The 55,038-nt window shown below is 63.4% G+C and carries 55 protein-coding genes, 1 tRNA gene, 1 other RNA gene and 1 riboswitch (1 of these 58 only partly in view); of the genes, 26 read left to right on the top strand and 31 right to left on the bottom strand.

The features are described 5' to 3' along the window. The 3 genes in view from cobN to AC2FNJ_RS10785 are tightly spaced (at most 6 nt apart) and all read right to left on the bottom strand, a layout consistent with a single transcriptional unit that may run on beyond the window. Window positions 1–174, bottom strand: the 5' end (the start) of a protein-coding gene (gene cobN, locus AC2FNJ_RS10795; protein ID WP_496764237.1) for a cobaltochelatase subunit CobN. The gene continues 3,120 nt to the left of window position 1, outside the view; only the first 174 of its 3,294 coding nucleotides appear in the window; its start codon is at window positions 172–174; its stop codon lies off the left edge, out of view. 6 nt (window positions 175–180) lie between these two features. Then, a complete protein-coding gene (gene cobW, locus AC2FNJ_RS10790; RefSeq protein ID WP_496764236.1) occupies window positions 181–1,236 on the bottom strand; it encodes a cobalamin biosynthesis protein CobW in 1,056 nt (351 codons plus the stop codon). A gap of 2 nt (window positions 1,237–1,238) precedes the next feature. After that, entirely contained in the window at window positions 1,239–1,613 is a 375-nt protein-coding gene (locus AC2FNJ_RS10785) for a DUF1636 family protein (RefSeq protein WP_496764235.1), read from the bottom strand. Between the two features lie 77 nt (window positions 1,614–1,690). Then, window positions 1,691–1,897: riboswitch (cobalamin riboswitch) on the bottom strand. A gap of 92 nt (window positions 1,898–1,989) precedes the next feature. On the opposite strand from AC2FNJ_RS10785, the gene AC2FNJ_RS10780 reads away from it, so the two are divergent. Further along, window positions 1,990–3,009, top strand: a complete 1,020-nt coding sequence (locus AC2FNJ_RS10780; protein WP_496764234.1) for an NAD(P)-dependent oxidoreductase — start codon at window positions 1,990–1,992, stop codon at window positions 3,007–3,009. Between the two features lie 83 nt (window positions 3,010–3,092). Here AC2FNJ_RS10780 and AC2FNJ_RS10775 read toward each other — a convergent pair whose 3' ends face one another. From AC2FNJ_RS10775 to AC2FNJ_RS10755, 5 genes are all read right to left on the bottom strand, one after another. Further along, a complete protein-coding gene (locus tag AC2FNJ_RS10775) occupies window positions 3,093–4,982 on the bottom strand; it encodes a PhoX family protein (RefSeq protein ID WP_496764233.1) in 1,890 nt (629 codons plus the stop codon). 157 nt (window positions 4,983–5,139) lie between these two features. Then, complete coding sequence (locus AC2FNJ_RS10770; protein ID WP_496764232.1) at window positions 5,140–6,783, bottom strand: hypothetical protein; 1,644 nt, start codon at window positions 6,781–6,783, stop codon at window positions 5,140–5,142. 172 nt (window positions 6,784–6,955) lie between these two features. After that, window positions 6,956–7,165 (bottom strand): hypothetical protein, encoded by a 210-nt coding sequence (locus AC2FNJ_RS10765; protein ID WP_496764231.1) that lies wholly within the window; start codon window positions 7,163–7,165, stop codon window positions 6,956–6,958. 120 nt (window positions 7,166–7,285) lie between these two features. Then, complete coding sequence (locus tag AC2FNJ_RS10760; protein WP_496764230.1) at window positions 7,286–8,353, bottom strand: methylglyoxal synthase; 1,068 nt, start codon at window positions 8,351–8,353, stop codon at window positions 7,286–7,288. Window positions 8,354–8,581: 228 nt separating this feature from the next. Beyond that, window positions 8,582–8,782: a DUF1127 domain-containing protein gene (locus tag AC2FNJ_RS10755; protein WP_496764229.1), complete on the bottom strand. Its 201-nt coding sequence runs from the start codon at window positions 8,780–8,782 to the stop codon at window positions 8,582–8,584. 341 nt (window positions 8,783–9,123) lie between these two features. Here AC2FNJ_RS10755 and AC2FNJ_RS10750 point away from each other — a divergent pair. The 4 genes from AC2FNJ_RS10750 to AC2FNJ_RS10735 all read left to right on the top strand — a co-directional run bounded on the left by AC2FNJ_RS10750 (window position 9,124) and on the right by AC2FNJ_RS10735 (window position 14,210). After that, window positions 9,124–9,197: transfer RNA gene (locus AC2FNJ_RS10750), tRNA-Gly, on the top strand. Window positions 9,198–9,414: 217 nt separating this feature from the next. Next, entirely contained in the window at window positions 9,415–11,235 is a 1,821-nt protein-coding gene (locus AC2FNJ_RS10745) for an ABC transporter transmembrane domain-containing protein (protein ID WP_496764228.1), read from the top strand. Between the two features lie 151 nt (window positions 11,236–11,386). Beyond that, a complete protein-coding gene (locus AC2FNJ_RS10740; RefSeq protein ID WP_496764227.1) occupies window positions 11,387–13,297 on the top strand; it encodes an acyl-CoA synthetase in 1,911 nt (636 codons plus the stop codon). Then, window positions 13,287–14,210: an alpha/beta hydrolase gene (locus AC2FNJ_RS10735; RefSeq protein ID WP_496764226.1), complete on the top strand. Its 924-nt coding sequence runs from the start codon at window positions 13,287–13,289 to the stop codon at window positions 14,208–14,210. The genes AC2FNJ_RS10740 and AC2FNJ_RS10735 overlap by 11 nt, the downstream gene beginning before the upstream one ends. A 42-nt stretch (window positions 14,211–14,252) precedes the next feature. Here the strand turns inward: AC2FNJ_RS10735 and AC2FNJ_RS10730 are convergent, their stop codons facing one another. From AC2FNJ_RS10730 to AC2FNJ_RS10685, 10 genes are all read right to left on the bottom strand, one after another. Next, window positions 14,253–15,089: an alkaline phosphatase family protein gene (locus AC2FNJ_RS10730; RefSeq protein WP_496764225.1), complete on the bottom strand. Its 837-nt coding sequence runs from the start codon at window positions 15,087–15,089 to the stop codon at window positions 14,253–14,255. A 160-nt stretch (window positions 15,090–15,249) separates the two neighbouring features. Continuing rightward, window positions 15,250–16,887: an ABC transporter ATP-binding protein gene (locus tag AC2FNJ_RS10725; RefSeq protein WP_496764224.1), complete on the bottom strand. Its 1,638-nt coding sequence runs from the start codon at window positions 16,885–16,887 to the stop codon at window positions 15,250–15,252. After that, a complete protein-coding gene (locus AC2FNJ_RS10720; RefSeq protein WP_496764223.1) occupies window positions 16,884–17,702 on the bottom strand; it encodes an ABC transporter permease in 819 nt (272 codons plus the stop codon). Before AC2FNJ_RS10720 ends, AC2FNJ_RS10725 begins: the two co-directional genes overlap by 4 nt. A 13-nt stretch (window positions 17,703–17,715) precedes the next feature. Further along, complete coding sequence (locus AC2FNJ_RS10715; protein ID WP_496764222.1) at window positions 17,716–18,675, bottom strand: ABC transporter permease; 960 nt, start codon at window positions 18,673–18,675, stop codon at window positions 17,716–17,718. A 3-nt stretch (window positions 18,676–18,678) separates the two neighbouring features. After that, entirely contained in the window at window positions 18,679–20,262 is a 1,584-nt protein-coding gene (locus AC2FNJ_RS10710; RefSeq protein WP_496764221.1) for an ABC transporter substrate-binding protein, read from the bottom strand. Window positions 20,263–20,383: 121 nt separating this feature from the next. Then, the gene (locus AC2FNJ_RS10705) at window positions 20,384–22,378 is read right to left on the bottom strand and encodes a CocE/NonD family hydrolase (RefSeq protein ID WP_496764220.1); all 1,995 of its coding nucleotides are present in this window, start codon (window positions 22,376–22,378) and stop codon (window positions 20,384–20,386) included. A gap of 51 nt (window positions 22,379–22,429) precedes the next feature. After that, window positions 22,430–23,536 (bottom strand): glycerate kinase type-2 family protein, encoded by a 1,107-nt coding sequence (locus AC2FNJ_RS10700; RefSeq protein ID WP_496764219.1) that lies wholly within the window; start codon window positions 23,534–23,536, stop codon window positions 22,430–22,432. After that, complete coding sequence (gene dtd, locus AC2FNJ_RS10695; protein ID WP_496764218.1) at window positions 23,533–23,970, bottom strand: D-aminoacyl-tRNA deacylase; 438 nt, start codon at window positions 23,968–23,970, stop codon at window positions 23,533–23,535. Before dtd ends, AC2FNJ_RS10700 begins: the two co-directional genes overlap by 4 nt. Next, a complete protein-coding gene (locus AC2FNJ_RS10690; RefSeq protein ID WP_496764217.1) occupies window positions 23,958–24,875 on the bottom strand; it encodes a carbohydrate kinase family protein in 918 nt (305 codons plus the stop codon). The genes dtd and AC2FNJ_RS10690 overlap by 13 nt, the downstream gene beginning before the upstream one ends. Then, the gene (locus tag AC2FNJ_RS10685) at window positions 24,863–25,531 is read right to left on the bottom strand and encodes a nitroreductase (protein WP_496764216.1); all 669 of its coding nucleotides are present in this window, start codon (window positions 25,529–25,531) and stop codon (window positions 24,863–24,865) included. The genes AC2FNJ_RS10690 and AC2FNJ_RS10685 overlap by 13 nt, the downstream gene beginning before the upstream one ends. A 162-nt stretch (window positions 25,532–25,693) precedes the next feature. On the opposite strand from AC2FNJ_RS10685, the gene AC2FNJ_RS10680 reads away from it, so the two are divergent. Continuing rightward, the gene (locus tag AC2FNJ_RS10680; protein WP_496764215.1) at window positions 25,694–26,113 is read left to right on the top strand and encodes an Hsp20/alpha crystallin family protein; all 420 of its coding nucleotides are present in this window, start codon (window positions 25,694–25,696) and stop codon (window positions 26,111–26,113) included. Between the two features lie 7 nt (window positions 26,114–26,120). Here the strand turns inward: AC2FNJ_RS10680 and AC2FNJ_RS10675 are convergent, their stop codons facing one another. The 6 genes from AC2FNJ_RS10675 to AC2FNJ_RS10650 form a co-directional block, all read right to left on the bottom strand. Then, window positions 26,121–27,212, bottom strand: a complete 1,092-nt coding sequence (locus AC2FNJ_RS10675) for a TFIIB-type zinc ribbon-containing protein (protein WP_496764214.1) — start codon at window positions 27,210–27,212, stop codon at window positions 26,121–26,123. A gap of 3 nt (window positions 27,213–27,215) precedes the next feature. Next, a complete protein-coding gene (locus AC2FNJ_RS10670; RefSeq protein WP_496764213.1) occupies window positions 27,216–28,346 on the bottom strand; it encodes an SPFH domain-containing protein in 1,131 nt (376 codons plus the stop codon). 22 nt (window positions 28,347–28,368) lie between these two features. Continuing rightward, a complete protein-coding gene (locus AC2FNJ_RS10665; RefSeq protein WP_496764212.1) occupies window positions 28,369–29,364 on the bottom strand; it encodes a DUF2927 domain-containing protein in 996 nt (331 codons plus the stop codon). Beyond that, a complete protein-coding gene (locus AC2FNJ_RS10660; RefSeq protein ID WP_496764211.1) occupies window positions 29,336–30,526 on the bottom strand; it encodes a toxic anion resistance protein in 1,191 nt (396 codons plus the stop codon). The genes AC2FNJ_RS10665 and AC2FNJ_RS10660 overlap by 29 nt, the downstream gene beginning before the upstream one ends. 31 nt (window positions 30,527–30,557) lie before the next feature. Beyond that, on the bottom strand, window positions 30,558–31,469 hold the full coding sequence (locus tag AC2FNJ_RS10655) for a 5-bromo-4-chloroindolyl phosphate hydrolysis family protein (RefSeq protein WP_496764210.1): 912 nt from the start codon (window positions 31,467–31,469) through the stop codon (window positions 30,558–30,560). A 177-nt stretch (window positions 31,470–31,646) separates the two neighbouring features. Continuing rightward, a complete protein-coding gene (locus AC2FNJ_RS10650; RefSeq protein ID WP_496764209.1) occupies window positions 31,647–32,462 on the bottom strand; it encodes a pseudouridine synthase in 816 nt (271 codons plus the stop codon). A 62-nt stretch (window positions 32,463–32,524) separates the two neighbouring features. Between AC2FNJ_RS10650 and AC2FNJ_RS10645 the strand changes: the two genes are divergently transcribed. Next, a complete protein-coding gene (locus AC2FNJ_RS10645; protein ID WP_496764208.1) occupies window positions 32,525–32,992 on the top strand; it encodes a nucleoside deaminase in 468 nt (155 codons plus the stop codon). A 34-nt stretch (window positions 32,993–33,026) separates the two neighbouring features. Here the strand turns inward: AC2FNJ_RS10645 and AC2FNJ_RS10640 are convergent, their stop codons facing one another. Then, window positions 33,027–33,725 carry a metal-dependent hydrolase gene (locus tag AC2FNJ_RS10640; protein ID WP_496764207.1) on the bottom strand — a complete coding sequence of 233 codons (699 nt, stop codon included), beginning with the start codon at window positions 33,723–33,725 and terminating at the stop codon, window positions 33,027–33,029. 56 nt (window positions 33,726–33,781) lie between these two features. Here AC2FNJ_RS10640 and AC2FNJ_RS10635 point away from each other — a divergent pair, with 56 nt between their 5' ends. Then, window positions 33,782–34,441: a ceramidase domain-containing protein gene (locus tag AC2FNJ_RS10635; protein WP_496764206.1), complete on the top strand. Its 660-nt coding sequence runs from the start codon at window positions 33,782–33,784 to the stop codon at window positions 34,439–34,441. On the opposite strand, the gene AC2FNJ_RS10630 is transcribed toward AC2FNJ_RS10635, so the two are convergent. Then, on the bottom strand, window positions 34,426–34,833 hold the full coding sequence (locus AC2FNJ_RS10630; protein ID WP_496764205.1) for a VOC family protein: 408 nt from the start codon (window positions 34,831–34,833) through the stop codon (window positions 34,426–34,428). The genes AC2FNJ_RS10635 and AC2FNJ_RS10630 overlap by 16 nt on opposite strands. Before the next feature lie 142 nt (window positions 34,834–34,975). On the opposite strand from AC2FNJ_RS10630, the gene gatC reads away from it, so the two are divergent. The 8 genes from gatC to AC2FNJ_RS10590 all read left to right on the top strand — a co-directional run bounded on the left by gatC (window position 34,976) and on the right by AC2FNJ_RS10590 (window position 40,460). Then, entirely contained in the window at window positions 34,976–35,263 is a 288-nt protein-coding gene (gene gatC, locus AC2FNJ_RS10625; protein ID WP_496764204.1) for an Asp-tRNA(Asn)/Glu-tRNA(Gln) amidotransferase subunit GatC, read from the top strand. 3 nt (window positions 35,264–35,266) lie between these two features. Further along, entirely contained in the window at window positions 35,267–36,754 is a 1,488-nt protein-coding gene (gene gatA / locus AC2FNJ_RS10620) for an Asp-tRNA(Asn)/Glu-tRNA(Gln) amidotransferase subunit GatA (RefSeq protein ID WP_496764203.1), read from the top strand. A 41-nt stretch (window positions 36,755–36,795) separates the two neighbouring features. Then, window positions 36,796–37,539, top strand: coding sequence for a hypothetical protein (locus AC2FNJ_RS10615; protein WP_496764202.1), 744 nt, complete (start codon window positions 36,796–36,798; stop codon window positions 37,537–37,539). After that, window positions 37,490–38,224, top strand: a complete 735-nt coding sequence (locus AC2FNJ_RS10610) for an N-acetylmuramoyl-L-alanine amidase (RefSeq protein WP_496764201.1) — start codon at window positions 37,490–37,492, stop codon at window positions 38,222–38,224. Before AC2FNJ_RS10615 ends, AC2FNJ_RS10610 begins: the two co-directional genes overlap by 50 nt. A gap of 12 nt (window positions 38,225–38,236) precedes the next feature. Further along, an RNA gene (rnpB, locus tag AC2FNJ_RS10605) (RNase P RNA component class A) lies at window positions 38,237–38,653 on the top strand. Between the two features lie 81 nt (window positions 38,654–38,734). Continuing rightward, entirely contained in the window at window positions 38,735–39,442 is a 708-nt protein-coding gene (locus tag AC2FNJ_RS10600; RefSeq protein ID WP_496764200.1) for a DUF533 domain-containing protein, read from the top strand. 127 nt (window positions 39,443–39,569) lie between these two features. Next, window positions 39,570–39,737 carry a 50S ribosomal protein L33 gene (gene rpmG, locus AC2FNJ_RS10595; RefSeq protein ID WP_005630270.1) on the top strand — a complete coding sequence of 56 codons (168 nt, stop codon included), beginning with the start codon at window positions 39,570–39,572 and terminating at the stop codon, window positions 39,735–39,737. 426 nt (window positions 39,738–40,163) lie between these two features. Beyond that, window positions 40,164–40,460, top strand: coding sequence for a hypothetical protein (locus AC2FNJ_RS10590; protein WP_496764199.1), 297 nt, complete (start codon window positions 40,164–40,166; stop codon window positions 40,458–40,460). A 119-nt stretch (window positions 40,461–40,579) separates the two neighbouring features. Here the strand turns inward: AC2FNJ_RS10590 and AC2FNJ_RS10585 are convergent, their stop codons facing one another. Both AC2FNJ_RS10585 and AC2FNJ_RS10580 read right to left on the bottom strand, forming a co-directional pair. After that, window positions 40,580–41,356 (bottom strand): Bax inhibitor-1/YccA family protein, encoded by a 777-nt coding sequence (locus AC2FNJ_RS10585; protein ID WP_496764198.1) that lies wholly within the window; start codon window positions 41,354–41,356, stop codon window positions 40,580–40,582. 159 nt (window positions 41,357–41,515) lie between these two features. Beyond that, window positions 41,516–41,725 (bottom strand): DUF1127 domain-containing protein, encoded by a 210-nt coding sequence (locus tag AC2FNJ_RS10580; protein WP_496764197.1) that lies wholly within the window; start codon window positions 41,723–41,725, stop codon window positions 41,516–41,518. 121 nt (window positions 41,726–41,846) lie between these two features. Here AC2FNJ_RS10580 and AC2FNJ_RS10575 point away from each other — a divergent pair, with 121 nt between their 5' ends. Continuing rightward, window positions 41,847–42,731 carry a LysR family transcriptional regulator gene (locus AC2FNJ_RS10575; protein WP_496764258.1) on the top strand — a complete coding sequence of 295 codons (885 nt, stop codon included), beginning with the start codon at window positions 41,847–41,849 and terminating at the stop codon, window positions 42,729–42,731. A gap of 17 nt (window positions 42,732–42,748) precedes the next feature. Here the strand turns inward: AC2FNJ_RS10575 and AC2FNJ_RS10570 are convergent, their stop codons facing one another. Then, on the bottom strand, window positions 42,749–43,705 hold the full coding sequence (locus tag AC2FNJ_RS10570; RefSeq protein ID WP_496764196.1) for an NADPH:quinone oxidoreductase family protein: 957 nt from the start codon (window positions 43,703–43,705) through the stop codon (window positions 42,749–42,751). Window positions 43,706–44,049: 344 nt separating this feature from the next. On the opposite strand from AC2FNJ_RS10570, the gene AC2FNJ_RS10565 reads away from it, so the two are divergent. From AC2FNJ_RS10565 to AC2FNJ_RS10555, 3 genes are all read left to right on the top strand, one after another. Then, the gene (locus AC2FNJ_RS10565; protein WP_496764195.1) at window positions 44,050–44,421 is read left to right on the top strand and encodes a helix-turn-helix domain-containing protein; all 372 of its coding nucleotides are present in this window, start codon (window positions 44,050–44,052) and stop codon (window positions 44,419–44,421) included. Between the two features lie 45 nt (window positions 44,422–44,466). Then, window positions 44,467–45,258: a histidinol-phosphatase gene (hisN, locus tag AC2FNJ_RS10560; RefSeq protein ID WP_496764194.1), complete on the top strand. Its 792-nt coding sequence runs from the start codon at window positions 44,467–44,469 to the stop codon at window positions 45,256–45,258. A gap of 115 nt (window positions 45,259–45,373) precedes the next feature. Further along, the gene (locus AC2FNJ_RS10555; protein WP_496764193.1) at window positions 45,374–46,708 is read left to right on the top strand and encodes an 8-oxoguanine deaminase; all 1,335 of its coding nucleotides are present in this window, start codon (window positions 45,374–45,376) and stop codon (window positions 46,706–46,708) included. 46 nt (window positions 46,709–46,754) lie between these two features. On the opposite strand, the gene guaD is transcribed toward AC2FNJ_RS10555, so the two are convergent. Continuing rightward, the gene (gene guaD / locus AC2FNJ_RS10550; RefSeq protein WP_496764192.1) at window positions 46,755–48,044 is read right to left on the bottom strand and encodes a guanine deaminase; all 1,290 of its coding nucleotides are present in this window, start codon (window positions 48,042–48,044) and stop codon (window positions 46,755–46,757) included. A 140-nt stretch (window positions 48,045–48,184) separates the two neighbouring features. Here guaD and mgtE point away from each other — a divergent pair, with 140 nt between their 5' ends. Continuing rightward, window positions 48,185–49,579, top strand: a complete 1,395-nt coding sequence (gene mgtE, locus AC2FNJ_RS10545; protein WP_496764191.1) for a magnesium transporter — start codon at window positions 48,185–48,187, stop codon at window positions 49,577–49,579. Further along, on the top strand, window positions 49,576–50,142 hold the full coding sequence (locus AC2FNJ_RS10540; RefSeq protein WP_496764190.1) for a 5-formyltetrahydrofolate cyclo-ligase: 567 nt from the start codon (window positions 49,576–49,578) through the stop codon (window positions 50,140–50,142). The genes mgtE and AC2FNJ_RS10540 overlap by 4 nt, the downstream gene beginning before the upstream one ends. Window positions 50,143–50,144: 2 nt before the next feature. Here AC2FNJ_RS10540 and AC2FNJ_RS10535 read toward each other — a convergent pair whose 3' ends face one another. Next, window positions 50,145–50,381: a putative hemolysin gene (locus tag AC2FNJ_RS10535; RefSeq protein ID WP_496764189.1), complete on the bottom strand. Its 237-nt coding sequence runs from the start codon at window positions 50,379–50,381 to the stop codon at window positions 50,145–50,147. Window positions 50,382–50,541: 160 nt separating this feature from the next. Between AC2FNJ_RS10535 and AC2FNJ_RS10530 the strand changes: the two genes are divergently transcribed. The 4 genes from AC2FNJ_RS10530 to AC2FNJ_RS10515 form a co-directional block, all read left to right on the top strand. After that, the gene (locus AC2FNJ_RS10530) at window positions 50,542–51,354 is read left to right on the top strand and encodes a TIGR00282 family metallophosphoesterase (RefSeq protein ID WP_496764188.1); all 813 of its coding nucleotides are present in this window, start codon (window positions 50,542–50,544) and stop codon (window positions 51,352–51,354) included. 114 nt (window positions 51,355–51,468) lie between these two features. Further along, complete coding sequence (locus tag AC2FNJ_RS10525) at window positions 51,469–53,247, top strand: SLC13 family permease (protein WP_496764187.1); 1,779 nt, start codon at window positions 51,469–51,471, stop codon at window positions 53,245–53,247. A 106-nt stretch (window positions 53,248–53,353) separates the two neighbouring features. Continuing rightward, window positions 53,354–54,100 (top strand): YbaY family lipoprotein, encoded by a 747-nt coding sequence (locus AC2FNJ_RS10520; protein WP_496764186.1) that lies wholly within the window; start codon window positions 53,354–53,356, stop codon window positions 54,098–54,100. A gap of 48 nt (window positions 54,101–54,148) precedes the next feature. Beyond that, the coding region (locus AC2FNJ_RS10515) for a patatin-like phospholipase family protein (protein WP_496764185.1) at window positions 54,149–55,038 on the top strand (890 nt) is incomplete at its 3' end.

Here is a 55,038-nt window from a genome sequence, read left to right as displayed (position 1 = left end):
CCGCAACGAGGGCATCCGCCCCTCGGGCCCGCTGCCGCGATGCCAGCCAGCCGCGAAAGCACCCAGATCGCTGTCCGAAAAGGACAGCACCACCAGATCCGCCGGGCTCTGGCCCAGATCGGTCGGGGTCTCGGTTTCTTCGAGCCCGTGGCTTTCGCGGAAGACGACGTGCATCGGTGCTTACTCGGCGGCCTCGGTGACGCCCGTCAGGATGCCGCGGATCGCGGCCTCGTCGATGTCGTCATGTTCGGCAATGACCACAAGGCGCGAGCGGCGGTCCTCGTCCGGCTTCCACGGGCGGTCATACTGGTGCCGCACCCGCGCGCCGACCGCCTGAACCAGCAGGCGCATCGGCTTGCCCTGAACGGCGGCATAGCCCTTGACCCGAAGGATGTTCAGCTCGTTCGCCAGACGTTCGATATTGGCCACCAGCTGCGCCGTGTCGGTCTGTTCGGGCAACTCGACCACGATGCTTTCGAAATCGTCATGTTCGTGGTCGTCATGACCGTCGTGATGCGAGGGACGGGCATCCATGTCGTCCTCGGCTGCGGCTTCGAGCCCCAGAACCACGCGCACGTCCACCGCGCCTTCGGCCACTTCGACCACCGGCAGGGGGCGCGGCGCCTCGGCGGCGATGATCTCGCGCGCCTTGGCCACGCCTTCGGGGCCGGCCAGATCGGGCTTGGTCAGCAGGATGATGTCGGCGCAGGAGATCTGATCCTCGAACACCTCGGACAGGGGCGTTTCGTGGTCGATCGAATCATCGGCCAAACGCTGGGCGTCCACAGCGGCGACATTCGGGGCGAAGCGGCCCGCGGCCACGGCCTCGGCATCGGCCAGGGCGATCACGCCGTCCACGGTGATCTTGGAACGGATATCGGGCCAGTCGAACGCCTTGAGCAGCGGTTTGGGCAGGGCCAGACCGCTGGTTTCGATCAGGATGTGATCCGGGCGCGGGTTCAGCGCCATCAGCGCCTCGATCGTGGGGATGAAGTCATCGGCCACGGTGCAGCAGATGCAGCCATTGGCCAGTTCCATGATGTTTTCCGCCGGGCAGTCGGGGATGGCGCAGCTTTTCAGGATTTCGCCATCGACGCCCACATCGCCGAATTCGTTGACGACCACCGCCAGCCGCTTGCCCTGCGGGTTCTGCATCAGGTGGCGGATCAGGGTGGTCTTGCCCGAGCCGAGAAAGCCGGTGATGACGGTGACGGGAAGTTTTTCGAGAGTGCTCATGCTCAGGCTCCAATCGGGGGAATGCGGGCGGCGCAGTTCTTGCGGAAATGTTCGGGTCGGTCGCGCCATTTCACAAGGCCATCTTCGGCGGCCAGGTATTTTGTGGCGCCTTCGACGATGATATCGACGTGGTCGGATTCGTTCAGGTTCTCATAGACGAAGGTCCAGCGCGACGGCCCCCCGCGCAGCACGATCGAACAGCCCTGATCGCAGTTCGACAGGCATTCGACCGGTTTCACATGAATTCCGGCAGGCAGATCGGCCCGGACCAGCGCCTTGTGCAGCAACGTGCCTGGGCGCAGGTCGTCATCTTCGATGGGCAGGCCGCGACGACAGGTGGTGCAGACCAGCAACTCGACTGGCGCGGTTTCGGTCATGGTTCTCATCCCCCCATGCAGTGCGGGGGACGGGGCTTCTTGCGGGCCACGGCCCGACACCGGAACACCCCGTCCGGTTTCGTCTTCGGGCGTTGGCAGGTCTCCCGGCTTGCGGATGTCAGAGCGGCGCTCTGTCGGATGTCCCGCCTTCCCGGCCTGCGGCCAGTGGCATTTGGGCACCCTCTCCGGTCACGGTCGCGGGGGCGGCTGCGTTTGACGGAAAACCGCTGACGCATTCCCTTTTCATCCGTCCTGCGACGGACACCAACGGATCGGACATGCGGCACGGGCAGGGGACTTGTCAAGCGAGTCGCGCAGAGGGCAAGGGCCGAGAGATGAAAAGCGACCTGCCAGCGTCGCTGCGCGGCATGACGCAATGTGCCGCGACGTGCTGCCATGGCCGGGACACGCGAGCAGGGAGATATGCGTCATGAAAGTTGGGTTCATCGGTCTTGGAAATGTCGGCGCGAAACTCTCCGGGTCGCTGCTGCGAAACGGGGCGGACCTGACGGTCCATGACCTGAATCCGGACCTGGTTTCGGACTTCGCCGCAAAGGGCGCGAAAGCGGCGGACAGCCCCGCCCAGATGATGCGCGATTGCGATGCGGTCATCACCTGCCTGCCATCGCCCGCAGCCTCGGATGCGGTGATGCAGCAGATGCTGCCCGAGGTGGGGCCGGGCAAGATCTGGATGGAGATGTCCACCACCGACGAAGCCGAGGTCAGGCGGCTGGGCGCCCTGGTGATCGAGCGCGGCGGCGCGGCGGTCGATTGCCCGGTCTCCGGAGGCTGCCACCGCGCGGCCACCGGCAACATCTCGATCTTCGCGGGCTGCGACCGGGCCACGTTCGAGCGCATCCTGCCGTTCCTGACGACCATGGGACGGCGCATCCTGCACACGGGCGAGCTGGGATCGGCCTCGGTGCTCAAGGTGCTCACCAACTATCTGGCGACCGCCAATCTCGTGACCTGCTGCGAGGCGCTGGTGGTGGCCAAGGCGGCTGGAATGGACCTGAACACCACATATGAAGCGATCAAGATTTCCTCCGGCACGTCCTTCGTCCACGAAACCGAGAGCCAGGTGATCCTGAACGGTTCTCGCGACATTTCCTTTACGATGGATCTGGTCAAGAAAGACATCGGCCTGTTTCAGGAAGTGGCGGACCGGGCCAACGTCCCGCTCGAGGTCAACCCGGTCCTGATCGACATCTTCAACGACGGCATCGCGCGGTTCGGCGCGCGCGAGTTGTCCCCCAACATCATCAAGCGCCTTGAAGAGGCGACCGGCCTAGACATCCGCGCGCCCGGTTTTCCGCCCGAGATGATGGACGACGAGCCTGAGGAACCCGGCTATGAGGTGATTCCGCAAGGCAAGGAATTGAAGGCTGCCGAATGACCGCTGCCAGCAGGGGGTGACGCCGCAAAAAGAAACGCCCCCGGACTGCGATCCGGGGGCGAAACCGGGATTGAGGCGCCAGGTCAGCCGATCAGTTGGTTGTCATCGCGTTTGATGGTGATGACCGCCGACCGCGGGGTACCGCCATCCGGCCAGCTGCTGCCGGGGTGCTGGATGCCCACGAACATCGTGCGCATGTCGCTGGACCACGCCAGGCCGGTGACTTCACAGCCGTTCGGGCCCGTCATGAAACGTACGATTTCACCCGTCACCGGATCCCCGACCAGCATCTGGTTGTTCCCGTTGCCGGCAAAGTCGCCTTCGTTGTTGTCCTTGCCGTCCGTCTGGATCCAGACCAGTCCGGTCGAGTCGATGGCCATGCCGTCGGGCGAGTTGAACAGGTTGCCCTCGTTCATGTTCTCCGAACCGGCATAGGCGTCGGAATGCACGGTGGGGTTGCCCGCCATGACGTAGAGATCCCAGGCGAACGCTTCGGCGGCGTGGTCTTCGCCCGCCGGGCGCCAGCGCACGATCTGGCCATAGTTGTTGGCGTCGCGCGGGTTGGGGCCGTTGGCCGACGTGTCATCGCCGCCCGCATTCGGCTTGACGCCGCGGTTCTTGTTGTTGGTCAGTGCGCAATAGGCTTCGGCTGCAACCGGGCTGGCCGCGACCCACTCGGGACGGTCCATGGTGGTGCCGCCCGCCGCCGACGCGGCCATCCGGGTGAAGATCAGGATCTCGGCCGCATCCATGCCGGTTGTCTCGGGCGTCAGCGGCAGCCACTGACCGGTCAGGTCATCGTTGAACCTGGCGACATAAAGCGTACCGTCATCCAGCAGCCCTTCGGTCGAAGCGCCGGGCTGGTACGTGCCGTTCGAGACGAATTTGTACAGGTACTCGCCCCGCTCGTCGTCGCCCATGTAGACGACCACACGCCCATCCTTGGCCAGAACCACCTCGGCGTTCTCGTGCTTGAAGCGGCCCAGACCGGTGTGCTTGACCGGAGTGCTTTCGGGATCGGTCGGATCGATTTCCACGATCCAGCCGGCGCGGTGCGGCTCGTTGGGGTTCTTGGACGTGTCGAAGCGCGGATCGAACAGCTCGTATCCGTTCCAGCTTTCGGCCTTGATGCCGTACCGCTTGTACCCGTCCGCAACCTTCTGGTCGTAGCTGGCATTCTGGTCAGACGAGCCGAAATACCCGTTGAAGTTCTCTTCGCAGGTGAGATACGTGCCCCACGGCGTCTTGCCGGAACCGCAGTTGTTGAAGGTGCCCAATGACGCGGTGCCGGTCGGATCGGCCTCGGTCTTGAGCAGGTCGTGGCCGGCGGCCGGGCCGACGATCTTCATCGGCGTATTGTGATGGATGCGGCGGTTGAACGGGCTGTCCTTGACGATCGCCCAGCCTTCGGGGCCTTCGGCGATTTCCATCACCGTCACGCCCTGAATGTTCTGCAGCTTGCGTACATCGTCGGCATTGGCCGGCTTGCCTTCGCTGGCCGCGGGCAGGTTGATCTCTTCGTTCGGGTATTCGTGGTTGATGGCAATGAGTTCGTGCCCCCGGAACGAAAAGGTCTCCATCCCGTCGGTGTTCTCGCCGAACACCTTGTCGGAGTTCTCGAGCGGGCCGCCATCGGTGACGTCATAGCCGTCGGCCTCGGAAAACAGCGGATCGCCCCAGCGCATCAGCACCTTCCAGTTGTAGCCTTCGGGCACGTGCACGGTGCCGTCGGTCTGCGCCGGAATCGGAGTGAAGGCAAAGCGTGGGCCTTCGACGGCGTACGCCGCCGTGGAATTCAACAGTCCCGCCCCCATGGCGGCGGCGCCGGATCCGAAGGCGATCACCCCGCCCAGGAAACCACGGCGCGAGATCGCGCTTTCGACAACGCGATCGAAGTCGTTTTCTTCGGGACGGGGGAAGTTCAGTTCATCCCAATCGTCTGCGGACAATCTGGTGGAAGCATCGTCTTTCATGGAGTGGCTCCTTGCTGGCGAATCTAAGCTCTGAGCCACGGAACTAATAGTCGAGTGTGACAGCCAGTTGACAATACCGTTAAGCCAACCGCGAAACCGGTTCGGTCGGCGGTTTTCGGATCCCGCCGCCTAGGTCGATTGCCGGATTTCCTGGGCGTCAGGCGGCCTCGGCTCGGCTGCGGCAATAGCACGAGGCGTGGATCGGTACGGTCGCACGGGCCGCAGCCTGATCCAGTTGGAGTTTTATGTGCTTTGCCTCGGTCAGTTCGCCGCGCCGCACCAGGCATTCATGCAGCCCGTGCAGGCTCCAAATATTGCGCGGATGCTGACAGGCGCGCGCCAGCGTATCGTCCAACCCCAGATCGGCGCGATAGACGGCCTCGGCTTCGTCGAATCGGCCATCTTCCAGCAACAGCGCCCCAAGGGCGTGCCGGGTCGGCTGCATCCAGCCCCAGGGTTCGTCGTAGACAAGGCTGTCATCCAGATTGACGGAGCGCCTCAGATGTGCCAGCCCGGCTTCGCGATCCCCGGATTTAAAGGCGATTTCGCCATCCATCATGGCCTCGCCGATCATCAGCACGTCCTCGGCCGTGTTGTTGAAGACCAGCCGGCTTTCCGGAACGGCCTGCCGAGCTACCATGGCCAGTTCGCGCTCGGCCCGCGCCTCGTCCAGCCGATCCAGGTTGGCCAATGCAACGGCACGGGCCTGCCGCATTGCCGCATAGGTATAGCTGTAGAGTTCGGGGTCTTCGGGGAAGGGTTCGTCCAAGATCTCATGCCACATGCCGAAGCGCACCATCACGTGGATCTTCTTGCCGTAGAAGGACTCGAACAGGTCGGGGAAATAGCGGATCACGTTGTCCGGCAGCATCCGCATCAGCTCTTCTGACGCCGCCAGCGCCTTCTCCGGCTGGCCGAGGAACATGGCGCCGTAGGCTTCGAAATGGACGTTGTGGACCCGGTAGACCGTATAGAAGTTTTCGCCGCCCGCCATGGCCTCGTATTTCCGATCGACCGCCGCCGCCCGGTGATTGCGCCAGACCACGTTCTGATAGTCGCCGCACAAAACATCGATATGGGTTGCCATGTGAACCAGATGCCCGCTGTCCGGGACCAGATCGACCAGCCGGTCTCCGTGGCGCAGCGCCTTTTCCGGCATGGGGGACATTTCCATCAGGTGGATGTACATGTGCAGAAGGCCAGGATGGTCCCACGCGCCGGGCAAGCTGTCGAAGGCGCGTTCCAGCACGGCTTGCGCCTCGAGCGTCGAAGCGCCGTCCGCCGGTTCGCCCTTGGCCAAATCCCAGAGCTGCCAAGGCGTGCGGTTCATCATCGCTTCGGCAAAGATGCAGGCGATGTCCAGGTCGTTGTGATACGCGGCATGGACTTTGCGCATCGAATCCGAAAACGCATCGTTCCAGGGGCCGTAATCCTCGATCTCTGGATCGTCGGGAAACCGGTCGGCCAAGGCTTCGATCAGGGCTGCCTCGACCGGCGCAACCTTGTCGCGCAGGGCCAGTGCCGTTTCAATCGCCTTGTGCGCGCGTTCCAGAGTGGCAACCCGCTCGTGCGGGTCGAAGAACTCCCAGGGCTTGTTGTAGTTCGGGCCGATCGCGTGGGCGATGCCCCAATAGGCCAAGCCGCAGTCCGGGTCGTTCTCTGCCGCGTTCTGGAAACACGCGGCCGCGGCTTCGTGATTGTATCCGTAAAGCCAGTTCAGACCCTGGTCGAACAACTTCTGCGCCTCGGGCGAAGACGTGGTGATCCTGCGGGAATAGGTGCCCAGGTCAAATTCGGTCATGCGGAATGGCCCTTTGAAACAATGAAAAAACCAGCGGCACGCAGACCGCTGCGGTTCAGGATTGTTCGAACATAGCACAGACCGCGCCTGTATTGTTGACGTTCTGACAACGGCACGGGTTCGGCTCCGGCACGAAATCCAGATCTGATCGGCATAGCGCGGCGGGGACCGTTCAGATGAACCCCTCGCCGCCGCAGGTCGAACAGCGGATCGTCTTGACCCCGAAACACCCGTCGCACCGGTCAAAGATGATGTTGCCGTAGATGTCCTTGCCTTTCTTCACCTGCCCGGTGCCCCCGCAGATCTGGCAGGGCGAGCGCCCGGACCCGTGGCAGCGGTGGCACCGTCGCTTGGCGGGTTGGGATTGATTGTTGGTCGCCATCTGAATTTTCACACTTTCTGCAAGGGTTCCGACGGATGCCGATCCAAAGCCTTGCCCGACAACAGAGCACACTCAGCCATTCGTGTCACCACGGGTCGTATCGCGAAGTGACCCGAGCGCTCAGTTTCCCAGGAGCGTACTGGCGATCATGTCGGCCGCAGATGGACCGAGGGCCAGCGGCGTATCGTGCAGGACGGCAAGACGCGACAGCGCCTGAAGGTCGGCATCGCCGCTGTGCGGCAGGGTTGGATCGGCAAAGAAGATCACCGCATCCAGATCGCCGGTCGCGATCAGCGCCCCCAATTGCTGGTCACCGCCGCGTCCACCGCGCTGCAGGCGTTGCACCGAGAGATCGGGCGCCGCTTCGGAAATCATCCGCCCGGTCCCGCCGGTGCAGATCAACCGGTGGCCCCGCAGCGCCTTTTCATGCCGCAACACCCAGGCTCGCAAGTGCGCCTTGCGTGTGTCATGGGCCGCCAGCGCCAGCCGCCGTGGCGCGGTGGACTGGAGCCTGGCGCGGTCGGTGATGTCGAGGATCGCGCGCACCTGCGCCGCAAAGCCCTGACCTTCGGCCGGAAAGACCCCGGCCAGTGCCGCCGTCCCAACCGTGAATCCGGCCGCGCCGGAGCGCGCGGCCTCGGCAATCCGGTCCTGGCTGTCGATGCTGCCCGCCATGATGACCGGCTTGGACACCGCCGAGCACACGTTTCGCATCAGGGCCGGTACATCGCCGTCGAACCGGTAGGCCAGCAGGTCCAACCCGTGCACATGTTCCTGGTCCGCCAGTTGCCGGGCCGAAGTCACGATCGCGTCCTCCGGCCCTTCGAGTACGCTGGGATGGCCGGTGATGCGGCCGGGGAAGGGATAGTAGCGAACCGGGTGGTTGCGGGTCAGTGCAGTCACCTCCTCGGCGCGCGTGCCGCCAAGAAGGCAGTCCACATCCAGATCGATGGCGGCGCGGGCCGAGGCCAACTCGCTTTCGGCATCCAGGCTCACGACCTCAAGATAGGATCGTCCTCCGGCGGCCCGAATGGCATCCGCGAGCCCTTTGAGGTCGTCGAAGGGCAGGCCAACGTCCTTGAACCCGATGTGACGCACGCCACCCTCCAGCGCTTCCTCGAGCCGGGCGCGGGCATCGGGAATGGTTCGGTCATTCGATGTCAGCATCAGGATGAAGTCGAAGGCCACGGATCAATCCCTCCTGGTGTCGAAGCGTCGCCCGAGAAACCGGGCCGGTAGAGCCAGGGGTGGCGGCAAGGACCGATGTTGCGGGCAGGTCAACTCAAGCACATTCGTTCGATCAAGCAAATGCCGGAAACAGCCTGCGATCAGCAGAGAATGTTCTTGAGCCGCGGCCATGCTCCGGTGCGACCCGCGTTTGCGTTCGCGGGCCGCGCCGACACGTCGGAGTACGGTTCAGATGAACCGCTCGATGGTGTCGTCCAGATCGTTGCGATTGATGCCCAGTTCGGACAGCTCGCGATCGGTCATGCGGGACAGCTGTTGCGCCGCCCGGATGTATGCGCCGCGCCTGGCCTTGAACTTCATGGCTTCGTCAAAAAGCAGCAGCGCGCTGGCCGAGGGGAGGGAATCGGCATCGGTGTGCATATGCATCATGTGGTCGCTCCATATCTGGTGTTTCGCGATCGAGGGTCACGCGGGATTCAAGGACGCGGTCGCGGGCAGGGTCTTGGCAGCCGCGTTGGGCATCTGAAAACAGACGCTTTGGTAGGCCCTCCGTGTTTCCTTTTCTTCTGGATTCTGCGGTTCGATACACAGAAGAAAGGTTTGGAAGCTAAAGAACACTGGGCGGGAAGATTAAGAAGCCTTCAGCGGTCGGTTGCCGCTTCGGAAGGGGTGTTGTGCCTTGCATGGATGTCAAAATTGCCAGGCCGCGCGACGGCCCGACTTCCTGCTTGACGCCCGCCCGGTCTTGAAATACCTAGCGTGAGCCTCAAGCGGGTATAGCTTAATGGTAAAGCCCCTGCCTTCCAAGCAGGCTATGTCGGTTCGATTCCGTCTACCCGCTCCAGAAACTCTTCCGTAGACATTTGATGTAATGCGTTAATTGTCCACGCCAAGCGTATGATATTGCAAGAGATGTGAGCTGCGGGCCGAAAACGGGCGGGCAGAGGCGATGTCGCAGGTACCGAACGACGCTGCGCGCCAAAGGCAACTACGCCTTGACCCTGCGGCGCAGTACATCCATGAAGCGGGCTGACACGACCAGGAGACGACAAGGGCCTGACATGGCGAAGAGACGCTCAGCAAGACCGGCCGCACCTGCGGCGCCGGGCGCCAACGAAGAGCGCGCGACCTCCAAGAAGCTGAGCGTTCTGGCCTCGCTCTGGCCCTTCATGAAGCCCTATCGCCTTTTGATGTTCGGCGCGACCTTGGCGCTTGTCGTCACGGCCGGAATGTCCCTGACCCTGCCACTGGCAGTGCGACGGGTGGTCGATCATTTCCGGATCGAGGACGGCGCCCTGCTGGACCAGTATTTCCTGGCCGCTCTTGGGATTGCGGCGGTTCTCGCCGTCGGCACGGGTGTCCGCTATGCGCTTGTGACCCGGTTGGGCGAACGGGTCGTGGCCGATATCCGAAAGGCGGTGTTCGACCGGGTGATCGGGATGAGTCCCGAATTCTACGAACGGATCATGACCGGCGAGGTGCTCAGCCGGATCACCACCGACACGACGCTGATCCAATCGGTCCTGGGCTCCTCGGTGTCGATCGCGCTGCGCAACATGCTGTTGTTCGTGGGCGGTCTGATCCTGATGCTGCTGACTTCGGCCAAGTTGACGGGGATGGTGCTGCTTCTGATCCCCATCGTGGTGGTGCCGATCCTGATCCTTGGCCGACGGCTTCGTGCGATCAGCCGCGAGAACCAGGACTGGATTGCGGCGTCGTCGGGAAATGCTGGCGAGGCGCTGGGCGCCGTCCAGACGGTTCAGGCCTTCACCCATGAAACGGCCAGCCGGTCGCAGTTTTCCGACCTCACCGAGACGGCCTATCAGGTGTCGTTGCGGCGTATCAGTACCCGGGCCGTGCTGACCGTGATCGTGATATTCCTGGTGTTTTCGGGTATCGTGGGCGTTTTGTGGATGGGTGCGAACGACGTGCGCAACGGCGTGATGACCGAGGGCACGCTGATCCAGTTCGTGATCTATTCGGTGATCATGGCCGGTTCGGTCGCCGCCCTGTCGGAAATCTGGAGCGAGTTGCAGCGCGCCGCCGGCGCAACGGAGCGCCTGGTGGAACTGCTGAATGCCAGCGATACTGTGACCGATCCGGCGCAGCCCTTGTCCTTGCCTCGGCCGGTGCAAGGCAAGATCGGGTTCGACCGCGTCAGCTTCCGTTATCCGTCACGCCCGGACGTGGCCGCGCTTGACGAGATGACCCTGACCGTCGAACCGGGCGAGACCGCGGCCTTTGTCGGCCCCTCGGGTGCGGGCAAGACGACGGTGATCCAGTTGATCCAAAGGTTCTACGACCCGGATCGGGGTGTGGTTAGTCTGGATGGCATGGACCTGCGCGCGCTCGATCGGGCCGACTTCCGCCGTCACATCGCATTGGTGCCGCAGGATCCCGTGATCTTTGCGGAGTCAGCGCGCGAGAACATCCGGTTCGGCCGCCCTGAGGCCACGGATGCCGAAGTCGAAGCCGCCGCCCGTGCCGCTGCGGCGCATGAGTTCATTTCTGCGCTGCCGGATGGATATGACAGTTTCGTCGGTGAACGCGGCGTGATGCTGTCCGGCGGGCAGAAACAGCGGATCGCGATTGCGCGCGCCATCCTGCGCGACGCGCCGGTTCTCTTGCTGGACGAAGCCACTTCGGCACTCGACGCCGAAAGCGAACGCGCCGTGCAGCGGGCGGTGGACGAGCTGAGCGCGGGCCGCACGACGCTGATCGTCGCGCACCGGCTGGCCACGGTGAAAAAGGCCGACCGGATCGTGGTGATGGAGGCCGGCCGCATCGTCGCACAGGGCACCCATGCCGATCTGGTGGCGCAGGACGGGCTGTATGCCCGGCTGGCGCGCCTGCAATTCACCGATGGGGTCGCCGCCGAGTGAAGTGACGCCCCGGCACTTGCCCTTTCGCCGCAGCGTCATTCTATGCCTCTCAAAAACCTGCCGGTAAGCCCTCGCTTGCACAGACGAGGATTTGCTCTCATCTTGGTGCGGAAGATCTGCACCTAGCAGAGCCAATAAGGGGAGGAGCCGCATGGCATTCGTTGGGACGGAAGACAAGAAACGCATCGAGAACGAGATGCCATGGGCGGACCGCGATCTGCCGGTGACGTTCCACCAGTTGCTGTCGCGCACGGCCAGCAAGTTTCCCAACCACAAGGCAATCAGCTTTCAGATTCTCTCCGGTCCCAAGGACAAGGCGGAAACGCTCACTTGGTTCGAGTTGCTGGGAAAGGTCAATCAGGCCGCCAACCTGTTCCGGTCGCTGGGGGTCGGGGAAAAGGACGTGGTGGCCTATGTCCTGCCGAATTCCAACGAAACGCTGATCACCATGATGGGCGGCGCCGTCGCCGGCATCGTCAACCCGATCAATCCGCTGCTTGAGCCGGAGCAGATCGCCGCGATCCTGCGGGAAACCGACGCCAAGGTCGTGGTGACGCTGAAACCCTTCCCGAAAACGGACGTGGCGCAGAAGGTGGCCGAAGCGGTGCGGCACGCGCCACACGTGAACACGGTTCTGGAAATCGACCTCAACCGATACCTGACGCCGCCCAAATCCTGGATCGTGCCGCTGGTCCGCCCCAAGATGGAGGACAAGGAGCATCTGGCGCACGCCGATTATCTCGATTTCAACAAGGAGCTTGCGAAACAGCCGACCGCGCTGAGTTTCCCCGACAGCACCGAGGATCGCGTGGCCTGCTATTTCCACACCGGCGGTACGACTGGCATGCCAAAGGTGGCGCAGCACAAGTATTCCGGCATGATCTACAACGGCTGGCTGGGGCACACGCTGCTGTTTTCGGAAGAGGACGTCATCATGTGCCCGCTGCCGATGTTCCATGTCTTCGCTTGCCACGTGATCGTGATGGCCGCCGTCGCCTCGGGTGCGCATGTCGTGTTCCCGACGCCGGCCGGCTATCGCGGCGACGGGGTTTTCGACAATTTCTGGAAGCTGATCGAGCGGTGGAAGGTTTCCTTCATCATTACCGTCCCCACGGCGATTTCGGCCAAGATGCAGCGCCCGGTCGATGCCGACATCTCGAGCGTCAAGACCGCGTTCTCGGGCTCGGCGCCCTTGCCCGTGGAACTGTTCCGCCGTTTCGAACAGGCCACGGGCGTGACCATCGTCGAAGGGTACGGCCTGACCGAAGCAACCTGTCTGGTGTCCTGCAATCCGGTGGACGGAGAAAAGAAGATCGGTTCCATCGGAATCCCGTTTCCGTATACGGATGTGAAGATCCTCAAGGAAGGGGCGGACGGGCCCGTGGAATGCGCGGTGGACGAGGTGGGCGAGATCTGCGTGTCCAACCCGGGCGTCTTTGCGGGCAATACCTATACCGAGACCGACAAGAACAAGAACCTCTATTACCACGACAAGTACCTTCGGACCGGCGATCTGGGCCGCTTCGACGCGGACGGGTATCTGTGGATCACTGGCCGGGCCAAGGATCTGATCATTCGCGGCGGCCACAATATCGACCCGGCCGAGATCGAAGAGGCCCTGCTGGGGCACGAGGCGGTCGCGTTCGCCGGCGCCATCGGCCAGCCGGATGCGCATTCGGGCGAGGTGCCCTGCGCCTTCGTCGAACTGGTCGAAGGTGCCGCCGTGACCGAAGACGAGCTGCTGGAGTATTGCCACGTTCACGTGCACGAGCGCGCGGCGCATCCGAAACACATGACGATCCTTCCGGAACTGCCGAAGACCGCGGTCGGCAAGGTCTTCAAGCCGGAATTGCGAAAGCAGGCAATCACCCGCGTCTACAACGGAGCGCTGGAAAAGGCGGGCGTCGCGGCACGGGTGGTTTCGGTGGTGGACGACAAGAAAATGGGTCTGGTCGCGCAGCTTGACGCCAACGGCGCCTCCGAGGACGATGTGAACAAGGTTCTGGGTGCCTTTACCCGGCCTTGGGAATGGGCAGCCGAACGGAGGGGCAATGGACTATGAGCGTCTGATCGACGAAGAGACATGGGCCTTCATTCGCCGCATCTCCGAGTGCTTCCCGGAAAACGCGGTGGACCTTTCGATTGCCGAACAAAGACGGGCCTATGACGCGATGTGCGGGACCTTCCGCCAGAACAGGCCCGACGGAGTGGAAACCGAGGACCGGAGCGCCGATGGCGTTCCGGTTCGCGTTTATACGGCCGGCGATCCGACACGCACGGTCGTCTACTATCACGGCGGTGGCTTCGTGCTGGGCGGCCTGGAAAGCCATGACGACGTCTGCGCCGAAATCTGCGCCCAGACCGGTTATCGCGTCGTGGCGGTCGATTACCGGCTGTGCCCGGAATTCCGTCATCCGGTGCAGTTCGAGGACAGCTGGACGGCGGCCCGGTGGGCGGATGCGGAATTCGGCGAGCCGCTCGTCCTGGCCGGGGACAGCGCCGGCGGCACATTGGCGGCCTGTGTGGCGCATCGCGCGCGCGGACGCCTGGACGACCTACTCGGCCAGGTGCTGATCTATCCTTTGCTGGGCGGCGATACGACTGCCGGATCCTATCTGGAACACGCCCATGCGCCGATGCTGACCCGCGAGGACGTGCTGTATTACAAGAAGGTTCGTACGGACGGGCAGGCGCCGAAGGCGGATCCGACCTTTGAACCCCTGCAGGATCACGACTTCTCGGGTCTGCCGCCGACCGTGATCTTCACCGCCGATTGCGATCCGCTGCGGGATGACGGGCACGACTATCAGGCGAGAATTGCCGAGGCAGGCGGTCTTGCGGAATGGGTGAACGAGCCGGGACTGATCCACGGATTTCTCAGGGCCCGCACGTCCGTCGGGCGGGCGCAGGCCAGTTTCGAACGCATCACGGTTGCGATCGAGGCTTTGGGGCAGGGCATCTGGTGCTACGATTGACGTGCGCGGCTACCGGGCGACCGTGATCGCCCTGGCAGGGGCCTATCGCAGGAACGGCTGCGCTTTCATCGTGTCGGCGACCGGCGCGCCCAGCCGGCTCAGGACGGTCGGAGCCAGTTGCAACTGGTCGATGACCGCGTCCTCGGACGGGCCTTCCGCATCTCCGAAGTAGTACAGCGCAGTTTCCTGCTGCAGCGGGCTGCGGCCGCCGTGATGGCCCCGCTCATCCTGTCCGTGGTCGGCCGTCACGATGACTTCGTACCCCATCTGCCGCCAGCGCGGAATGAACGGCGCCAGCATTTCGTCCATGACGAAACAGGCATGGTCCATCGCGTCGCATTCGTGATGGAACCTATGCCCCATGCTGTCGAGCGTGCAGGTGTGCAACATGCCGTAGTTCAGACCGAACCGCAGGCCGAGGTTGGTCAGCGTCGCAAACAGATCCAGATCGCAGGGCGTCATCTGGTTGTCCCGGCCATAGCCGGTCATCGTGTGAAACCGGCCGTGGTTGATGGTCATGCTGTCGGGTTCGTCATATTCGATGTCCCGCACATAGTCGAAGGGATGGCGGTTGAAGAACTGCGACCAAAAGCTGTGCGCAACCGCGCCGGTCACGCCGCCGGCTTCGCGCACTTGGCTGAAGATGTCCTTGTGAGACAGCCGAAAGACGTTTCCGTTTCCGGTGCAGCCATGCTCGGCGGGGGTCACGCCGGTATGGATCGACGCATAGCAACTGGCCGAGATCGACGGCAGGACCGAGCGCAGTTTCCAGACACGGGCCTCGCCGCTGTCGACCCATCCTTCGAGGTTGCCGAACAGGCGGCGGAAGTTGCGCCAGGGCACACCGTCCAGAATGATCAGCAGCAATTTCCCGTCCATCCCGATCTCCATTTTCCTGGCGTTGACCCGCTCCCGATGACGCGATCGCCTTTTGCGTCGGTGCACATGTTTCGCTTGGCTTAGCGAATTCCCGGCGCCTGCCAAGAGGCAAAGCGCCGGGAGGGATTGTTTTCATGAGACTGTCATAGGTTGGAACGGGTCAGTTCCCTGCGCTCTCCATCTTGCGATGCGCGACCACCTCTTCCAGCCAGCCCAGGTGCATTTCGGGCACCGAGCTGAGCAACAGGTCGGTATAGTCGTCGAAGGGCGGGCTCAGCACCTCGGACTTCGAGCCATAGCGGACGACACGGCCCTGATACATCACCGCGATCGAATCCGAGATCGCCCGGACCGTCGCCAGATCGTGGGTGATGAAGAGATAGGCCACGTCCTCGATCTTCTGCAAATCCAGGAGCAGCTTCAGAATCCCGTCCGCAACCAGTGGATCGAGGGCCGAGGTCACTTCGTCACAGATGATCATCTTGGGCTTGGCCGCCAGCGACCGGGCGATGCAGACCCTCTGTTTCTGACCGCCGCTCAGTTCGGCCGGATAGCGGTCGATGAACTGTTCGCCCATTTCGATCTCGTCGAGCAGTTCGACGATGCGCTTTCGTTTCTCGGACCCGCGCAGACCGAAATAGAACTCCAGCGGCCTGCCGATGATCGTGCCCACGGTCTGACGCGGGTTCATGGCCACGTCGGCCATCTGATAGATCATCTGCAACTCGCGCAAATCCTCGCGCGAACGCCCCGCAAGATCCGGCGACAGCTTCCGGCCTGCAAAGGTGATCTCACCATCGCGCGGCGGCAGCAGACCGGTGATCACCCGCGCCAATGTGGATTTGCCGGAGCCTGACTCGCCCACGACCGCCAGCGTCTGGCCGGGATGGACCTCGACGTTGACGTTGTGGAGCACGTCGAAATTCAGCCCCTTGTACCGGGCGGTGATGCCCTCCACGTTCAGCACCGCGTCCGGCGTCGGCTTTTTTTCCTCGTGTTCGATGGACCGGACCGAGACAAGCGCCTTGGTATAGTCCTCCTGCGGGTTGTTGATGATCTGGTCGGTCGTGCCGTACTCGACGGTGTCGCCCATCCGCAGCACCATGATGTCGTCGCTCACCTGCGCCACGACTGCGAGATCGTGGGTGATGTAGAGCGCGGCAACGCCGGTGTCGCGAATGGCTTCCTTGATCGCCATCAGCACGTCGATCTGAGTCGTCACGTCCAGTGCCGTGGTGGGTTCGTCGAACACGACCAGATCCGGCTCGGGGCACAGCGCCAGCGCCGTCATGCAGCGTTGCAGCTGACCGCCGGAAACCTGGTGCGGATAGCGGTCGCCGATATTGTCCGGATCGGGCAGCCCCAGCTTGGCGAACAGTTCTCGGGCGCGGGCTTCGGCCTCCTTCCGGGTGAACTTCTTGTGTTCCACCGCGGCCTCGACCACCTGTTCCAGAATCTTCTTGGCCGGGTTGAACGAGGCGGCCGCGGATTGTGAAACATAGGTCACTTCGCCGCCACGCAGCGCGCGAATGTCCTGCAAGGAGGTGTTGAGGATGTCGCGCCCGTTGACCCAGACTTCGCCGCCGGTGATTTTCACCCCGCCGCGCCCGTAGGCCATCGAGGCGAGGCCGATCGTGGACTTCCCGGCGCCGGATTCGCCGATCAGCCCCAGCACCTTGCCGCGTTCAAGGTCAAAGCTGACCCCATGCACGATTTCGATGTCATGAGGTTTTTCGCCGGGCGGATAGACCGTGGCGCCGATCTTGAGGTTCCGGACCTTGAGAAGTGCATCGCTCATCCGCGGCCTCCTTTCAGCGAAGTGGTGCGGTTCAGCACCCAGTCAGCCACCAGGTTGACCGAAATGGCCAGGGTCGCGATGGCCACGGCAGGATACAGTGCCGCGCCGATGCCATAGACGATGCCATCCGCGTTTTCCTTCACGATGCCGCCCCAGTCCGCCTGCGGCGGCTGGACGCCCAGCCCCAGGAAGGACAGGGTCGAGACGAAGAGGACCATGAAGATGAAGCGCAGGCCCATTTCGGCCACCAGCGGCGACAGGGCGTTCGGCAGGATCTCACGGAAGATGATCCAGGTACGGCCTTCGCCGCGCAGGGTTGCGGCCTCGACATAGTCCATCACGTTGATATCCACCGCGACGGCGCGCGCCAGACGATAGACGCGCGTGGAATCCAGCAATCCCATCACGAGGATCAGAACCAGGACGGTGACCGGCATGACCGACAGAACCACGAGCGCGAAGATCAGCGAGGGGATCGACATCAGCAGATCCACGAACCGCGACAGCAACTGATCCACCCAGCCGCCGACCACGGCGGCGAGGAACCCGAGCACGGACCCGGTGGTGAAACTCAGGAATGTCGCAGCGGTCGCGATCCAGATCGTTGTCTGGCCGCCATAGATCATCCGGCTCAGCAGATCGCGGCCGATATTGTCCGTTCCTAGAAGGTGCTTGGACGACGAAGGCTCCCACACGCCGCCGACGACCTCGGCCATGCCATAGGGGGCGATGAGGGGCGCGAAAATCGCCATGAGAAAGTAAAGCGCCGTAAAGAAGAGACCGACGGCCGCGGCAAAGGGTATGTTCTTGAACATGTCCGATCCTCCCCTACTTCGGATGCCGCAAGCGCGGATTGGTCAGGATGGACACGATATCGGCGATCATGTTGAGCCCGATATAGACAGCGGCAAAGATCAGGCCGCAGGCCTGCACCACCGGAATGTCGCGTTTGGAAACATGGTCGACAAGGTATTGGCCCATTCCGGGATAGACAAAGACCACCTCGACCACGACGACGCCCACGACCAGATAGGCCAGGTTCAGCATCACGACGTTCACGATGGGTGCGATCGCGTTCGGGAAGGCGTGGCGGAAGATCACGTTGAAGGTGCTGAGACCTTTTAGCTCGGCCGTCTCGATATAGGCCGACTGCATCACGTTCAAAATCGCCGCGCGGGTCATACGCATCATGTGCGCCAGAACCACAAGCGTGAGGACGATGACGGGAAGGGCAATGGAATTCAGACGCGACAGAAGATCGCCGTCGGGACGGTAGGAGATTGCCGTCGAGGGAAACCAGCCGAGTTTCACGCCGATCACGAACATCAACAGATAACCGATGAGGAACTCCGGAACCGAAATCGACGCCAGCGTGACGGCGGATATCATCTTGTCGGGCCAGCGCTCGCGATAACGTACCGCCAGGAGGCCCAGGAAAATCGCCAGCGGGACCGCGATGACGGCCGCCCAGAATGCAAGAAACAGCGTGTTGCCGAGCCGTTTGCCGATTTCCGTTGAAATATCCTGCCCGGACGACAGGGCCGTTCCGAGATCGCCGGTCAGAACGCCGCCCAGCCAGGCGAAATACCGCGCGATGGGGGGGTCGTTCAGGCCCAGTTCCGCCCGCAGGTTGGCAAGGGCTTCAGGGGTTGCGGATTGTCCCAGGATCTGCTGCGCCACGTCGCCCGGCAGAATGATCGTTCCGACAAAGATCAGGACCGAAACCAGGAACAGCAAAAGCAGGCCCAGCGAGATTCGCTGGACCAGTAGTCTTGTAAGGGCGTTCATAGGTCAGGCTTTCACCCACATGCGCATGGGCGCATAGCTGTTCATCAGGGCAAAACCCTTCACGCTTTCGACCCAACCGTCGATCCTGTCGTTGGTGGCGTCGATGAAGTCGTTGAACATCGGGCAGATCAGACCGCCTTCGTCCCGCAGGATGGTGCCCATGTCGGCATACATCTGCTTGCGCTTGGTCTCGTCCAGCTCCGCCCGGGCCGAGATCAGCAACTGGTCGAACTGTTCGTTGTTGAACTTCGTGTCGTTCCAGTCCGCGGTCGAGAGATAGGCCGTGGTGAACATTTGATCCTGCGTCGGGCGGCCGCCCCAGTAGGAGGTACAGAATGGCTGAACGTTCCAGACTTCGGACCAGTATCCGTCATTCGGCTCGCGCTTGATGTCGAGCGTGATGCCCGCGCCCGCAAGCGACTGCTGGAACAGGGCCGACGCATCCGGCGCGCCGGGGAACGAGTTGTCCGAGGTGCGCAGCAGGATCGGGCCGTCATGTCCCGACTTCTCGAAGTGGAACTTGGCCTTGTCAGGATCGTATTCGCGCTGTTCGAACTCGGTATAGAGCGGGTAGGAGGCATTGATCGGCGTGTCATTGCCGACCGATCCATAGCCGAAGAGGATCTTTTCGACCATTTCCGCTCGGTTGATGCCGTGCTTGAGCGCGAGGCGCAGGTCATTGTTGTCGAACGGTGCCGTGTTCGTGTGCATGATGAACACGTAGTGGCCGGGACCGGATGTCCGATAGACATTGACGCCCGGTGCACGCGACACGAGACCCGCGGTCCGCGGCGGAACGCGGTCGATCAGATCCACCTGGCCGGATTGCAATGCGGCCACCCGTGCCGTGTTGTCGTTGATCACGATCAGTTCCAGGGTTTCGGCATGTCCGAGATCGCCCCAGTAGTTCGGGTTCTTTTCGGCCACGAAGCGAACGCCCATGTCGACTTCTTTCATGACATAGGGGCCGGTGCCGATGGCCGCGGTCGGGTCGTCCTTGCCGCCGCCGGGCTGGATCGCAAGGTGATAGTCCGCCATCAGATAGGGCAGATCGGCATTGGGGTTGTTCAGTTCGATGACCACACTGTCGCCATCGGCGCGAACATCCTTGATGTCGCGCAACAGGCCAAGCGCGCCAGATTTGGTGTCTTCGCCGGAATGGCGGTCGATGGTTTCGACCACATCCTCGGCGGTCACGTCCTTGCCGTTCGAAAAGGTAATGCCCGGGCGGATCTTGAAACGCCAGGTCGTCGCGTCGGACGATCCTTCGACGCTCTCGGCCACCTTGCCCTCGATGCCGCCATCGTCAGAAAGCTCCACCAGAGGCTCGCCCCACATGCGGATGTTCATCAATCCGACCTGGTTCGTGGCCAGCGCCGGATCGAGGCTGTCGGTCGTCGACCCGCCCTGCAGGCCCATGCGAAGCGTTCCGCCCTTGACCGGACCGGCAGCGCGCGCGGCGCTCGCCAGGAAGGTATTGGCCGCCGCGGCGGTGATCCCCAAGGCGGCTGCGCGACCCATGAATTCGCGCCGGGTCATCTTGCCCACGGTCACTTGGCCGGCCATGTATGTGAGTTGGTCTTTCATCGGTTTCTCCCAGTTGTCTTTTCGTCGGACCTTCGAGGTTTTTTATTGACGCATGAGTCAATGTTTGCGCATTTCCGCCGGGCGGGCAAGCGTTAATCTCCCGCTGCCCCTCCGGTGCGGGTCAGAGGTGGTTGCGTGGAATCGCGTCCTTGAACTCTTTCGCGAAAACCTCGGTGTCGTTCTCATAGGCCTCGATTGTGGCGGAAAGGTAAAAGTTCTTTAAATCCGCCCACATCTCGCAGCGGGTTTCCGTCCTCAGCTGCAGGTCGTCGCGTGCGGTTTCCTCGGTCCAGTGGCAGGTTCCGCGCGCGGAGAGCGGGTCATCCGGGTGGATCGTCCAGCACTCGCGCGCGATACCGCCGTTCACAAGCCCATGTTCACGATCTCGCACCAGCCCGAAATCGTCCTCGATGACCAGGCGAATCTCGCCGGTCGTCATGTCGGTTTCCGCCCGTCGCACATGCGCGGCGTCGCGCAGCGTGTCGACTTGGCGGGGGGTGTCGTTTTCGGGCGGCGCAAAGGTCCATTCGTCTCCTTCGCCCGTGGCCCGCACCGGCAGGTCGATTTCACCTTTCGTCAGGTGCAATTCCGCGGTCTCGGGCGAGGGCCAGACGAGCGGCCAATAGGCGCTGGACACCGCAACGCGCAGCCGATGCCCACGGGGAATGCGATAGGCGATATGGTCCAGATCGATGGTGATTTCGCATGGTGTGCCGGGTTCCAGCGGCGCTGGCTCGGCATGGCTGTCCCGATGCGTCAGGTTCAACACGCCGTAGGTGATCCGGGTCGAGGCCCCGTCGGGGTGAAGGTGGTTGAGCCTTACGGCAATCTGCGCCTGCGGCTTGTCGGCGCTCAGGCGCAGCTTCAGGCGTGGAGACCCGACCAAATCCAGGTCTCGGTCCAACGGTTCGCTGTCGAAACAGGCCGACAGCGCGTCGTCTGCGCGTTGATCGCCCGGCATTTCCGGGCCCAGCCAGATGGCACAATACTCGCCCGCGTCCATGCCACAGTGATGCGGCGACCGCACCCGCACGTCCAGTGCCTCGGAACTTCCCAGCCCCGAGTTTCCAAGAGCCAGGGTTTTCCTTTCAAGGTGGGACGTCGCGCCAGTCGCTTCGACGATCCAACGCCCGGAACGTTCGCTGTACCACCGTGCCGGACGCACGCCGTCCATCAGGTAGGCGCGATAGTCCGGATCGGTCTCCACCCCGGTCTCCACGCCCTTGAGCCAGCGATCCCACCAGCGCAGCGCCTCCTGCAAAAAACCGATCCGCGGTTCTGGCACGGCGAAATGCGGGTATTTGTGGACCCAGGGCCCAACGATGCCATTGACCGGCGCATCCAGTTTCTCGACCAGCAGAGGCACCGTGTTCTTGTAGGCATCGCCCCAGCCGCCGATGGCCAGTGTCGCCGCCTTGATCGCGCCGAAATCCTCGCAGACCGAGCCGTGTTGCCAATAGGCGTCGCGGGTCTGGTGCCGCAACCAGATGGATGGCAAAAAAGGCTCGTGCTCCAACCGGTCGAGCCACATGGCGCGCCAGTCGTCCCGCAGCGCCGGATCGGGCGGGCGGGAAGAGTAGGCCCACATCGTCGCGCCCCAACCGAGGTTTTCGTTCAGCAGGCAGCCGCCCTTGTAGTGGATGTCGTCGGCATAACGGTCCGCGGTCGAACAGAGCGTAACGATCGCCTTGAGCGGTTCGGGCTGCATCGCCGCAACCTGCAGGGAGTTGAACCCGCCCCAACTGATACCCATCATGCCCACGCTGCCCGAGCACCAGGGTTGTGCTGCCAGCCAGTCGATGACCTCGACCGCATCGTCGAGTTCCTGCTGGGTATACTCGTCGGCCATCAGTCCCTGGCTGTCGCCGTTTCCGCGCATGTCCACCCGGATGCAGGCATAGCCGCGCCGGGCAAACCAGGGATGGGTCAGCGCATCGCGCGTGGCGGTGCCGTCGCGTTTGCGATAGGGGAGATACTCCAAAATCGCCGGGACCGGATCTTCCGTCGCGTCGGTCGGCCGCCAGACCCGGGCGGACAGCCGGCAGCCATCGGACAGGGTGATCCCGAGATCGGGAAGCTCTTCGATTTCGCGCAGGCTGTTCGGCGGCGGGGTCATGGCGTGAGTTTCGACGCCATTTCCAGAATGTCCAAGATGGAATGCGACAGATCACTCCCGATATGCGACCATCAGGTCCATCACGTTGGTCCCGGTCGGCCCGGTGACGAGCAGCGCCCCTTTCCGGTCCAGAAAGCTCCCGCTGTCGGCTGCCTGCAGAGCTTCCTCGGCCCCGGCAGACCAGGTCGTTCCGTCCACGATTGCCCCGGCCGCCTCGGTCGGCCCATCGGTTCCGTCCGTGCCGCCCACCACAAGCGTGATGTCCCTGCGTCCTGCGATCTCGCGCGCCAGCGCCAGCGCCAGTGCCTGATTGCGGCCGCCGCGGCCCGGGTCTTCGGGCAAGACAACGGTCGGTTCTCCGCCGAATACCATCACGCCGCGTGGCATGGCGCGCAGTCGCGGGCCCAGCCTGGCAGCGAGCCTTTCCAGATCGTCGTGCAGCGCCTCTTCGTTCGCCAGGATCCTCAGGGCCAGCTGCCCGGCCTTTGCTATGGCGGCGTTCCGGGCGTGCGCGTTCGATGCGATGATCCGGGTCCGCGCCGTGAAAGTGGGAGAGGCCGGAATGGCCCCGATGCCCGACCCGATCACTGTCAGGTCGTCACCCGGCACGTCCGAAATCGCCAGAACGTCGACCTGCGCGCCTCGGAACCCCTCCAGAAGGCCACCACCCTTGATCCGCGAAATCCTGCGCCGCTCGGCGTTCATGGCGCCGATATCCATCCCGCTGGCCAGAAGCTGTCGGTTGAGTGCCGCCAGATCGTCGAGCGACTTTCCCGGCATCAGGTCTTCGGCCAGCGAAGACGCACCGCCGGACACGAGCAACAGCAGTCGCGACCCTGGCGGCATTTGCTGCACCGCCTCACGCAAGGCACGCCCGGCTGCGAGGCTGCGCGCGTCCGGAACCGGGTGCGACGCTTCGATCAACCGGGCTTTGTCCGGCAGGCCCCCACCATGACCGTCCTTGGTGACGACGAGACAGGGCAGATCGCCGAAATGCGCGAGCGCGGCCCTTGCCATCGCTCCGGCCGCCTTGCCGACGGCCAATACCTTGTCCGGTGCCTGCAGATGCGACGCCGCCTGAGCGGTTGCCGTGTACCCGTCAACGGCATCCACGCCGGCCTGCCAGAGGGATAGCGCCACGTCGCGGGCGTGGTTCATGTTTCCATCCAGATCGTCACCGGGCCGTCATTGACCAGTTCGACGGCCATTTCAGCACCGAAACGGCCGGTTTCCACGCCAATCCCATGCGATGCCAATTGTGCGGCGAAGTATTCGTACAGCCGTTCGCCTTCGGCCGGTGCGGCCGCTGCGGAAAACCCGGGCCGATTGCCGCGCGATGTGTCCGCCGCCAGGGTGAACTGGCTGACCACCAATGCGGAACCGCCGATGTCCAGGATCGACCGGTTCATCTTGCCGGCCTCGTCCCTGAAGATCCGAAGCTTGGCGATCTTGCTTGCCAATTGTTGAGCCTGTGCTTCGCCATCTCCTTGCATGGCGCAGACCAGAACCATGAGCCCTTTGCCCGTCTGCCCGATGACATGTCCATCCAAGGCGACCGAAGCCCTGGAAACCCGTTGGATCAGAGCACGCATTCGATTTCCTCCCATCGCGGCGCATCGGCTCCGTACCGGGCCACGCTCAGGCTCGCCGCGCGGACGCCGGTCGTCAACGCGGCTTCCAGCGCGGCACCGTCCAGTACCAGCGGCACGCCCAACAATTCATTGCGGATCAGGTGAGCGAGAAAACCTGCATTGAAGATGTCGCCGGCGCCCACCGTGTCGCGCACCCGTGTGCTGGGCGGGACGACGCTGGCGCGGACATCGCCGAGCCGAGCCTCGGCGCCCCGCTTGCCCCGAGTCTGGATCAGGAGTTGATCGGACCGGAGACTCGGCGATTGTCCCAGCCATTCACGATCTTCGTCCGAAATCTTTACGACATGGGCCAGGCGGATCATCCGCTGCAGACGGGCGCGGTAGAGATCCTCCTGCTCGACCAGACCCGGTCTGATATTCAGGTCCAGCCAGATCAACGCACCGTTCGCGCTTTCGGCCAGTGTCGCAAACGCATCGCCCGCAGGCGCATGAATCAGGCTGAAACCGCCAAAAACCATCGCCTTGACCGCTGTCGGCACATCCGGAAGATCGGAAAGGCGCAATCGCCTGCCGGCGCTGCCGACGTCAAACAGGTCGAATTGAGTCCCGTCGGGCAGGGGATGCGCGAAGGCCACCGTCGATGGCGCGTCCGAGAGTGCGGCAGAACGGATGTCCACGCCCTCGCGTTCGAGATGCGCCTTCAACTTGCGTCCCATCGTGTCCGTCGAAAGCGCACCTGCAAAACCCGATGGAACGCCAAGCCGCGACAATGCGACGGCCGTATTCACGGCCGCGCCGCCTGGTACAGGGCGGAACGTCTGTCCGCCGTCGTCGAGGCCGGCGGGAACAAGGTCCATCACCGCCTCGCCGCAGCACAGGACCACCGGGCCGGTCATTCGCGCCATTCGACGATGTCCCCGAGCCCGGCCCGCTCGGTGCGAAATCCGTTGGCCGGGTGATCACGGTCGGGGTATCCGAAGGAGATCGCGCAGAGGATAAGGCGATCGTCGGGGATGCCGAAGTATCTGTGCAGAAACGGCCCGTAGGACGCCACCGCCGCCTGCGGGATCGTGGCGATGCCCAGCGCCTGCGCGGCCAGGGTGAAAGCCGTCACGAACCCACCGCAATCCATCGCGCCATAGGCGCCCAGTTCTGCCGGGCTTGAGACGATGGCGCAGTGTGGCGCGCCGAACAGGGCAAAGTTTTCCATCATTTGCCGGGCCGAACCGACCCGGTCGCCCTTTTCGACGCCAACCGCCTCGTAGAGCGCCCAGCCGCAGGCCCTGCGGCGCTCCTGATAGACGCCGGAATAGGATTTCGGAAAGGGCAGGTCCGGTGCGGGCGTTCCGGTTTGCGCCTCTTGCATCAGGGCGCGGCGAAAGGCGTCGGTTTCGGCGCCGCTGGTCACGACGATCTGCCAAGGCTGAGCGTTGCACCAGCTTGGAACCCGGCTTGCGCTGGTCAGAACGGCCTCGATATCGGAGCGAGGAACCGGGTCAGGGCGAAAGGCGCGGCACGAATACCGCTGGTTCAAAAGCTGGTTCAGAACCGTCAGTGTCATTCGCCTGCGTTCCCTTCGGTGTCGTCGCGGCGCAGAATGGCGACGCCGGGGGCAATGTGCAAGGCGTCAGGTGGCCGGAATTTGAGCCGGATCAAAGAATGCGCGCGCGCGCCGTGTCACCGTCCCTGCGCGACTCGAAAAAGCAACGAAGGAGGACTGAACATGGTTGAGAAATCCGATCACGCCGGCCTCTGGCCTTCGCTTTACGACCCGTTTCGCCATTTCGGCGCCAAACTCGCCGACTGGCTGAGCCCGGCCACCGAAGCTTCGGGCAACGACGATGCCTATGACATCTCGATGGAATTGCCGGGAGTGTCGGAAAAGGACATCGAACTGACCGTCGAGGACGGAGTCGTGACCATTCGTGGCGAGAAGAAGACCCATGCAGAAAAGAAGGGCGACACCTGGTATTTCTCCGAGCGTCAATACGGAGCGTTCCGGCGGTCCTTCCGTCTGCCGGAGGATGCGGACGCCTCGAAGGCAAGCGCGAAGATGAAGGACGGCGTGCTGCACGTGACCGTGCCCAAGAAACCCGCGGACAAGGCCGAGAACGCGCGCAAGATCGAGATCGCGCGCGGATAGGCCGCCCCTACTGCTGGCCGTTCGCCGCCAGATAGCCGACGGCGGCGGCGGCGATCAGGCCCAGCACCACGGCGATCAGGATCTTGATCGCCGACCAGGGGCGTTCGCCCTGCACCCGGCCAGTCCTGCCGTTGACGACAAAACGGTAGGTCTGGCCCCGATACTTGTAGGCGGCCATCCAGACCGGCAGCAATATGTGCTTGAAGCTGACGTTTCGCACATCCGTGTCGATCGCCTGGATGCGCTGCCGGTCCCCACCGATATCGAAGCGCACGTCGCGCTCGATCACGCGGGCCATGTGAGAGCGGGCCTCCGCATAGCCTTCGCGGAGATCGACGGTATAGGCTTCGGCGCGAAACCCGGCGAGGTATTCGGGGCGGTAGGGTTCGAGCGCGGCCAGATCCCAGGGTTCGAGCGCGTCCGTATACGACTTGGGCAAAGACCGCGCCGCCAGGACCAGCACATCGTCAAAGAACCGGCTGACACGGCCCGAGCGCGGAGTCCAGCGCACCTTGGGCACCTGCTGGCGTACCCGCTTGCCGTTCTGCACGACGATGCGCGTTTCATAAAAAACATCCCCCCGATCGCCCCGATAGGCCGATCTGGTATCCGCGTCGAAGGTCCAGTAGGGCACATAGATGCCCTGCATGCGGCGGCCCTTTCGGGCATAGTCCTGCAGACCGCCCGGCGCGAACCACAGCCGCCCCAGCCAGTCCGTCATTGCCTTGTGTGCGGCCCGTTCATCCAGCGCAAAGGGAAGAACGCCGCGCGGTTTGATATGGCGGTGCACCCCGGTATCCGTGACCACCGGCGTCGCGCAAAAGGGGCATTCGGCCGCGTGCGTGTCCGGATCGAATTCCACCCGGGCGCCGCAATTGGGGCAGCTCAGAACCCTGGTTTCTTCGATCTCGGTGTCGGGCAGGCGTTCTGCAACAGCGGCATCGAAATCCAGCTCGCGCAGGGTCGTGCCCTGCCAGGGCCCCATCTCGATGGGTTCGCTGTGGCCACAATGATCGCAGACCAGCGCGCCTTGCTGCGGGTTGAACCGGTAATCCGCCCCGCACTGCGCGCAGGGAAAACGGTGCTGGGCCTGCGTCATGGGCTACTGTCCGGGCGGCGGCGGGGGCAGGATGGTGAACAGCTGCGCCAATTCCTGAACGTCGCCGGCGCGTTTCCATCCGTCTTGCCCTGCTGTCCAGACAAATGTCTCGCGGGTGATCTCGCCGGACGCCGCCATCCGGCCGAGACGTGCCTTGGAATAGGGGCCGCTGGTTTCCCCATCCGATGCGACATGCCACACGTGTTCGACCGGAGGCGGGGGCGGCGGCACCATCGAAGATGCCGGGGCTGAAGCGGACGTGCGCGCGCCCCATGGTCCGGCGGGCTGGGTGCCCGCCATCTGTTGCGCCATCGCCATGCCCATACCCATGCCAAGCCCGGCGCCCATGCCGCTGTTGCCGTGCTGCGCCGCCGCCGTCATCGCCTCGGCCGCCGAGTACTGCGTGAACTTGCCCAGATCGCCGGCCAACCCCATCGAAGTCCGCTTGTCCAGCGCCGCTTCGACCGCGGGCGGCAGCGAGATGTTCTCGATGTAGAATTCCGGCATCTCCAACCCGTAGCTGTCCACGACCGGCGACACTTCGGCAACGATCAGCTTGCCCAGATCCGCGGTGTTCGCCGCCATGTCGAGCACCGGGATTCCCGATCCGGCGATCACCCGGCTGAATTCCTGCACGATGATGTTGCGGATCTGAAAGCTGATCTCGTCCATGGTGAATTCGCCATCGGTACCGACGATCTCGACCAGGAACCGCGCCGGATCCTTCACCCTCACCGAATACGTGCCGTATGCGCGGATACGGGTCGGTCCGAACTCTGGGTCGCGCAGCATGATGGGGTTCTTGGTGCCCCATTTCAGATCGGTGAACCGTGTCGTGTTGACGAAATAGATCTCGGACTTGAAGGGTGACTGGAATCCGTGATCCCAATGCTGCAACGTCGTCAGGATCGGCATGTTGTTGGTTTCCAGCATGTAGAGGCCGGGCGTGAACACATCCGCCAGTTGGCCTTCGTGCACGAACACTGCCGCCTGCCCTTCGCGCACGGTCAGTTTTGCGCCGTATTTGATCTCGTGCCCCTCGCGTTCAAATCGCCAGACCATCGTGTCCCGGGTGTCGTCCACCCAATGAATCACGTCAATGAATTCGCCGGTCAGAAAATCGAGGATTCCCATGGGTTCTCTCCTGTCTTGCGGGTCAGAGGGCCTGCCCCATCAACTCGCGTGCAATGATGTTGACGATCGGTCGCGCCTCGCTGGCGGACATTCCCGTCCGCAGGCGCGGGTCATAAAGAATGTTGAGCAATTTCTCGTCGTGACTGGTCAGCAGCGCGAACTCGTCGTCGTCGTTGAAGATCGACGGCCGCGCTGCGGGGCTGTCATTGGGCAGGCCCAGCCCCTGCGCCAGTTCTTCGTGGATGCAGCTCAGGCGCACCAGATCGGGATGCTCGGCGCGAACCAGGGCGACCGCCCGGGTATAGGCATGGCCCGATCCGCCCCCCGCCGACGCAAAGACAAAGCAATAGAAAGCGCGCGGCAAATTCTCGAACAGGTCCAGCTGGGATTGTCCGATATTGGGGATCAGTTGCCGCAGGCGCGCCTGCACATAGGCGGTGTCATCCTCACCGGCGATGAAGACGTGGAAGTTTGCGTTGCGCTCGGTCGCCGAGATCGGATGGCCGGTGATGCGGGCGAGGCGGGCGGCATAAGACCTGACACGGGCCGCGTCCTGGGCGCGCCGCTCCATCGGAACGCTGGGTCCGAATTCGGTGCCGATTCTGACCGGCCCGTTCCAGCGGCTTAGACGCCCGCTCCGGCGCTGGGTGGTGCCGGAGACGACCTGACCGGTGTATTCGGTGTAGAACGCGATGGTTTCAAAGTTGCGGACCAGATCCTCGGCATCGTAGGGCGTGTCCGGTCCGCCGCCATCGGTGCGCAGCAGGCCGCGAGTCAAAAGGTCGTTCTGCACCCGCTCGTAGTAACGCGCCAGATCGCGGCTCTGGGCGGAGGGCGGAACATAGGCGTTCGGAGCGGCGTCCGGTTCTGCCGGCCTGCTTTCGGGTGCGGGAACGTTGGGCAGTTCGACAGCGCAGCCGGCCAGAACCCAAAACGCGCAGGCCGCAAGGGCACAGCGCCAGATTCGCACTCCTTCCACCTGCAAGGCGTCAACCCGGAACAGCGGTGCCGGCAGCATCGCCCAGACCGTCCTGCCGCGCCTTGGCGGCGGCGAGCGTGTCGCGCAATTCCGCCTCCATCTTCTTGAGCTCTTCCTCGGCAGCGGCGCGCTTGGCCTTTCCTTCGTCGGCGATTTGCAGGCTTTCCTGAATCGTGCCGATCAGGTCCGCGTTGGCTTGCTTGACCGCTTCGATGTCGAACACGCCGCGTTCCATCTCCTGACGGATCATCTTGTTGCTCTCGCGCAGGTTGGCGGCGTTGGAGGTCAGCAACTCATTGGTCAGGTCATTCGCATCCCTCACGGCGGCGGCGGCCTCGGCGCTGCGTTGGATCGTGACGGCCTGGGCCAGTTGCGTCTCCCAAAGCGGTACCGTGTTGACCAGTGTCGAGTTGATCTTGGTCACGAGCGATTTGTCGTTTTCCTGCACCAGCCGGATCGAGGGCAGGGACTGCATCGTTACCTGCCGCGTCAGCTTGAGATCGTGCACGCGCCGCTCGAGATCGTCGCGGGCGGCCCGCAGGTCGCGCAACTCCTGCGCCTTCATCACCTGATCGGCTTCCGGCGCCGCCTGAACCTCTGCCTCCTTTTCCGGGATGTCATGGCTGTCCAACTCGGTCAGTTTTTCCTCGCCGGCCGCGATATAGAGTGCCAGTTCGTCGTAAAAGCCGAGCGTTTTTTCATAGAGCAGGTCCAGCGACTTGATGTCCTTGAGCAATGTGTGCTCATGCCCCAGAAGGTCGTCGGTGATCCGGTCGATCTGGCCCTGAACCTCCTCGTAGCGCGCGGTGAATTTTGCAAACGGCGCCGCGCGGCCGAGCAGTTTCTCCCACCAGGACCGTTCCCGGCGGACATCCAGCTCGCTGACGGAAAAGCCCCGGATCGTCGTCACGATGTTGCGCAGGCTGTCGCCGGCCGGGCCGACATCCTTGTTGCGCACGTCCGCCAGCATCGCTTGGCTGATTTCCTGCAATTCTGCCTGCGCCGACGATCCGAACGAGACGATCGAATTGGTGTCCTCCATGTCTATCTCGGCCATGCGTTTGCGAATGGCTGAGCTGATGGCTTCGTCCGCTTCCTCCAGGGGAATGACCGCGGCCTGCGGTTCCGGCAACGTGACCGCAGTGACCTCCTGCACAAGCGCCTCAGCTTCGGCGGCTTTGTTCTTGACAACCTCGGACATGAAAAAGTTCCTCGCTCAATGAAATTCCAAGTCAATCCAGCCGCACGCCTTCGCGTTGCAACCTGTCGCGCAGCACGTCGATTTCAACCGTAAGGTCGCTGCGATCATCCAGCAGCATCTTGCGGGTGCGGGCGGCGAAGTTCTGCTCCAGATCGTCCAGAAGGACCGTGTAGTCCTTCATCGCCTGGGCGTCGCGTGTTCTGGAGTAAATGTCTGCGAACTTGATCGTCGCATCACGCGCGCCCCGCAGATAGACGGTCAAATACTTGCGCGCGCCGGTCAGGTCGCGGGGGTCTTCCTCGACCGTGCGGAACAGTTCGCGGGCCGTGTCCTGAAACCGTTCGACCCGCGCCTCGATGCGGCGGTCGCCCGCGCGTTGGATGGCATCCGACATCTCGGCCAACACGGTTTCCGCATCCTCGACGACCCGCGCCACGCGGTCCTGCTGGAACGTGTCGATGCCCTCCATCCCCTTGTCCTTCAGGGGGTCGCGACCGAAGGCCAGGGAATGCAGGACAGTGCCGGCCAGACCAAACAGGACCGGAGCAAGAAAACTCACACCCGATATGGTTTCCGTGTCGAGATAGTCATTTCGGAACGCCGCCAGCCCCACACCGAGACCGGTCAGAACACTGGCAAAGATCTTGCGCGGGATGGCTGGACGCCGGGCCGTGCGGCGCGCGTTGTAGGCGGCTTCGGCGCGCAACCCCTCGCGCAACAGAAAGGCGGCGCCGGTCAGCAACGCAGCGGCCACCAAACCCATCGTCATGCCGATGGCGCCATCGTCGAGCGACAGGAACACCAGAGGAATTGCCGGAACGAACATGACATTCGCGCGCGCGCCGGCAGGATCCACCCGCGCGCCGTCGAATTGTCCGCGTGGCGGCGGATCGTCGGTCTCGGGTGAGTCCGGGCTGAATTTGCCGCCGTACCGCCGGGCCATCGGTTCAGAGCCCTCCCAGCCAGCCGGTGCAGACCCCGAACAGCAGCACGAGCAGCGCCGCGTACGCCATTTTTTGCAGTCCGGTCTGAGACATGGCGCTCCCCAACTCTGCCATTCACATCGGGAATCTAGTGGATGCAATCCCGAGGCGCTAGGGGAAAGCTGTGTCGGATGGCGTCAGGACTGGGTTTTTCGTGATTGCGTTCCGCGTTTGCGCGGCGCGCGGGAGGATCGCTTGACAGTGTTTTCGGGTTTTTCCTGTGCGTCCAGACCGAGCTGGTCGCGCACGACCCTGCGGCGGACCTCCTCGACCGCGCCCGGCTTGAGGGTGCCCAGTTGGAAGGGGCCATAGGAAACGCGGATCAGGCGGTTCACGGTAAACCCGACATCCTCCATCGCGCGGCGAATTTCCCGGTTCTTTCCTTCGCGCAACCCGACGGTTAGCCAGGCATTCGCGCCTTGCTGACGATCGAGCGTCACCGTCATGGGCTGGAACCGTTCGGCGCCCACCACCAGCCCCTGCCGCAAAGGGGCGAAGTCTTCGTCTTTCGGGCGACCCTTGATGCGGACGCGATACTTGCGCAGCCAGCCGGTAGCCGGAAGCTCCAGCCTGCGCTTTATTCCCCCGTCATTGGTCAGCAGCAGCAAGCCCTCGGAGTTCAGATCCAGGCGGCCGATGCTCATCACCCGCGGCATGTCCTCGGGCAGGCTGTCGAACACGGTCGCTCGGCCCTTTTCGTCGCGCGCGGTCGTCACCAGACCGGGAGGTTTGTGATAAAGCCAAAGACGCGGAGGCTCCGGTTCCGCGATTGGCTTGCCATCGACGGTAATCTTGTCCGCGGTCGTCACGTTCCGCGCCGGGCTGTCGATCGGTTTGCCGTTCACCGCGACGCGGCCCGCCTCGATCATGCGCTCGGCTTCCCGGCGCGAGGCGACACCTGCGCGGGCGAGGACTTTGGCGATGCGATCGCCGGGAGGGGGAGTTGTGCTCATGTCCAGCGGCTTAACCCATCGCGACGGCTTGCGAAAGCCGGCTTGGTGGGGCAGTCAGGGATATGGCTTTCAAATCGCACATGGACCTTGCCCTGCAAGAGGCGCGCGCCGCCGCCGGACGCGGCGAAGTTCCGGTGGGCGCCGTGATCGTCGCGCCGGACGGGCGGGTTGTCGCAACGGCAGGAAACCGGACGCGCGAACTGTCGGATCCGACCGGCCATGCCGAGATTCTCGCCCTGCGCGCCGCGTGCGGCGCAGCAGGGTCCGAGCGATTGCCCGGCCACGACCTGTACGTCACGCTCGAACCCTGCGCCATGTGCGCCGCGGCGATGGCCGCGGCGCGGATCCGGCGCGTCTACTATGGCGCCGCCGATCCGAAATCGGGCGGGGTGGCGCATGGCGCGCGCATCTTCACCCATCCGCAGGCGCACCACGTGCCCGAAGTTTACGACGGCATTGCCGCCGACGAGGCAGCGGAACTCCTCAAGACCTTTTTTTCGGCGCGACGGAACGGAACGGCCGAAGCGTAGGGCTGCCTGTCGATGTCACGCCTCGACACCTGACTCAGGCGTCGATCCGGATCGCCTGCATCACCTCGGGTTCGATCACCTGAACCCCCGGCAGTCCGTCGATCAAGTCGCGCGCGGACTGTTCGAGGATAGGGAAAGTCTTGTAGTGGCAGGGGATCACCGTCTTGAAATCGAAGTACCGCCTGGCGGCATAGGCGGTTCCTTTCATGTCCATCGTGAAATGCCCGCCCGCCGACAGGATTCCGATATCGGGTTTGTAGTAATCGCCCATCCACTCCATGTCCGCCATGATGTCGGTGTCGCCCGAGACATAGAGCACATGTCCCTCGGACGCGATCATGAAACCCACCTCGCTGCCGCCGGTGCGAAGCCCGTCCGGTGTCGAAAAGGTCGAACTGTGCGAGGCCGGCACCATGGACACCTTGACCCCGTTCAGGTCCACCGTTCCGCCCTTGTTGAAGCCGACGGTCTCGATCCCTTCGGTCTCGCCCCACAGCCCCATGAGATCGTACTGGCCCACCACCGGAATGCCCAGCTTCTTGGCCAATGGCAGCACATCGACCACATGGTCGAAATGCGTGTGGGTCAGCAGGATGTGCGTGGCTCCGTCAACCGCGGCGTCGTGCTGATCCTCGGGCAGCACCGGATTGCCGGTCAACCAGGGGTCGATCAGCAGAACCTGCCCCCCGGTCTCGATACGAAAGCTGCCATGACCCAGCCAGATGATATTCATGAAGAACCTCCCGAATTGCTGTTGGCGCCACACTAGCATCGGCTATGTAAAAATCCATGGACTGGACACGGCAAATCGACGGGTATTGCGAGCGGTTGGGACCGGAATACTGGGCCGAGCCGATCAACGCCGTCACGAACGCGGCGTTTCTGATCTCCGCCTACATCATGTGGCGGCGGGTCAGAGGGCAGGGGATGCCGTTGGCGATGGTTCTCGTGATCATCCTGGCCCTGATCGGTGTGGGCAGCTACCTCTTTCATACACATGCGCAGGTTTGGGCGGCGATGGCGGATACCACGCCCATCCTGGCCTTCATTCTTGTCTACATCTTCGCGATCAATCGCGATGTCTGGCGGCTCAGGCCGTGGCAGGCGATCGTGCTCACGCTTCTGTTCTTTCCCTACGCTGCGGTGACGGTCCCGCTGTTCCAGATGGTGCCGGGACTGGGCGGTTCGGCGGTCTATGCCCCCGTGCCGCTGCTCATCCTGATCTATGCCGTCCTGCTGCGCTCGCGCGCGCCGCATACCGCGCGGGGTCTCGCAGTCGGCGCCGCGATCCTGATCGTTTCGATCTCCTTTCGCGCCACGGATGAGCCGTTCTGCGCGTCATGGCCAACCGGCACGCATTTTCTGTGGCACATCTTGAATGCCACGATGCTGGGTTGGATGATCGAGGTCTACCGGCGCCATCAGTCGGGGAGTCAGCCGTCTACCTGATGGACTTCGATGACGTTTCCGTCCGGATCATAGAAAAAGATCTGATGCCAGCCCGCGACCGCCTGATTGCCCCAGTCGGAATAGGGCACGCCCTGCGCGTCGAGATGCTTTCGGAAGGCTTCCAGATCGTCCGTTCGGTAAGCGATGTGGCCGCGGGAGACCGGGTTGACCATTTGACCTGCCTTGAAGCCGGCGAGCACGTCCTTTTGCGCCAGATGGGTCTGGATGGCACCGTCGGTGAGAAACGCGACATCGCCCGAATATCCCTTCTTCTTTTCGAGCACCGGCAGCCCTTGGGATTCGGCGGCGAGCCCCAGAACGTCCCGATAGAACCGCTCCATCCGGGGAACGTCGTCGGTGGCAAGGTTGAAGTGGTGCAATCTGAGCTTCATGCGTTCCCTCCCGCTGGATTCGCAACCAGAATGCAGGCAGATGCCGGTTTCAGGCAACGGTTCGGGGCGCCGTAGAGCGCAAGCGGACTTGCGACCCGATCCTTGCGGGGGTAAATGCCGCACAACGCACAAGAGGGTTCACATGTCGATTGACCAAAGCACCGCCGCCAAGGTGGCCAAACTGGCACGGATCAAGGTCGAGGACGATGCGCTGCCGGCGCTGGCCTCGGAGTTCAACACGATCCTGGGGTTCATCGAGCAGCTGAACGAGGTGGATGTCGATGGCATCGAACCGATGGTTTCGGTCACGCCCATGCGCCTCAAACGGCGTCCGGACGTGGTGACCGACGGGAACCAGCAGGACAAGATCCTGTCCAATGCCCCTTATGCGCGCGAGGGCTTTTTTGCGGTCCCGAAGGTTGTGGAGTAAACCATGAGCGATCTGAACACTCTTGGCCTGGCCGAGGCCCGCGATGCGTTGCGCAAGGGCGAAACCACTTCGGTCGAGCTGACCGAAGCCTGCCTCAAGGCCATCGATGCCGCCGACGCGCTCAACGCCTTCGTCCACAAGACGCCCGAGATCGCGCTGGAGCGTGCCAAGGCCGCCGACGACCGCATCAAATCGGGCGACGCGCCGTCGATGTGTGGTCTCCCGATCGGCATCAAGGATCTGTTCTGCACCAAAGGGGTGCCTTCGCAAGCGGCCAGCCGCATTCTGGAAGGGTTCAGGCCCGAGTACGAATCCACCGTGTCGCAGCAACTGGCCGATGCCGGCGCTGTGATGCTGGGCAAGCTGAACATGGACGAATTCGCCATGGGCTCGTCCAACGAAACCTCGGTCTATGGCAACGCGGTCAGCCCGTGGCGGCGCGGCAATGACGATGCGCAACTGACCCCCGGCGGCTCCTCGGGTGGCTCGGCGGCTGCCGTTGCGGCCGATCTGTGCCTTGCGGCGACCGGCACCGATACTGGCGGCTCGATCCGCCAGCCTGCGGCCTTTACCGGCATCACCGGCATCAAGCCCACCTATGGCCGTTGCTCGCGCTGGGGCATCGTGGCCTTTGCGTCCTCGCTGGATCAGGCCGGACCGATGACCAAGAACGTGCGCGACGCCGCGATCATGCTCGAGGCGATGTGCGGGCACGACCCCAAGGATTCGACCAGCGCCGATCTGCCGGTGCCGAATTTCGAGGCGATGCTGACCGGCGACATCAAGGGCAAGAAGATCGGCATTCCCAAGGAATACCGAATGGACGGCATGCCCGCCGAGATCGAGAAGCTGTGGGCCGACGGTGCCGAGATGCTGAAAGACGCCGGGGCCCAGATCGTGGATATCTCGCTGCCGCACACCAAGTATGCTCTGCCCGCCTACTACGTGATCGCCCCGGCCGAGGCGTCGTCGAACCTGGCGCGCTATGACGGTGTGCGCTATGGCCGCCGGGCGCAGCTGGCCCAGGGCGACGGCATCACCGAAATGTATGAAAAGACCCGCGCCGAAGGCTTTGGCCATGAAGTGCAGCGCCGCGTGATGATCGGCACCTACGTGCTGTCCGCCGGGTTCTACGACGCCTACTACAACCGCGCCCGCAAGGTGCGCACCCTGATCAAGAAGGACTTCGAGGACGTGTTCGCCGAAGGCATCGACGCCATTCTGACCCCGGCCACGCCGTCGGCGGCTTTTGGCCTCGGCGAGATAACCGAGGCCGATCCGGTGCAGATGTATCTCAACGACGTCTTCACCGTGACGGTCAACCTTGCCGGTCTGCCGGGGATCTCGGTTCCCGCCGGGCTCGACAAGCAGGGATTGCCGCTTGGCCTGCAGCTGATCGGGCGCCCGTGGGAAGAGGGCGATCTGCTCAATACCGCTTATGCGCTCGAGAAAGCGGCGGGCTTTGTGGCCAAGCCGGCAAAATGGTGGTAGTTTTCCGGCCGAGCAGAAAAGGCAAAAAAAGGCGGGCTCCCATGCGTGCATTTTTTCTGATTGCGGCGATCGGTCTTGTCGCAGCATGTGCCACGACATCGACGGTGCCGGGAACCGATTTCAACACGCCCGAATACCAGGCGCAGCGCGAGGCGGCGCTGACCGGGCAGACCATCAACGGCGATCCGCTGATTCCGCCCTCGGCGATCTCGTCCGAGGCCCTGTCGTCGCCGCCGGTGGACTCCAGCCAGTTGGCCGGAGCGCAGCCTTCCACCGGTTCCGCCGAAGACATCGCCAGCCAGACCGCGGCGGCGCTTGCCAGCACCGCTCCGGGCGGCGCCCCTGCGTCCGTCCCCACGGCAGCTGCATCCACGAGCGTCGTTGCCAGCAATTCAGGCATTTCCGACGAGCAGGATTTCGAGGCCGTCGCGAGCCGGCAGACCATCGAAAGCGATGCGGCGCGGATCGAGCGCAACAAGGCCAATTATCAAGTCGTCGCGCCGTCCACCCTGCCAGAGCGGGGCAGCGACGGTCAGCCCAACATCGTTCAATACGCGCTCAGCACCTCGAATCCGGTTGGGGTGCAGGTCTACAGCCGCGCAGGCTTCAACCTGGCGGCAAAGGCGCAGAGAAACTGCGCCAAATATCCCTCTCCGGACCAGGCACAGATCGAGTTTCTGGCCAGCGGTGGCCCGCAGCGTGACCGCAAGGGTCTGGACCCGGACGGCGACGGTTATGCCTGCGGTTGGGATCCCAGCCCGTTCCGGCGCGCTGTCAGCAACTGAGGCCGTGCAGCCCATCTGGCGACCGTCTCGAAATTTCGGCCCTCGCCGTGATGGGCTGAGGCCCTCGCTGATCGTTCTGCACTACACCGCGATGCAGAGCGCCGCCGCGGCGCTGGAACGCCTTTGCGACCCCGCCGCCGAGGTGTCGGCGCATTATCTGATCGGAGGCGACGGCACGCTTTGGCAGATGGTGCGCGAAGAGGACCGTGCCTGGCACGCCGGGGCGGGGAGCTGGCAGGGGCAATCAGACATAAATTCCCGCTCAGTCGGGATCGAGCTGGACAATCCGGGCGATCATCCCTTCACCGAACCGCAGATGGCCGCGCTGGAGCGGCTTCTGCCGCAGATCATGGAGCGTTGGTCCATCGGTCCGCAGGGTCTTCTGGCGCATTCGGACATTGCGCCGGGCCGCAAGTACGATCCCGGACCGCATTTCGACTGGCGGCGGCTGGCGCTGCAGGTTCTGGCTCGCGCGACGCCGCCCGCGGAGCCTGAAAGCGAGCAAGATGCAGCGTCCTTCGTCGATTTGGCCCATGCGGCTGGCTACACGGGTTCGGATGACGCGGACGCGCTGCTGGAAGCCGTGCGCCTGCGCCACCGCCCGGGCGCACAGGGACCGGCCAGCCCCGAGGATCGCGCCCTGATGCGGGCGCTGGCCCTTGACCGGGTGTCGCCCACCGCATAACTGGATTGACGCGCGGAAGGCCGGATGGCCGCTGGGGCGGGGCGACCTGCCCGAGAGGAAAGTCCGGACTCCACAAGGCAACGGTGCCGGGTAACGCCCGGGCGGGGAAACCCGACGGAAAGCGCCACAGAAAACAGACCGCCCCGCCGCGTCGGCCGCAGGCCGAGCCGGCTGGGTAAGGGTGAAACGGTGGGGTAAGAGCCCACCGCGCCGCTGGCAACAGCGGCGGCACGGCAAGCCCCACCGGGAGCAATGCCGAATAGGATCCCCGCGCGGGCAGGTCGGTTCGCCGATACCGCCGCTAGGTCCGCCTTGGCCGAGAGGGATCGGGTTGGCAGCTTGAGCCGCGCAGCGATGCGCGGCCTAGAGGAATGGTCATCTACGGGGGCAACCCCTGAACAGGATCCGGCTTACAGGCCCTCCGCGCGCATTTCCGCCATGTTTGTATTCGTGTCACGGCCCGTCTGCTACAGTGTCGGCAAGGGAAGGGCGCAACCAGGGAGAACCGCGATGAGTTTCATGAAAGCACTGGCCTCCGTGGCCGTTGGATTTGCCGCTGCCAAGGGGCTTGAGAAGTACAAGCAGATGGGTGGAATGGCCGGTTTGCAGGAGATGATGCAGGGCTCGGGCGGGATTCCGGGCATGGACCAGCTGGGCAAGATGGCCGAACAGTTCGGATTGCCTGGCGGAGCCACCGGCCTGCAGGACATGATGAGCAAGATGGGCCTTGGCGGCGCCGCTGCCGGTGCGGCCGGGCTGGGCGGTCTGATGAACGCCATGCAGGGGGCTGCCCGGGCTGGCGGCGAACAGACTGCCGACATGATGGACGCCGTTTTTGGCGGCACCGCAGCAGGGGCGGCGATGGAGGAGCAGGCCAAGCTGATGCTGCGGGCGATGATTCAGGCGGCCAAGGCGGATGGAGAACTGGACGCTCAGGAAAAGCAGACGATCCTGGACGCGCTTGGTGACGATGTCAGCGACGAGGAGCGGGCTTTCGTGCAGGAGCAGCTGGATGCGCCGATCGACGTGATGGGACTGGCATCCGATTCCGGCGCACCGCTCAAGACCCAGGTCTATGCCACATCCCTTGCGGCGATTCGGCTCGACAATGCGCGCGAGGCGTCCTATCTGCGGCAGCTTTCGACGGCCTTGGGGCTGTCGGACAGCGAACGCGACCAGATCCACACCTATATGGGGGCGCCGACCCTGCCGGCCTGAGGCACAGCCGGCTTTCCCGATTTGCGCGCGCGATAGTCCTTGACACGCGCCATGCAGGGCGTAAAAGCGCACGTTCATAGGAATTCAACCGAAAGGCCTCAGCCTTTTTCGGACGCAGGAGACAACGATGGCGAAGCCGACGACAATCAAGATCCGCCTGAACTCGACCGCGGGCACGGGGCATTTCTACGTGACCAAGAAAAACGCGCGGACCATGACCGAAAAGATGACCGTTCGCAAATACGATCCGGTCGCGCGCAAGCATGTCGAATACAAGGAAGGCAAGATCAAGTAGGCCCGACTTGCGACTGGCGAGTTTTGAACAGGGTCGCGCATCTGGCGCGGCCCTTTTCCGTTTCCGGCGGCAGAAAAACCGGTCCGCCGGCCGTCATCGGCCGTTGCAGGTGGGCATCAGGCCTTGGCACAATCGCAGGCTGACCCGCTTGATATGTGACCCCTCCTGCCGTTACGGTTCGGACAACCCGCCACAAATCTCTGAGCAGTCATGAAAAAATTATTGCTACCCGCCTTTGCCTGCCTGTCTCTGGCCGCTTGCGAAGATCTCTGGAACCGCGAAGGTGTTGGATTCACAGGCCTGGATGGTGAACCCAGAACCTTCTCGGAAGAAAGGGGGGTCGTCGATTACATCACACGTCGCGAAAGCGTTCCCGTGGAATTCGCGCGCCTTCCCGAGGTTCAGGTGACGACGGATGCAACGGAAATGAGCAAGATCGCGGGCGTCGCGATCGACAACGGCGGGCGTCTTCCATCCAATGCCGTCGAAGTCGGAGGCGTGGACAAGACACTGATGCTCAGCGATGTGCGGGTGAACGGCACGTTGTTTGCGGTGCTGCGGACTCGTGAGGGCACAACCTCGCGGATGGATGCATCGATCGGCAGCGTCTTCGCGAACGCGGTTCCGCGCCTGACCGGGTGCCTTGCGAAAGGCAGCGTGTATCAGAAGGGCGCAGCCGGGCGTAGGACCACGGGCTTTGCCGTTCCTCTGGATTGCAGCTGACGCGCTAGACCTTCGGCCATCTGCCTCGGACCGTGTGCCGCTGCTACACTAGGGTCTCTCAAAAAGGAAAGGGCGGGTTCGATCGAACCCGCCCTTGCTTGTTTCGATGTTCCGCCGCCTTATTCGCGGTTGCCCAGAAGCTGGAGCAGGAACATGAACATGTTGATGAAGTCCAGATACAGGTTCAGCGCACCCATGATCGCGGCCTTGCCCAGCCATTCCTGATCGCCGGCATGGGCCATCTGGATATAGGTCGTCTTGATCCTCTGCGTGTCATAGGCGGTCAGACCGGCAAAGATCAGGACGCCGATCACGGAAATCGCAAAGGCCATGGCCGAAGAGGCCACGAAGATGTTCACGATCATCGCGATGATCAGGCCGATCAGACCCATGATCAGGAACGTGCCCATGGCCGACAGGTCTTTCTTGGTCATGTAGCCATAGAGCGACAGGCCCGCAAACGCGATCGCGGTGATCAGGAACACCTGAACGATCGACTCGCCGGTGAAGACCAGGAAGATCGAACTGATCGAAAGGCCCATGACGGCGGCAAAGGTATAGAATACCAGCTGCGCCGCCGATGCCGACAGCCGATTGATCGAGGCGGCGAAACCGAACACGAACAGCAGCGGCGCGAACATGATGACCCATTTCAGCGGCGATGCGTAAATCGAGTAGCCGAACGACGTCAGGTACTTGTCGGCGCTCAGCTGCGCTGCGGCGGCCGACGGATCGGTCGTGACTGCGAGGCCGGAAATGGCCCAGGCGGCAAGGAACGTGATCAGCATGCCCACGGACATCGTGCCGTAGACCTTGTTCATATGGGCGCGCAAGCCCTCGTCAATCTGGGCGGCGCGCGCGCCAGTCGCCGTCCGGATCGTGTCGAATTCAGCCATTGAGGTCTCCCTAATTCATCCGCGTTCCAGCAGGCTTGCACCTGCGGGTCTCGGTCCAAATATCGGAGAGGAATCCCCTCAATTCAAGCCTTTTGAGTGCGAAAACTTGACCGGGCGGCTCAGAATTGTCACGCGCCGTTCCGAACCGCCCAATCCGCTTCAGCAGCGCCAGAATTCAGGGGCGTCCCAGATGGGCTTGGAGGCTTCGCGCAGGGCTTCGGCTCGCGACACTCCGATATCCGCCAGCGCGGAGTCATCCAGCCGTTCCAGAACGCGGCGCTGGCGCCAGATCGCGAAGGCGCGGCGCAGCGCGCCCAGGCGCGTGGTGCGGGTGGGGCGGCAGGGGATCGATGTTGTGGTCAGTGCCATTTTGCAGTCCTTTCCGAAACGTCATGCTTCTCGCGGTATTCATCAAGCTTCTTGAAATATATGGGTGCGCAGGTATATTCTGAAAGCGAATGTTTATGATGTGTACCATCAAGGAATGTGAATTGTGAGAAATCTCGACATCACCACGCTGCGGTCCTTCGTCGCCGTCGCGGACCACGGTGGCGTGACGCGGGCCGCCGGGTTCCTGCACCTGACCCAATCCGCCGTTTCCATGCAGCTCAAACGGCTGGAAGAGTTGCTGGGACAGGATCTGTTGGACCGCAGCGGCCGCACGATCGCCCTGACCGCTTCGGGTGAGCAACTGCTGGGCTACGCCCGCCGCATGGTCGCCTTGAACGACGAATTGATCGGCAAGCTCACGGACAAGGCGTTTGAGGGCGAAGTGGTGCTGGGCGTGCCCCATGACATCGTCTATCCGGCCATCCCGCGGGTGTTGCAGCGGTTCCATGCGGATTTTCCCCGCGTGAAGGTGCAGCTTGTTTCATCCTACTCGCTGCAACTCAAGGACATGTTTCGCCGCGGCGAGTGCGACCTGATCCTTACGACCGAAGCTTCCGTCGGCGAAGGGGCGGAAACCGTTGCAAAGCTGCCCTTGCGCTGGATCGGCGCGCCCGGCGGTTCCGCGTGGCGGCGGCGCCCCTTGCGGTTGGCGCTGGGCAGACGCTGCATGTTCCGGCCCCAGGTGATCTCGGCGCTCGACGAGTCCGGTATTCCTTGGGAACTCGCGGTCGAGACTGAAAACGACCGGACCATCGAGGCGACGGTCAGCGCGGATCTGGCCGTGCACGCCATGCTGGACGGCACCGAAGCGGCTCATCTGGAGCAGATCGACTCGGGCGGTGCCCTGCCGGATCTGCCTGCCCACGTGATCAACCTGTATGGCGGCGAAAGCGGGCGAGGCGCGGTTGTCGAAGCCCTGGCCGACCTGGTCCGGCAGAATTTCCGGATGTTGGGCACGCCCCCGCTGAAAGCGGTGGCGGGCTGAGCCGACATCTCACCTGGTCAGGGCGTGATCACTACTTTGCCGGTCGATTTCCGGTCCTTCAGAAGGTCCATTCCCTCGGCGGCGCGCGTCAGCGGCAGGACGTGGCTGATATGCGGGCTGATTCTGCCCTCGCCATGCCAGCGGAACAGGGTCTCGAAACTGTGCCGCACGACCTCGGGCCGGAATTTCAGATATCCGCCGATATAGACGCCGATGACCGTCAGGTTCTTGACCAGCAGGTGGTTGGCCGGAATCTGAGGAACGTCACCACCGGCAAACCCGATCGGCAAAAGACGGCCTTCGGGATTCGTCGCCCGGAACGCGGCCTTGAAGACCTCGCCTCCGATCGCGTCATAGACGACATCGGCACCGCCCAGGGCCTTGACCCGGGCCCGGAGATCCTCGTCGGCGTCGATCAGATGATCGGCCCCCGCTTGCCGCGCCACAGAAAGCCGATCGGCACCGCGTGCCTGGGCGATAACCGTGGCGCCCATGAGTTTTCCGATCTCGACCGCCGTCAGCCCGACGCCGCCGGCCGCTCCAGTGACCAGCAGGGTTTCGCCGGGTTGCAGGCGCGCCCTGTGGTCCAGCGCGATATGACTTGTGCCATAGGCGATCTGGATCGCCGCGGCCTCCTCGAAACCGAGGCCGTCGGGCAGCCGAATGGCGCGGTCCGCATCGAAGACGCCGAATTCCGCCAATCCGCCCTGGCCCGAGTAGACAGCGATTCGGTCGCCTGGCTCCAAACCCGCCACATCTGTTCCCGTTTTGTCGACAATCCCTGCAATTTCCATACCCAATGTGAAGGGCGCTGTCGGCGTGTCCTGATAGGTTCCCTTCTGCATGAGCAGGTCGGCAAAGTTCAGACCGCAGGCGCGAATCGCGACACGAACCTGACCCGGCCCCGGCTCGGGCACCGGGATATCAATGAGCCTCGCAGGGGCGCCTGCTTGGGTTATTTGGTAGGCTTTCATCAACAAATCCTCTTTCGGAGCATAAACAGGCGAAAAGAGCCGACTGTCAAACCGCTTCCTTTGGTTTCCGGTTTTACAACAACGCCTTCGCGACAAGAGGTAGTGTAGGAGTTATGGAAACGACCGTTCTGGTGGTTTTCGATACACAACCGCAAACCTGTGTTTGGCGAGAAAAACTCAACCTCCTTGAAATGCGGGTCGAAATTGGCAATATTTGTCTTACGTGCGGTTCGGGGTGCATAATCAGAATTAGGGAGTTCTTAATGGGCCGCCCGCTATTTCAGCGGTAACGGCCAAAGGTGTGAGTACCCGGACAGGTATGAGTGTAACAGAGGAGAGAACCCATGACCCATCCCGTCGATGTCCATGTCGGCAAGCGTGTCCGGCACCGCCGTTGGCTGATCGGAATGACTCAGCAGCAACTGGCGGAGCAAGTCGGAATCAAGTTCCAGCAGATTCAGAAATACGAAACGGGCGCCAACCGGATCAGCGCATCGCGGCTTTGGGACATCGCCGAGGCATTGGACGTTCCCGTCAGCTTCTTCTTCGAAGGGCTGGACGAGACGCACAAGGACACGCCGCACAAACAGAAGGTGCCGGCCGATCTCATGGGCGACAAGGAAGCTCTGGATCTGGTTCGCTCCTACTATGCGATTCCGGAAAACCAGCGTCGTCGTCTGTTTGAACTGGCGCGCGTTCTGAGCGACGTGGCCTGATCCTGCCGGCTTGACATCCCGGGTCGCTGGCCGCACGGGTGTGCCATGGCGGATGCGACCCTGAGCGATCTCGAAGTTGCGGAAATGTTGGCGGATGCTGCGCGAGCGGCAATCCTGCCATATTTCCGGCAACCCGAATTGGAAACCCACAACAAGCACGACTCCGGATTCGATCCGGTCACCGCCGCAGACCGCGCCGCGGAAACCGCCATGCGCGCGATCCTGGCCCGATACCGTCCCGATGACGGCATCTGGGGCGAGGAGTTCGGGCAGGTTCCCGGCAACAATGACCGGACATGGGTTCTGGACCCGATTGACGGAACGCGGGCTTTCATCAGCGGCACGCCCACCTGGGGCGTTTTGATCGCGCTGTCCGAACATCACGGTCCGGTGCTGGGCCTCATCGACCAGCCCTATATCGGTGAACGCTTTGTCGGGGCAAACGGCACGGCCCATGTCGCCGGGCCGCGCGGACGCTCGCCGCTGCGGACCCGCACCGGCCGAGCGCTGTCCGAAGCGGTTCTCTTCACGACCTTTCCCGAAGTGGGCACACCCTTGGAGCGCGCCGCGTTCCAAGCGGTGGCTGACCAAGTCAGGCTGACCCGGTATGGAATGGACTGTTACGCCTATGCGCTGCTGGCGGCTGGGCAGATCGATCTGGTGATCGAGGCCGGGCTCAACGCCTATGACATTCAAGCGCCGATCGCGGTCATTCAGGCTGCGGGCGGTGTCGTGACCGATTGGCGGGGCGAGCCGGCCCATGGCGGCGGTCGGGTGCTGGCCGCCGCCAATGCCGAAATCCACGCCGCCGCATTGGACATTCTCAGCCGGCACTGAACCGGCTTGATCGGCGGCTGAGCAACGGGTATGCAGAACCAGCCGGTTCTTGGGCCCGTTTTCCACCGGCCAACACACTCTCTGCATGAGACGGGCAAGCTGGGGAGTGTGAAAGATGACCGAAGTACTGCTGAAGAACGCCGATACCATCCTGACCATGGATGACGCCCGCCGCGAATTGCGCGGGGCCGATCTTTTGATCCGCGACGGGCAAATCGCCGGGATCGGGACCGGCCTGGCGACCTCGGGCGACATCCATGAGGTTTCGGGATGCGTCCTGACGCCGGGCCTGGTGAACACCCATCACCACCTTTATCAGACGCTGACCCGCGCGGTACCGGGCGGACAGGACGCGTTGTTGTTCGGGTGGCTTCAGACGCTCTACCCGATCTGGGCGCGGTTCGGGCCGGAGGAGATGTTCGTGTCGGCCCAGATCGGACTGGCCGAGCTGGCCTTGTCGGGCTGCACGCTCAGTTCCGATCATCTGTATCTTTACCCAAACGGTGCCCGCCTGGAGGACACGATCGCGGCGGCGGCCGAGATCGGCCTGCGTTTCCATCCGACACGCGGGGCCATGAGCATCGGTGAAAGCGATGGCGGGTTGCCGCCGGATGCTCTGGTGGAATCCGAAGCCGCCATTCTTGACGACATGGCCCGCGTCGTCGATGCCTTCCACGATCCGGGCGAGGGGTCGATGTGCCGGGTGGGATTGGCGCCCTGTTCGCCGTTTTCCGTCAGTCGTGACCTGATGCGCGAGTCTGCAACGCTGGCGCGGGACAAGGGCGTGATGATGCACACCCATCTGGCCGAGAACGACGAGGACATCGCCTATTCCGAGGCGCAGTTCGGCTGCCGCCCCGGCCAGTATGCCGAAGAGCTCGGCTGGACCGGTCCGGATGTCTGGCACGCCCACTGCGTGAAGCTCGACGGGCACGAGATCGACCTGTTCGCCCGCAGCCGCACGGGCGTGGCGCATTGCCCCTGCTCAAACTGCCGCCTGGGTTCGGGCATCGCTCCGATCCGCGCCATGCGGTATCGCGGGGTGAATGTCGGGCTGGGAGTCGATGGGTCCGCCTCGAACGACAGCGGCAACCTCGTTGCCGAGGCGCGGCAGGCTCTGCTGTTGCAGCGCGTGGCACGCGGTGCGGATGCGATGTCGGCGCGAGAGGCGCTGGAAATCGCCACTCGCGGCGGTGCGGATGTGCTGAACCGCCCGGAGTGTGGCCGCCTGGAGCCGGGCAAGCGGGCCGACATTGCCATCTGGGACGTGCGCGGCATCGAAAGCGCCGGCAGCTGGGATCCCGCGGCGCTGCTTCTGGCTGGACCGATGCGGGTGAAACACCTGTTTGTCGAAGGACGCCAGATCGTGCGGGACGGCCAGATCGCCACCATCGATCTGCCGGCCATGATCGAAAGGCAGAACCGGCTGGCGCAGGCGCTTCGGGTCTGATTGCGTTCGGTGGTCCGCCTTGCGCCCGCCAAGGGGCGCACGGCCCTCAGATCCCGACGCGCCGCCCGCCGATCCAGACTTCGGCCACGGCGCGGTCATCGCCCATCATGATGGTCGGAAAGACCGCCTCCCACAGGTCGTCTGCGACCGCCACGCGCTGGGCGATGGCCGGAGTCGAAGCGAGGTCGAGGACGACGATATCCGCCTCCATGCCCGGTGCCAGATTGCCGATGCGGTCGTCCAGCCGCAACGTCCGGGCGGAACCCACCGTCGCCAGCCACAAGAGCTGGGCAGGGTGCAACGGCTCGCCCCGCAACTGGCCGACCTCATAGGCCGCCGCCATCGTGCGCAGCATCGAGAAGCTGGAGCCGCCCCCGGTATCCGTCGCCAACCCGACCCGGTGCCCGTCCCGCATCAGGCCGGCCATGTCGAACAGGCCGGAGCCGATGAAGGTGTTCGAGGTCGGACAATGGATCAATGCCGCGTCCACCTCGCGCAGTCGGTCGCGCTCGCGCGGTTCCAGATGGATCACGTGACCATAGAGGCCGCGCCCGCCCAGCAGTCCGAAGCGTTCGTAGGTGTCGAGATAGTCGCGGGCATCCGGAAACAGCGACCGGACCCACTCGATCTCGTCGGTCTGCTCGCTCAGATGGGTCTGCATAGGGCAATCCGGGTATTCCGCCCAAAGGGCGCCCATCGCCTCAAGCTGTTCCGGCGTCGACGTGGGCGAAAAACGCGGCGTGATGGCATAGGACAAACGGTCCACCCCATGCCATTTCTCCAGCAGGGCCTTGGACTGATCGTAGCCGGTTTGTGCGGTGTCGCGCAGCGCCTCGGGTGCATTGCGGTCCATGCAGGTCTTTCCTGCGACCACCCGCTGCCCTCGGGTTCGGGCGGCGGAAAAGAAGGCATCGACGCTCTCAGGATGGATGGTGCAGAAACTGCACATCGTCGTGGTGCCATGGGCCGCCGTAAGGTCGAGATAACGGTTGGCGATTTCGGCGGCATAGTCGGCTGCGCCGAACTTCATCTCTTCAGGGAAGGTATAGGTGTTCAACCAGTCGATCAGGCGCTTGCCCCAACTCGCGATCATCGCGGTTTGCGGATAGTGCACATGTGGATCGACAAAACCGGCCAGAATCAGACGGTCGCCATGATCGACGACCTCTGCCGCAGGGTTCGCAGTACTCAGCGCCCGGGCCGAGCCCGTCGCCTCGATCCGGCCTTCCGCAATTAGCACCGCCTCGTGGGATTGCGCGGCATCGACCGGCTCTCCTTCAAAAGGTGAACCCGCAAAACTCAGCACGCGCCCTTTCAGCAGGGTTTTCTGCGCCATGTCGTGTCAATCTCCGCCTGATTGGAACCGGCACACAGCATAGGTGGCGGGAAGTTGCGGGTAAATTGCGCCATTGTCATTGTTTTCCGGTAGCTGCTTCTTCTATTTAGAGGGCAATCGCAGACGGTAGGGGGCAGCACATGACGACCGGGAACGATCAGTCCGACACCGAAAACCCCCGCGACGACGACGCCTATGCGCTGGATCCCAAGACCATCGCCGCGATCCTGTATGCGGTCGACATCGACGACCGGGACAAGCTTGTCGAGTTGATGGAGCCGCTGCATGCGGCCGACATCGCCGACATTCTCGAACAGATCAATCCGTTCGACCGGACCCGGCTGATCCGTCTTTATGACCGCGAGTTCGATGGCGAGATCCTGTCCGAGCTCGAAGAAGGGGTGCGCGAAGAGGTCATTCGCGTCCTGCGCCCGGAAATCCTGGCCGAAGCCGTGCGCGAGCTTGACAGCGACGATGTGGTTGATCTGCTCGAAGACCTGGAAGAACCCGAGCAGGAAGCGATCCTGGGTGTCCTGGAGGATGCCGAACGGGTTGCCGCCCAGCAGGCGCTGACCTATCCGGAAAACTCCGCCGGCCGCCTCATGCAGCGCGAGGTGGTCATGGCGCCCGAACACTGGACGGTCGGGCAGGCGATCGACCATCTGCGGGCCACAGAGGATCTGCCCGAGCAGTTCTACGACATCATCCTGGTGAACCCGCGCCTGAAGCCCATCGCCTATGTGACCTTGGGCAAGCTGATGGGAACCCGGCGCGAAGTGCCGCTCAAGGACATCGCGGAAGAGGATTTCCACGTCATTCCCGTCGAACAGGACGAAGAGGACGTGGCTTATGCCTTCAACCAGTACCATCTGATTTCGGCCCCGGTGGTCGATCAGGATGGCCGCCTGGTCGGGGTCATCACCATCGACGACGCCATGGCCGTGCTGGATGAGGAATACGAGGAAGACATGCTGCGCCTGGCCGGGGTGAGCGACGAAAGCTCGCTGTCGGACAGCGTGGCCGAAACCAGCCGCCGGCGCCTGCCGTGGCTTGCCGTGAACCTGTGCACCGCGATCTGCGCCTCGCTGGTCATTTCGCAGTTCGAGGCGGAAATCGACCAATTGGTGGCGTTGGCGATCCTGATGCCCATCGTCGCGTCCATGGGCGGAAATGCCGGCACGCAGTCGTTGACCGTGGCCGTGCGCGCGTTGGCGACCCGCGACCTGACCGGGTCAAACGTGGCAAGGGTGATCCGGCGGGAGCTGCTCGTGGGGATGCTCAACGGGCTCTGTTTCGCGATCGTGCTGGGGACGATCGGGATGATGTGGTTCAGCTCGCCGCTGCTGGGCGTCGTGATCGGTTCGGCATTGGTCGCCAACATGATCATCGCGGGCTTTGCGGGTACGGTAGTACCTGTCTTGCTGGACCGCCTGGGCGTAGACCCGGCGCTGGCGTCGGGAACCTTCGTGACGACCACCACGGACGTTATGGGGTTCTTCATCTTTCTGGGGCTTGCCAGCGTGGTGCTGCTGTGACCGAGACGACCGATCTGACCGGGGTGAAAGCCGCCGCCCGCAAGGCGGCCTTTGCGCGCCGCAAGCTGGCCTATGACGCCTGCCCGCCGGGCGCGGCGGGGCGACTGTCGGAGGTTCTTGCGGGCTATCGTGGCGTGCCGCTTTCGGGCTACATGCCAATCCGGACCGAGATCGATCCGGTTCCCGCCATGGCCGAGGCAGCGGCCCACGGCCCGGTCGGGGTGCCGGTGATTCAGGGGTCAGGCTTGCCGTTGCGGTTTTCGCGCTGGACGCCCGGTTGCGCGCTGCGCGACGGGCCGTTCGGTGCCCGGATTCCCGAGATCGACGACTTCTTCGACCCCGAGATCCTGATCGTCCCGCTGGTTGCCTTCGATGCCAAGGGTGGGCGTCTGGGCTATGGCGGCGGGTTCTATGACCGCACGCTGGAGGGACTTCGCGCCAAGCGACCGACTCTGGCCATCGGATTCGCCTTTGATGCGCAGGAAGCCGCTGAACTTCCCTTGGAGCTCACGGATCAGAAACTGGATATGGTCGTCACCGAAAGCCGGGTTCTGACTTTCTGAGGTCACTCCTGGAAATGGCTGCGCAGAAAGTCCCAGGCATCGACTTCGGTGCCGTCGGCAAGAATGCAGACGCCGTATTGCCCGCCGTCGGAATGCGTTCTGATCTCGTATTCTCCGCCGTTCTCGACGCAGAATGTCGCGGCGGGATTGGCCATCTCGGTCTTGGTTTCCGGATAGTCCGAGGCCGCTGCGGAACTTGAAACCGCGATCAGAATGAGCATGGCCTGAATGCATCGCATTGTGATTTTTCCCTGTTCCAGCACTGTGACAGAATGAGCGCCGGGACAGAGATTGCAACCGAAACCGGTTGCCGGGGCCGGGTTTTGCGCCATTTTCGGTCAGAATGAAAACCAGCGAAGCATCTTGTCCTTGCGCGCGACAACCCCTAGGAGCGATCGCATGAAAATACTGTTTCTGGGCGATGTCATGGGCCGGTCCGGGCGGACGGCGGTGAAAGAGCATTTGCCACGCTTGCGTGACGAATGGCGGCTGGACTTCGTCGTGGTCAATGGCGAAAACGCCTCGAACGGCATGGGCCTGACCGGGGACCACGCCAAGTTTCTGTTGGATGCCGGTGCCGACTGTCTGACACTGGGCGATCACGCCTTCGACCAGAAGGACATGCTCCAATTCATCGAGACCGAGCCGCGCATCCTACGTCCGATCAATTTTGCCAAGGGCGCGCCGGGCCGGGGGCATCGGGTGTTCGATGCACCGGGCGGGCGCAAGGTTCTGGTGGCGCAAGTCCTGGGTCAGGTATTCATGAAACGCCCGTTCGACGACCCGTTCTCGGCCATCGAGCCGGTGTTGAAGTCGCATCCGCGTGGCGGTCTGGCGCAGGCGGTGATCGTGGACATGCATTGCGAGGCGACGTCCGAGAAGATGGCGATGGGGCATTACTGCGACGGGCGTGCAAGTCTGGTGGTCGGCACGCACACGCATGTGCCAACGGCGGACGCGCAGATTCTGGCGAACGGCACCGCGTACATGACCGACGCGGGCATGTGCGGAGACTATGATTCGATCATCGGCATGGACAAGCAGGAACCGATGCGCCGCTTCATCACCGGAATGCCCAAGACCCGCTTTGCCCCGGCAAACGGCGAGGCGACGCTGTCCGGCGTGCTGGTCGAAACGGATGACCGCACCGGCGCGGCGGCGTCGGTGCGCATGGTGCGGATCGGGGGGCGCCTGGAACAGGCCGGTCTTTGAAGCACCTTTTCCCCGTGCCGGTCTGCGTGTCAGAGAGGCTTGCCGATCCCCGGCCAATACGTGAAACTGCGCAAGCCGATTTTGGCCAGACAGGGTTCGGGCAGAATACCACGAATGGATCTCCTACAAATTTCCGAGACAGGTAGCGCAATCCTTGCGCTCGTCATCGTTGCCGGCATGTTCGCGCTGTTCCTGCGCGAGGTTTTCCCGACCGAAGTCGTGGCAATCGTCGGCGTGGCGCTGATGCTGGTGACGGGCATCCTGCCGTATGAAAATGCCCTCCCGGTCCTGTCCAACCCGGCCCCTTGGACGATTGCCGCCATGTTCATCATCATGGGCGCCCTCGTGCGGACCGGTGCCCTGGATTCCTTTACGTCGCTTGCGCAGAAACAGGCGCAGGTGAACCCGCGCATTGCCATTGCACTGCTCATGGGGTTCGTTGTGATCGCATCGGCCGTGGTGTCCAACACGCCGGTGGTCGTCGTGATGATCCCGGTCTTCGTCCAGGTCGCCCGCACCCTGAACGTGGCGGCGTCCAAGCTGCTGATCCCGCTCAGCTATGCGGCGATCATGGGAGGCACGCTGACGCTGATCGGCACGTCGACGAACCTGCTGGTCGACGGCGTGGCGCGGGCGCAGGGCTTGCCCGCGTTCACGATTTTCGAGGTCACGCCGCTGGGGCTGGCGGTGGTTGCCTATGGCATGTTCTATCTGCGGTTCATTTCTCCCCGGCTGCTGCCGGAACGCACCAGCATGGCCTCGATGCTCAGCGACCGGTCCAAAATGAAGTTCTTCACCGAAGCGGTTATCCCGCCGGACAGCAACCTGATCGGACGCGAAGTGACCGGCGTGCAACTTTTCAAGCGGCCCGGCGTCCGCCTGATCGACGTGATCCGCGGCGACGAATCCTTGCGGCGCGACCTCACCGGCGTCACCCTGCAGGTGGGCGACCGCGTCGTGCTGCGTACGCAGATGACCGAGCTGTTGAGCCTGCAGCGGAACAAGGAACTCAAGCGGGTCGATCAGGTCTCGGCGGTCGAAACGCGCACGGTCGAAGTCCTGATCACGCCGGGATGCCGCATGATCGGCCGTTCGCTCGGAGCGATGCGCCTGCGGCGTCGGTATGGCGTCTATGTTCTTGCCGTGCATCGGCGCAACCAGAACATCAGCGGGCAGTTGGATGATCTGGTCGTCAGGGTTGGGGATACTCTGTTGCTGGAAGGGGCGCCGACGGATATCCAGCGTCTGGCCGCCGACATGGACATGGTGGACGTGGCGCAGCCTTCGGTGCGCGCCTACCGGCGCAGCCACGCGCCGATTGCCGTCGCGGCCTTGCTGGGGATCGTGGTTCTTGCGGCCTTCGGGGTCGCGCCGATCCTGTTTCTGTCCATCCTTGCCGTGGCGGTGGTGCTGGCCACGCGCTGCATCGACGCCGACGAGGCGTTTTCCTTTGTCGAGGGACGCCTGCTGGCGCTCATTTTTGCGATGCTGGCGATCGGCGCCGCACTGGAAAGCTCCGGTGCGGTCGAGTTGATCGTCAACGCGGTGGCCCCAAGCCTGAGCATGTTGCCGCCCTTCCTGATCGTCTGGGCCGTCTACCTGCTGACCTCGGTGCTGACCGAACTGGTCTCCAACAATGCCGTCGCGGTGGTCGTCACGCCGATCGCCATCGGCCTGGCCCAAGCCGTGGGCGTTGATCCACGCCCGCTGGTGGTGGCGGTGATGGTGGCGGCATCGGCCTCGTTCGCCACGCCGATCGGATATCAGACGAACATGCTGGTCTATGGTCCCGGCGGGTACAAGTTCACCGATTTCCTGCGGGTCGGGATTCCGCTCAACGTGACGGTCGGGCTGCTCGCTTCCCTGCTCATTCCCTTGCTCTGGCCGCTGTAGGGCGCTGACCAAAGGCGTTTTTTTGCCGATCAGCCTGAGCATCGCTTGATTCCCCACGTCTACCACCGATCTTGAAATCAACGGGTCAAGGAAAGGATCGGCGATCATGATGAACCATGGTTTCGGAATTGCCGCTTTGGCGGGTTTGATCGCTTGGGCAGGGGCGGTTGTGCCGGCAAATGCCGGCACCGTAACGGGAACGGCCACCTATCGGGAGCGTATCGCGGTGCCGCAGAACGCCGTGCTGGATGTCGCGCTGCTGGACGTGTCGCGCGCCGATGCGCCCGCCGTCATTCTCGCGGCGCAGCGTTTTGCGTTGACCGCTGTCCCTGTGGAATTCGAACTGACCTACGATGATGCGCTGATCGACAGTTCGATGCGCTACGTGGTGCGCGCGTCGATCTACCAGGACCGCACCCTCGTCTTTGCCACGGACACGGCCTATCCCGTCCTGACGAACGGCGCCGGAAACTCGGTCGAACTGATCCTGACCAAGGTCGGACAAGACAGCTCGGGAGGCTTGGAGAACACCAGGTGGCGCGTCGCCGAATTGAACGGGGCGCCGTTGGAATCGGAGAAGCGCCCCGAAATCGCATTCGCGGAGGCGGGCGCATTCAGCGGGACAGGCAATTGCAACCGGTTTTCAGGCCGGATCGACCCGGGCGTGGACACGTTCCGTTTCCCGGAAAACATCGCGGCGACTCTCATGGCCTGCCCGCCGCCCTATGACGCAATCGAACGGGAGTTCTTCAGCACCCTGCCGACGGTCGCCGGGTATTCCGAGGACAACGGCACCTTGACGCTGAACGACGCCGATGGTGTCGCGGTCATGCGCCTTGAACGCCTGCCCTGAGGGCGTTCTGCCGTCCCGCGCGATCATGGCAGGTTGGGATCGATCCCGATGAGAATTTGCTTTGAAACGGGCAGTCGCTTTTTCAGCAGTCTTGCCGTTCTTCTGGTGCTGGCCCTGGCTTCCTGTGCGCCCTTCGAACGCGGCACGCAAATGACGGCCGCCGGCAATGCGCCCCCCGATGTCATTTCCCGCCACCTGCGGTTCTGGGCCGACGATCCGGACGAGATGCTGGCCGCTCACCTGCCGCGTGGTGCACGAATGCGCGACGTGCTGGTTCTGTCCGGCGGTGGGCCGGACGGGGCTTTCGGCGCTGGGGTTCTGACCGGTTGGAGCCAGGCCGGAACCCGACCGGACTTCGACATCGTAACGGGCGTAAGCATCGGGGCGATCCTTGCCCCCTATGCGTTTCTGGGTTCGGAATATGACGACCGGCTCGAGGATCTGATCCTCAACCGCACCGGCAAACTGAAACGTCCCGAATTGCGGCTCTCGGGTCTTTTGTTCGATGCGGGGGCGTTTGAACGCGATGCGCTCACCAATCTGGTCGAGACGGTCCTGACCCCCGACATCGTCGCGCGTATCGCCCGCGAGCATCGCGCCGGGCGCAGGTTGTTCGTGGCCACCACCGATCTCGATGCCCAACGAGTCGCCATCTGGAACATCGGGGAAATCGCACAGATCGGCGGTGAGGAGGCGACAAAGGCCATCCAGGGCGTTTTTGTTGCAGCCGCTGCCATCCCGGCCGCCTTCAAACCCGTCCAGATCTCTGCGCCTTCCGCGTTGGGCGCGCGTGACGAGTTGCACGCCGATGCCGGCGTCATCACGCAATTCTGGGCGCCCGATCCGCGGGTGCTTCGCAAGGCCGGCGGACCCGGAACCACCTATCACGTGATCATCAACAACGCGGTCGAGGCGGATTTCGACGTGGTCCATCCCAA

The organism is Ruegeria sp. BHSB196, from assembly GCF_059613135.1.
The sequence above is the reverse complement of the archived record's forward strand: the minus strand, read 5'-3'. Positions and strand labels throughout refer to the sequence as shown.

Excerpts from the sequence above, each read along its gene's own strand:
- AC2FNJ_RS10720 (WP_496764223.1), bottom strand. The coding sequence starts at position 17,702 with ATGTTCAAGAACATACCCTTTGCCGCGGCCGTCGGTCTCTTCTTTACG.
- AC2FNJ_RS10520 (WP_496764186.1), top strand. The coding sequence starts at position 53,354 with ATGATGAACCATGGTTTCGGAATTGCCGCTTTGGCGGGTTTGATCGCT.
- AC2FNJ_RS10740 (WP_496764227.1), top strand. The coding sequence starts at position 11,387 with ATGGCATTCGTTGGGACGGAAGACAAGAAACGCATCGAGAACGAGATG.
- AC2FNJ_RS10640 (WP_496764207.1), bottom strand. The coding sequence starts at position 33,725 with ATGAATATCATCTGGCTGGGTCATGGCAGCTTTCGTATCGAGACCGGG.
- AC2FNJ_RS10730 (WP_496764225.1), bottom strand. The coding sequence starts at position 15,089 with ATGGACGGGAAATTGCTGCTGATCATTCTGGACGGTGTGCCCTGGCGC.
- AC2FNJ_RS10600 (WP_496764200.1), top strand. The coding sequence starts at position 38,735 with ATGAGTTTCATGAAAGCACTGGCCTCCGTGGCCGTTGGATTTGCCGCT.
- gatA (WP_496764203.1), top strand. The coding sequence starts at position 35,267 with ATGAGCGATCTGAACACTCTTGGCCTGGCCGAGGCCCGCGATGCGTTG.
- AC2FNJ_RS10735 (WP_496764226.1), top strand. The coding sequence starts at position 13,287 with ATGGACTATGAGCGTCTGATCGACGAAGAGACATGGGCCTTCATTCGC.
- AC2FNJ_RS10630 (WP_496764205.1), bottom strand. The coding sequence starts at position 34,833 with ATGAAGCTCAGATTGCACCACTTCAACCTTGCCACCGACGACGTTCCC.
- AC2FNJ_RS10615 (WP_496764202.1), top strand. The coding sequence starts at position 36,796 with ATGCGTGCATTTTTTCTGATTGCGGCGATCGGTCTTGTCGCAGCATGT.
- AC2FNJ_RS10705 (WP_496764220.1), bottom strand. The coding sequence starts at position 22,378 with ATGACCCCGCCGCCGAACAGCCTGCGCGAAATCGAAGAGCTTCCCGAT.
- AC2FNJ_RS10725 (WP_496764224.1), bottom strand. The coding sequence starts at position 16,887 with ATGAGCGATGCACTTCTCAAGGTCCGGAACCTCAAGATCGGCGCCACG.
- mgtE (WP_496764191.1), top strand. The coding sequence starts at position 48,185 with ATGACGACCGGGAACGATCAGTCCGACACCGAAAACCCCCGCGACGAC.
- AC2FNJ_RS10690 (WP_496764217.1), bottom strand. The coding sequence starts at position 24,875 with ATGGCGCGAATGACCGGCCCGGTGGTCCTGTGCTGCGGCGAGGCGGTG.
- AC2FNJ_RS10715 (WP_496764222.1), bottom strand. The coding sequence starts at position 18,675 with ATGAACGCCCTTACAAGACTACTGGTCCAGCGAATCTCGCTGGGCCTG.
- AC2FNJ_RS10585 (WP_496764198.1), bottom strand. The coding sequence starts at position 41,356 with ATGGCTGAATTCGACACGATCCGGACGGCGACTGGCGCGCGCGCCGCC.
- AC2FNJ_RS10670 (WP_496764213.1), bottom strand. The coding sequence starts at position 28,346 with ATGGGAATCCTCGATTTTCTGACCGGCGAATTCATTGACGTGATTCAT.
- AC2FNJ_RS10555 (WP_496764193.1), top strand. The coding sequence starts at position 45,374 with ATGACCGAAGTACTGCTGAAGAACGCCGATACCATCCTGACCATGGAT.
- AC2FNJ_RS10655 (WP_496764210.1), bottom strand. The coding sequence starts at position 31,469 with ATGGCCCGGCGGTACGGCGGCAAATTCAGCCCGGACTCACCCGAGACC.
- AC2FNJ_RS10665 (WP_496764212.1), bottom strand. The coding sequence starts at position 29,364 with ATGCTGCCGGCACCGCTGTTCCGGGTTGACGCCTTGCAGGTGGAAGGA.
- AC2FNJ_RS10590 (WP_496764199.1), top strand. The coding sequence starts at position 40,164 with ATGAGCAAGATCGCGGGCGTCGCGATCGACAACGGCGGGCGTCTTCCA.
- cobW (WP_496764236.1), bottom strand. The coding sequence starts at position 1,236 with ATGAGCACTCTCGAAAAACTTCCCGTCACCGTCATCACCGGCTTTCTC.
- hisN (WP_496764194.1), top strand. The coding sequence starts at position 44,467 with ATGGCGGATGCGACCCTGAGCGATCTCGAAGTTGCGGAAATGTTGGCG.
- AC2FNJ_RS10680 (WP_496764215.1), top strand. The coding sequence starts at position 25,694 with ATGGTTGAGAAATCCGATCACGCCGGCCTCTGGCCTTCGCTTTACGAC.
- AC2FNJ_RS10635 (WP_496764206.1), top strand. The coding sequence starts at position 33,782 with ATGGACTGGACACGGCAAATCGACGGGTATTGCGAGCGGTTGGGACCG.
- AC2FNJ_RS10785 (WP_496764235.1), bottom strand. The coding sequence starts at position 1,613 with ATGACCGAAACCGCGCCAGTCGAGTTGCTGGTCTGCACCACCTGTCGT.
- AC2FNJ_RS10565 (WP_496764195.1), top strand. The coding sequence starts at position 44,050 with ATGACCCATCCCGTCGATGTCCATGTCGGCAAGCGTGTCCGGCACCGC.
- AC2FNJ_RS10685 (WP_496764216.1), bottom strand. The coding sequence starts at position 25,531 with ATGACACTGACGGTTCTGAACCAGCTTTTGAACCAGCGGTATTCGTGC.
- AC2FNJ_RS10775 (WP_496764233.1), bottom strand. The coding sequence starts at position 4,982 with ATGAAAGACGATGCTTCCACCAGATTGTCCGCAGACGATTGGGATGAA.
- AC2FNJ_RS10530 (WP_496764188.1), top strand. The coding sequence starts at position 50,542 with ATGAAAATACTGTTTCTGGGCGATGTCATGGGCCGGTCCGGGCGGACG.
- AC2FNJ_RS10650 (WP_496764209.1), bottom strand. The coding sequence starts at position 32,462 with ATGAGCACAACTCCCCCTCCCGGCGATCGCATCGCCAAAGTCCTCGCC.
- AC2FNJ_RS10675 (WP_496764214.1), bottom strand. The coding sequence starts at position 27,212 with ATGACGCAGGCCCAGCACCGTTTTCCCTGCGCGCAGTGCGGGGCGGAT.
- AC2FNJ_RS10580 (WP_496764197.1), bottom strand. The coding sequence starts at position 41,725 with ATGGCACTGACCACAACATCGATCCCCTGCCGCCCCACCCGCACCACG.
- AC2FNJ_RS10610 (WP_496764201.1), top strand. The coding sequence starts at position 37,490 with ATGCCTGCGGTTGGGATCCCAGCCCGTTCCGGCGCGCTGTCAGCAACT.
- AC2FNJ_RS10570 (WP_496764196.1), bottom strand. The coding sequence starts at position 43,705 with ATGAAAGCCTACCAAATAACCCAAGCAGGCGCCCCTGCGAGGCTCATT.
- AC2FNJ_RS10700 (WP_496764219.1), bottom strand. The coding sequence starts at position 23,536 with ATGAACCACGCCCGCGACGTGGCGCTATCCCTCTGGCAGGCCGGCGTG.
- AC2FNJ_RS10745 (WP_496764228.1), top strand. The coding sequence starts at position 9,415 with ATGGCGAAGAGACGCTCAGCAAGACCGGCCGCACCTGCGGCGCCGGGC.
- gatC (WP_496764204.1), top strand. The coding sequence starts at position 34,976 with ATGTCGATTGACCAAAGCACCGCCGCCAAGGTGGCCAAACTGGCACGG.
- AC2FNJ_RS10765 (WP_496764231.1), bottom strand. The coding sequence starts at position 7,165 with ATGGCGACCAACAATCAATCCCAACCCGCCAAGCGACGGTGCCACCGC.
- AC2FNJ_RS10660 (WP_496764211.1), bottom strand. The coding sequence starts at position 30,526 with ATGTCCGAGGTTGTCAAGAACAAAGCCGCCGAAGCTGAGGCGCTTGTG.
- AC2FNJ_RS10645 (WP_496764208.1), top strand. The coding sequence starts at position 32,525 with ATGGCTTTCAAATCGCACATGGACCTTGCCCTGCAAGAGGCGCGCGCC.
- dtd (WP_496764218.1), bottom strand. The coding sequence starts at position 23,970 with ATGCGTGCTCTGATCCAACGGGTTTCCAGGGCTTCGGTCGCCTTGGAT.
- AC2FNJ_RS10755 (WP_496764229.1), bottom strand. The coding sequence starts at position 8,782 with ATGATGCATATGCACACCGATGCCGATTCCCTCCCCTCGGCCAGCGCG.
- guaD (WP_496764192.1), bottom strand. The coding sequence starts at position 48,044 with ATGGCGCAGAAAACCCTGCTGAAAGGGCGCGTGCTGAGTTTTGCGGGT.
- AC2FNJ_RS10535 (WP_496764189.1), bottom strand. The coding sequence starts at position 50,381 with ATGCGATGCATTCAGGCCATGCTCATTCTGATCGCGGTTTCAAGTTCC.
- rpmG (WP_005630270.1), top strand. The coding sequence starts at position 39,570 with ATGGCGAAGCCGACGACAATCAAGATCCGCCTGAACTCGACCGCGGGC.
- AC2FNJ_RS10780 (WP_496764234.1), top strand. The coding sequence starts at position 1,990 with ATGTGCCGCGACGTGCTGCCATGGCCGGGACACGCGAGCAGGGAGATA.
- AC2FNJ_RS10770 (WP_496764232.1), bottom strand. The coding sequence starts at position 6,783 with ATGACCGAATTTGACCTGGGCACCTATTCCCGCAGGATCACCACGTCT.
- AC2FNJ_RS10710 (WP_496764221.1), bottom strand. The coding sequence starts at position 20,262 with ATGAAAGACCAACTCACATACATGGCCGGCCAAGTGACCGTGGGCAAG.
- AC2FNJ_RS10525 (WP_496764187.1), top strand. The coding sequence starts at position 51,469 with ATGGATCTCCTACAAATTTCCGAGACAGGTAGCGCAATCCTTGCGCTC.